Consider the following 56,683-nt stretch of genomic DNA (forward strand, 5'->3'; position numbering starts at 1 on the left):
CATCAGGGATAGATCCAGAGAAATCGACCCTGTTTATCCAATCAGAAGTAGCTGCCCATACCCAGCTGGGCTGGATGTTACAATCAATTAGCTATATCGGTGAGTTGGAACGCATGACTCAATTTAAAGACAAGGCTGCCGGTAAAGAGACCGTCTCCTCTTCTTTACTTACCTATCCGCCGTTGATGGCTGCTGATATCCTGCTTTATAAAACGGACATCGTGCCTGTTGGAGAAGACCAAAAACAGCATTTGGAGCTGACCCGGAATTTGGCTCAGCGGTTCAACCATAAATTCAACGATATATTTACGATTCCAGAGGTGAGCATTCCTAAAACGGGTGCCCGGATCATGTCCCTTCAGGAACCGACTAAAAAAATGAGTAAATCCGATTCCAATCAGAAAGCCTCTATTTTCATGCTGGATGACGAAAAGAAAATCGAGAAGAAAATTAAAAGCGCGGTTACAGATTCAGAGGGCATTGTTAAATTCGATAAAGAAAATAAGCCAGGTGTCAGTAACCTATTGTCCATTTATGCCAGCTGTACCGGGGAATCAATTGCTGAATTGGAGAAGAAATATGAAAACAAAGGTTATGGGGACTTTAAACAGGATACTGCTGAAGCAGTCATCAATGTACTTAAACCTCTCCAAGAGCGTTATTATCAATTGATTGATTCAAAAGAACTTGATGATATTCTTGATTTGGGAGCAGATAAAGCCGAAAGAGCTGCATCCAAAATGCTTGCTAAAGCAAAGAAAGCAATGGGATTGGGAAGAGTCAAAAAGAAACGATAACAAAAGAGGCCGGATTCCCGAGGACACTGAAAAAGTCCTTTTTAATCTAAAGGGGCTGTCAACGTTTGTAGGTCATTCACGAATTGCTTGTCAGTGGATGCTGCCGCAGGCGTCACCACCGATCGCCCATCGCGGAATCGATAGAGGCCAATTTAAAAAGAGTGATTTTCTTTGATTTATAAAAGAAAATCACTCTTTTTTCTTGTACAATGAAAATAATACATAAAAGTGAGAGATTCGATGCTAGACCGTCAATTATTCATGAATGTAAGTCAGTACGGAGAGCTCTACGAGATGGTGGCCCCTAAAGACGATGACGTCATTGACCGAGTAGCTCATTCCGTCGTAAAACGTCTTAAAAACAAAAACCTTTTAGATCTCCTGATTGGAAAGACCGTGGAGGTCGTTCTTGAAATTAGACGAAAAGCAGTTTGTGTGAAATTAAATTCCACACAAACTGCTTTTTTAAAATTCTACCTATCATAGAGCTTCAGTTTTTCAAAGCCCTCGGTTTTCCGGCCTCTCTTATATACTTCATAACATTCGCTTATAAGTATTTTGCTGTTCCTGATTTTGCTCTAATTCATACATTTTTTCAAAAAACGGCTGGCCCTTTACGAGTTTCGAACAAAGCTCTTCATGTGATTTACTCCAGCCTGAGCAAACGCCATCGTATAATGACTGCCATGCTTCCTCAAAATCCATCTCTCTAATCCTTGAATACTGGTCAGGGTGCCATTCCGTCAACCAGTACCTTACCTCTTGCAAATTCTTCGTTCCTTCCAGCTGATCAAGGGCCATCATCAATAATTGCTTTAACTGCCGTTCTTTTCTCGTCAAGCCCAACATGGAATCCGGCGGAAGTGACAGGATATGGTACTCTTTTTCTTTTTGCTCGGGGGAAAAGGCGAACTCCAACCGATTAGTACCCTCAATTAGATCGTAAACCAATCGCTCCTGCCTAGGAATCAGACGGCTTTTCCTTACAGGCAAATGATAGCCCATCGTATCAATCGCAAGAATCGAGTGACCGTCCGTTATTACACAGGAATATTCCAATGAAATACGTTCCTGGTTCTTTCTTAAATATGCCTTTTTGTGGATAGCTTCTAATAAACTTTTGGGAAGATCCTGCAAATCATTTTCGATATAGTAGTACAGCATTTCATCAATAAATAAAATTGGCACCTGGTCTAACAATTCAATGCCGTCTTCCTTTCTCCATTCATGAAATGCACACACGTTATAGCCGTTTTCTTCACCTTCAAACCAATTCACCCATACATCATGTAAATACAGCATGTCGAACCCCCGCTTTATTAATTGGATCGTTAGAGATTTTTTGGACAATTCCATGGCGATAAGGCATCTTCTTTCATTAAGCCGTCCATCATCTTGTTGCTTTGTCCATGATTGCAAAGCAATACTGATCACAGTTAATCTTTTACGATACATTATGGCCAATAAAGGAATATTTATTCTAACTAACCTAATAATTAACAGGTATTACTCGGGATATTTGTGAATGGCGATAATCAGGAGAAGCAGCCCTATCGGGAAGAAATAACATTCCAACCTTCCCTTCATAAACAAAAAGTAATTAAGCCAAGAAAGACCGCCTGGAATGAAATTCAAGTATAAAATGATGGTTACTCCTCCCGAAACGGCCAATCCAAACCCTATTAAAAATAATAGAATATACCCCACCACACGTCCCCCTGCCTGTCCAATTCTTTTTATATAATATGTAAAACCATTTGGGAACATGTCCATATTTCGCGGAAAAAGCTTTAGATAGCGGGGAAGATGGCAGACATAAAAAGCCCCCTATCCGCTCGCGATAGGGGGCTGAGATTATCCTTGATATTTTTTAAAAATTAAAGTGGCGTTGTGTCCGCCGAAGCCTAATGAATTGCTTAACGCATACTCATATTCAAGCTTTCTTGCCTTATTAGCAACGTAATCCAAATCACATTCCGGATCAGCTTCCTCCAAGTTAATGGTTGGCGGTACGATACTGTCTTCAATAGATTTCACAGAAATAATTGCTTCGATGGCACCTGCCGCACCAAGTAGATGGCCTGTCATCGATTTAGTAGATGACACTGCCAGTTTTTCAGCGTGGTTGCCAAATACCTGCTTAACAGCTTTTGTTTCAAACGGGTCATTTAGCTCTGTACTAGTACCATGAGCATTAATATAAGCAATTTGCGATGGCTCAATGCCTGCATCGTCAATCGCCTGGTTCATCGACCTTACTGCACCCTCGCCTTCAGGAGCAGGGGAAGTAATGTGATAAGCGTCGCCTGCAGAACCATAGCCGACAATTTCCCCATAAATTTTTGCTCCGCGTTTTTGGGCTGATTCCAAGGTCTCGATGACAAGAATTCCAGAGCCTTCTCCCATAACAAAACCATCTCTATTTTTATCAAATGGACGACTTGCAGTATGCGGATCATCATTAAAAGTCAACGCTTTGGCAGTAGAAAAACCAGCAAATGCCATTTTAGTCAATGGTGCTTCTGCCCCGCCGGTAATCATTACGTCTGCATCACCGCGCTCAATGACTTTGAATGCATCGCCAATGGAATTTGTCCCTGAGGCACATGCAGTTACAGTACAAGAGTTAATACCTTTCGCACCTAGCTGGATAGATACTTGTCCAGCTGCCATATCAGGAATAAGCATTGGTACAAAGAAAGGGCTCACCCTTCGATATCCTTTTTCCTGGAATTTTTCAAATTGCTCTTCATATGTTTTCATACCGCCGATTCCGGAACCAATCCAGACTCCGACACGCGGTGCAATTTCTTCCGTTATCTCCAGTTCAGCATCTTCAACTGCCATTTTTGCCGCAGCAACAGCATACTGGGTAAATAAATCCATTCGTTTTGCTTCTTTTTTCTCCATATAGTTGACTGGATCCCAGTCTTTTACTTCACCGGCTACTTTTGCCGGAAAATCGTCTTTATTAACTTTGGTCAAATAATCTATCCCGGAGTTGCCATCGACGATGTTTCCCCACATTGTTTTTACATCATTTCCGACAGGACTGACAGCTCCCAGTCCAGTAATAACTACGCGTCTTTTCTCCATTTCATGTTCCTCCTTCTCTAACCTGTCCAGTTAGCATTTTATCTTCCCCATTTGAATGCAACTGCACCCCAAGTAAGTCCCCCTCCAAATCCTACGAGAACGACCAAATCATCTTCTTTTATTTTACCGTTTTTAACTCCCTCAGACAAAGCAATTGGAATAGATGCAGCTGAAGTATTACCGTATTTCTTAACGGATGTCGCCATCTTTTCTACCGGAATACCCAATTTTTCTCTGGCTGCTTCCATAATCCTGATATTTGCCTGATGGGGAATCAAGTAATCGACATCTTCTTTTTTAAAACCAGCTTTTTCTACCACGTTTACCGAAGATTCAGGCATTTGGCGTACAGCAAATTTAAACACTTCTCTGCCATTCATGCTCAAATAATCTTCATCTTGGAACAGATATTTCCCGCCTGATCCATCAGCACCTAGTTCAAACGATAAAATACCTCTGTCATCGCTTACCGGTCCGATCACAGCGGCACCAGCGCCATCGCCAAATAGTACACATGTGTTACGGTCAGACCAGTCGGTGATTTTCGATAATTTTTCTACACCTATTACAAGAATATTTTTATAGACCCCTGTATCAACAAACTGCTTCGCGGTTATCATACCATACATGAAACCGGAACAAGCAGCACTTAAATCCATCGCTGCCGCTTTGGAAGCCCCTAATCTTGCCTGCAACATACAAGATACTGATGGGAACGGCGTATCAGGAGTTACTGTTGCTACAAGAATAAGATCAAGGTCTTCTCCTGTAATCTCGGCTTCTTCCAAAGCATTGACAGCAGCTCTGTAGGCCATATCCGAAGTATCCATATCGTCCTCTGCAATTCGTCTTTCTTCAATACCAGTTCTCGTTCTAATCCATTCATCATTGGTTTCCACTATTTTTTCCAGGTCAAAGTTGGTAAGAACCTTATCCGGGACATAATGTCCAGTACCTGTAATACCTGCTTTCATATATTACCTCTCCTCATCAAACAGAGTTTAATATCAATTATTAAGACTTGGTACTAATTTTAATTGATATTGATATTTTATTCAAGTATTTAACAGACTATTCTCCTCAGAGCATGACGAAAGCCTTCTCTTATTGGGGAACCTTTCAATAAACTAATTACAGGAGGTGAACCTCAATGGCACAACAGCAAAAAAATAACGAACAAGAAAGAATCAACCGGTTTGACGCAATGATGTTCGGCGCCAGACAACCACAGCCGGTTCCGCAAAAAACGAAAAAAAAACCTGCAGAAAATGAAGACTTTGACTTATTCGGAACAGCCCAAACCGTCATGCAAACCTATCAACAACTATCCCCCTACGTAAAAGAAATCTCAAACATGGTAAAAAAATTCAAAAAGTAACACCAAAAGCGAAGGCGACCGGAAATTGCCGTATGGAATGGACTGGCACGCAGGAGATAAAGGAAACACGAGGAGTATAACGAATCAATGTTGACTTATCGGACGGAGTGACAGGAAGTCCAATAGGCAATGGGAGCCGGAGCTGGACGACACCAAAAGCGAAGGCGAATTGAGGGGAAAAATGGATTGATATATGATCCACTCCCCCTTTTATGCTCTACTGTGGCCGTATTGATCCACTTTCCGGGATTTTCGCTCTACTTCGCTGCAAAGTCGATCTTCTTCCGCGGGTTTTCGCTCTACTTTGGCCGTATTGATCCACTTTCCGAGATTTTCGCTCTACTTCGCTGCAAAGTCGATCTTCTTCCGCGGGTTTTCGCTCTTCTTTCCTCCAGAGTTGATTCTTTATCCGGGATACTCGCTCTGTTACGGCGTAATTAATTCACTTCTTTTCACACGAAACAAATAAAGAAAGGAATGTTTCCAATTGGAAGCATTCCTTGTATATTAACGTTCATTAGGGAGTAATCCGGTTTCTTTATATTCTTCTACTTCTTCTCTTATCTTTTCTACGAAGGACCTAGGTACTTCGGGACTAAACTTGCCCAAGGTAATTACTTCGTCTTCAAAGTCATAGGTCTCCACATTTCCTTCCAGTTCACCTTCATTAAATTTCCGGGCCGCAAGCAGATAAATTTTATCGACATGCTGGATGGTACTTGTCAAGACTGTGTTTTCCCCTAGGATTGATTGGTCGGAAACATAACCTATCGCATAAAGACCTTTTTCCTTAATCTTGTTTATGACCGGGATACTAAACTGATCGCCTGTAGGGTAGAAAACATCTACTTCTTTGTTAACCATTTGTGTTAATAATTTCAATGCTCTCTCGTTATCATTCCAATTATTGACGAAGTTCATATGTACATACGCGTCTGGATTTTGATAATTGACCCCTTCATAAAACCCCTCGATTTCCGGCTGCCATTCAAATGCCCCGATCAAGCCTACATTATCCGACTCAGTCATTTCACCTGCAACCATGCCGCTGAAAAAACCCATCGCATGTGAACTGAAGTTTAAGCTTGTCAAATTTTCACCGGTATAGCCGCCATTAAAATAAACAAAGTGAATATCCGGATATACTTCATTTATATCATCAAACATTTTTCCATACGTACTGCTGTGGCCAAAAATTAAGTTGACGCCTTTGTTAGAGAATTCTTCGACAGCGCGGTTGACATCCTGCTGGTTTTTAATGCCCTCTTTAAAAAAGACATCGACATCGTATTCATCTTTTATTTCCAGTAATCCTTGATAACCTTTATTTCCCCATGTCTGATCATGGATGGAGTTTTCAACCAGCATGCCAACCTTTTGAATATTTCCTCCACCTACAGACGAGCATCCCGCCAGCAGAATAATGATAAAAGATAGTATGAGTACTAAAAGAGTTGCTGATTTCGTCTTCAATACGTGCACTCCCATTCGGCAATAGTGTCTATTACTATTCTACCGTCTTAGCCCTTGTCCGTAAACGCTTGTCATTGTTACATTCTTATTACATTAGTAAAAATGCCGATGAAATCGATAGTGTTCTTCCAATGTTTTGATCCTTTTTTGCAAGTCTTGGCTTTCTTTCACCGGGAAGACAGCGTCCCCGCTTTGGCGATCATTCTTTTCCGTATCGGAAAGCTCTATTCTAATTATGCCCGTTTGGCTATTAGACTCTAATAACTCAAGCAGCCCTTCGGTAAAGTCCTCAATATATACTGCCTGAGTGACAAACTGGTCGGAATCAAAGCAAATGATGCCCCCGTCCGGATCACAGAGGCCATTATCTGTTCTTGGCATCCACTCTCCATAAAGAAGCGGAAGTTTAATGTGGAGACAACTTTCTTGTTCCATCATCTCTGCATCCTTCCTGGTCCGGCTTAATACCAAGTGTTTATCTGTTTGTATGCTTTCCATAATGGGTTGCGTACGCTGGCTTTCTAATTGGATGATAGCTTGTAATCGATTATCTTCCAGGCAGTTTTTACACTCCTCCAAATTTTTATACAAATGAAAGGAACTGTTTCTTGCCAAAAAAGATAAAAAATTTTCTTGTTTCTTTGTTTTTGCTTCCCCTATTCCGACCACCTGATTCCCCTCGTGCAGTAGTTTCTGAACTATATGAAAGCCAATCCAGTCAAAACAAGGATATACCATGTACATGTTTACCACCCCTTTTTTCCCTGGCTCCTTAATACCTGTCAATCATCAAAAAGTGAGCTCGCTAAATTTTAACAACAATCTTGTTTATTTTTTTACAAGCTTCTGATAAACTATCATTAGAATGTGTAGATAAATGGGGTGAAATAATTGCGTTATCTATGGACAATTATTTGGTCGTTCTTACTTAGCTTTTTGATCTCTTATGTGCTGTCAAGCATGGGTGGAGAGTCATTGCCGATTAACCAGGTTCTTATAATGACAGTGATTTTTGCTGTAGCAATATTCATCTTAGGAGAAGGAGCTCTTAAAGAAGAAACAGAATAACCAGCTCCTGCTAAATAATGATTATTGGAAACCCTTGCCCACAAGGAGATGGCAAGGGTTTATTATTAGTCAAAAACCTTAATACCACGGCAGAGCACTTAGTGCGACCAGTGCTGTCAATGGCAGTACCAAACGCCTGAATCTTTGGCCGGGATAACCGTACCCATAGCCAGGATATCCATAGCCTGGGAAGCCATAGCCAAGATAACCAAAACCAAATTGGCGGTCCTCGGAGTAATAAGGATAGTGGCCCATTGGCTCCGGCGAACCGGCCTGGATAGGGATTGCTAAATAAACAAAATCTTCATCTAAGTCTGTAATGATGCCATCCACCTTTGTTCCATCATTTAATTCAGCTAGTACATAAGCATTCATATGTGCTTTGCACTGCTCATATATATGGTGGTGGCTGTGTGGTCTATTCATATCTGACTACCTCCTTCACACTTCAGCCTATTCATTTGAACCTAGGTGTGTGACAGGGGTGCAGACATTGTACATGCTGCTAATATATTTTATTAAAAGATAAAGCATAGCTTTGCGATTGCAGGAGGAGAAACATGGATTCACTCACTAATTTCTGGTTACTTATCAAGTATTTATTTTTAGGATTGTTTCAAGGCTTCACAGAACCAATTCCGATATCATCAAGTGGGCATCTTGTCCTGTTAAGAAATATTTTCCAACTGGATGATATACACGGACTGTCCTTTGAAATCTTAGTAAATGCCGGGTCTTTGGTCGCTGTCTTGATTATTTACCGGGAAGATATCTCGAGGTTGATTCAAAATGGAGTTAGCTTTTTAGTCAACAAACAAGAAGAAACGCGGGAAGACTTCAATTTCATTTTATATTTGATTGTTGGAACAATTCCAGCCGGCGTGATTGGCATATTATTTGAAGAGCAAATTGAGAATACATTCAGCTTTTCCAAAATGGTCGGAATTACCTTGATCATCACCGGGATTGCTTTGTGGATCATTCGTAATATCCAGGGATATAAAAATGACGGGGAAATCACCTTCAAAGACGCGCTTATTGTCGGGATTGCCCAGGCTGTAGCGCTCATTCCGGGAATCAGCCGCTCTGGGGCTACCATCGTCGGTGCGATGCTGCTTGGCATGCATAAAGAAACCGCTTTGCGCTATTCTTTTCTGCTTTATATACCGGTAAGCCTTGGTACGCTGGTGCTCAGCATTGAGGAAATAGTTACTGATGATCAGTTTAGTGCGCTGTTTATTCCTTATTTACTGGCATTCATGGCATCGATTATTGCCACGTATTTTTCATTAAGATGGTTTATGAATATCATGGCCAAAGGTAACCTAAAATATTTTTCTTTCTACTGTTTTATCGTCGGAATACTTGCGATACTTTTCTTGAAATAAAAAAAGGGGAGGAAAGCTAAATGCTTTCCTCCCTTTTTTGTATAAAAATAGTCCCTTACTCAGCGGCAAGGGACTGTTTCATCTTGATATTAATCAGGAATTCCAAGGGCGATTTTAGCATACCTGGACATTCGATCTTTTGACCATGGCGGATTCCAGACAATGTTTACCACTGTTTCTTTTACTTCAGGTAAATCGCTCATGACAAACTTAACATCCTGTTCAATATGACCAGCCAGCGGACAGCCCATTGCAGTCAACGTCATTGTAACGGTTGCTACACCTTCATCATCCAGATCTACTCCGTATACTAGACCTAAGTTCACAATATCTATCCCGAGTTCCGGGTCAATAACATTTTCAAGTGCGCCCATTAAATTTTCTTGTAAAGCTTCCTCCATCACGTTCAACCTCCTCATGTTTGGTTCTTCTTATTATAAACATAAATCCGGGATTTTTTAAATGATAATCCTTATAAGCGTAAAATCTCTTTACAGCTGCATTTCAAACCAATTCACTGTTTCCAGGATAGCAAACCTGCTTACTTTGTGGCCGCGCCCAACTTCCCGCAGGAACCGTATGCTCTCTGGATTTTTATAATAAGGAACAGCTTCATTGTAAAAACTGTAAGAGTGGTCGAAAGGAACAACAGCATCTGCTTCACCATGCCAGAAAAAGATCGGCCGTCCATGTAATTTATCGATTTGCTTGGATAAATCAATATTGCTTAATTGCTGGAAGATTTGTTCGATTTCTGCTTCCGTCATGGCAATTCCGCCTTCAGCTTTTTTCATCTGCTCCACCAACGCTTCGGCATACGATGTTATTTTTGGAGACCCCATCAATATTGCTGAAGCTTTTATCCATGGATATTGTGTCAAAGCAGCAGCAGTTGTTATTCCACCCATGCTTGTTCCAGCTAATCCCAACCTGCCATCAAGCAACAATTGTTTATCTTCTAGTGTATCCTTGATTGTCTTTACATCCTTTATATTTTGACCAACAATATTAAAAAACTGCAAATTCATTTCATCGGCAGAAATGTCTTCCGATCTTTCGCCGTGCAGCATGCAATCCGGCAAAACGACACGATATCCTTTCTCGGCTAATAAGTAGGCGAGCGGCAAGTTATGTTCTTTGGCACTGGTGTACCCATGGAAATATGTAAGCACTGGTAATGGTTGGTCACTTTTTTGGGAATCGACAACAACTAGTAAAGGGATTTCCCTCCATTTTTCTTTAAAAACGCTGATCATTATCTCTGTTCCTCTCATATTAGAATTCTAAGGCTCACTTCCATCATAATATTTCCAATCACAACTTGCAAAACAAACAGTAAATTTAACCCAATCTTTACAGATCGTCCTTTCCCTTATAAACTATACTTACAATAAGAGGTGATTAAATAAATGAAAAACAATCAGCACATGATAGCATTGGACTTGGATGGAACATTACTGACAGATAAAAAAGTGATCAGTGAAAAAACAAAGAACGTCATCATGCAAGCAAAGCAAGAAGGCCATATCGTGGTCATTGCTACCGGTAGACCGCATCGGGCCAGTATTGATTTTTATCATGAATTGGCGCTCGATACACCGATGGTGAACTTTAACGGCGCTTTAATTCACCATCCTTTAGATAAAAAGTGGGAAGCACTTCATACCCCCCTTCCCAACAGGACTGCCAAAAAAATCATTCAGACCTGTTACGAACTGGAAGTCAACAATATAATGGCAGAGGTCGAGGATACCATTTACCTGGACCAATATGACGAAGAATTAATGGAAATTTTTCATACAGACCAAAGCAATCCTGTTACTGTCGGCAGCCTGAAAAACCATTTAAGCGAGGATCCAACTTCTTTGTTGATCCATCCGCAGGAGGAACACATTAAAGAATTGAGAACCCACTTGGACGATAAACATGCGTCGGTAATTGAGCATAGAAAATGGGGCGCACCGTGGCATGTGATCGAAATTGTCCGGAAAGGGCTAAGTAAAGCAGTAGGTTTGAGAAAGATCGCCCATTATTATGGGATTCCCCAATCGAGGATCATTGCGTTCGGTGATGAAGACAACGATTTGGAAATGATCGAGTATGCCGGTGTTGGGGTAGCGATGGATAATGGAATTGATGAATTAAAAGTCTTAGCCAACCATGTCGCTGCTTCAAACGAAGAAGATGGTATCGGAGCCTTTTTAGAGGAATACTTAAAACTAAATCAAAAAGCCATTTAACCTGCCATGATTTTCAAGTCATCATCTTAACTGCTCTGTTCATACTAAGGCTGAACGCATAACAGCGTTCAGGCTTTGTTTATATGCTGGACTGGTTACTTCTCAAGGCAAGCATTTCTTTCTAGGGGGAATAGAAATGAGCAAACGCAGTAAATCGAAGCGTCTTACGCAGCAAGGGGCAGACTCAGTAAAAAAGCATGATGAAAAATTCCCTTACCGTGAACGATTTACCGATGTAGAGCGGAAACGTGAAGAAGCAGACCAACATACTTTGGGAGGTTTTTAACGATGGCTAACAATTTCATGGAACAAGCAAGAAATGCGATGAACCGTTTAACCAACATGAGAAACGGTGGACAAAACGTCAGTGAACAAGAAAAACAAGCTGCAAGAAATGCTATCCAATCTGCTTATACAAGCGCTTCTCCGGAAGAACAGGAGCAGTTGCAACAATTGGAGCAGCAGTTGCAGCGCAATAACGAACTTAGTTAATCGATGACAAAGTAAGGCAGCACCTCTTCCGGGTGCTGTCTTTTTCATGTTATTTACTTTTGCTCGAACAATAGATGTTTACGGTTATTGCCAAGACGTATGCAAATAACGCATGGCCGCTTACCCAGTATCCAAGAGCCAGCAGATCATCTGGCGACTCTATCTCCTGGATAAAAAGAATTGTGAGCGGAAAATAGGTGGCTGCAGCGACTGCCGCTATCCCTGCTGCTGCCAACAACCGTTTTTTCCAGGAGAAAATTTGCTTTTTCCACAAATAAAAGCAATAGACGACTCCTATTGCCCAGGAAATAATGACATGGAATAGCCACTCTATGAGCTGTTGTTCATATCCCGCTAGTATCGGGATGAAATCGACATTAAGTAACAATGTGTACACCTGTTTGTCCGTCAACGCTTCAACCATCCATAGATAGCAACCGAGCAAAACACCGGAAATTGTTCCTGACACCAAACCTGCAATCGTTATTTTTTTTAGCAAAAAGTTCTTCCCTCCTGCCAGCAGTCTTCCCCACAGATGACGAGCTTAATGATAATTCCTTTTGTAAATTGAGTTTTTCTGCTATTATGGACGTAAATATGCGTTACATAGGAGGACAAGCAATGAGTGTACGAGTGGATTCTACCCCGAACCCGAATGCAATGAAATTTACAACTGACTCGATGATTTTCCAAGGAAATGACAGTGTGTCAGTAATGCCTGGCCAAACGAGTGAACATAAAGTGCTTAATGATCTAATGGAACTTGAAGGAGTCGACAATGTTTTTGGTTTCCAAAATTTCATCACTGTTAACAAACAAGTGGATGCTGAATGGGAACAGTTATCCCCTCAAGTAGAAGAAATTTTAAACAATTACGGCTATTAAGATAGGAAAAAGGTGTCCAACTAATGGACACCTTTTTTAATCCTTATAAAAAGGAAACACCTATTTAGTCATTCCTTCTGAAAAATCCAAAGATGCCAGTTGTCTGCACGACATTAGTGAACGCCTTTGGATCCACTTCTGTAATAATTCGCTCCAAGTCATATAACTCATACCTGGTAATTACCAGTACCATCATGTCTTTATCTTCCCGGGTGTATGCCCCTCGAGCAGGCAGGATAGTAATTCCCCGAATCATCTTATCATGGATTGCTGTTTGGAGCTCTTCCGCCTTTCTTGTCACAATCATTGCAGTTACCTTTTCATGGCGGGTATGAAGAGCATCAATCACCCGTGTCGTTACATATAAAGTCAATAAAGTATATAAGGCATTTTCTGCTTCGTAAAGCAACCCTGCAACAACGATGATGCCGCTGTTGATGACGAGAAAGAAATTACCGATTGGCTTATCTTTCATCCGCGATAATACCATGGCTACAATATCAAGCCCACCGGTGGAGGCACCCCATTTCAAGGTCATTCCAACACCAATACCACCCATTACTCCGCCAAATACTGCATTTAAAATAATGTCTTCGGATAATGGCCTGACTGGAAGCACTTCTAAAAAGGCTGTAGTGAAAATAACCGAAATGACACTATAAATAGTAAAGCCCTTTCCGACTTTATACCATCCTAAAATCGCAACTGGAATGTTTAATATAAATAAAATGATACCTGTACTTACTCCTTCTATATTGAAGAAGTCCTGAAAAATACTTGATAAAAGCTGTGCAATCCCGGTGAATCCGCTGGCATAAACATTTGCCCCTATCAGGAAGAAATTCAACGCGATTGCATTCAAGATAGCCCCTACCATTACAATGAAAATTCTTTTTGCTTCTATAAAAAACATGACTGCCTCCTTCGTTTATCAGAGCCTATCTACTTTTCTTGTTTTCCACGGAAAGGACAACAAACCGCTGATCGTTTCTGCCATCCTGATCTCACATGGCAGCCCCCATTGACTGGTCACGCCTTAAGCTCTTCTTATCGTTTCCCATATGTATGAAAAGTAAGCTTCTTTTTTCCATACCCGCCAAATAAATGAGATAATCCTTCCCTTTGAAGTAACGGCAATATCCGCTTAAGGCTGCTTTTCTTTTTAACAGTAAATAACGATAAAAGTTTTGACTATCGATTTAGGGAAGCTTACACTATAAGTAAACCAGAACGTACTTTTAAACATTTTTATTATTTTATGCAAAAATAAAAAGTAATATAAAAGGTGGAAAAACAATGAATGTAAAGATTATTGCTGATTCTGCATGTGACCTTTCCCAGAGCTATTATGAAAAGTACAATATTGATATGGTATCACTGACAGTCCAGCTCGACAATGAAAACTTTGAAGACGCCCGGACAATTTCAGCAAAAACTGTTTATGATGCTATGAGAGCGGGCAAAGCTCCAAAGACTTCTCAAGTAACCCCCCACTCCTTCCGAGATATTTTTGAAAAATACGCGAAACAAAACCAGCCTTGTATTTATGTAGGTTTTTCTTCAGAGTTATCTGGTACATACAATGCCGGAAGAATGGCGCTCCAAGAGATAAAAGAAGAATTTCCTGACTGGCAGGCTCAAGTAATAGACAGCCGCTGCGCTTCACTTGGTTATGGACTAGTCGTAATCCGGGCAGCTCAACTGGCGCAACAAGGAGAAAGCTTTGACCAAATTGCCGAAACTGCTCAATACCATGCTTCCCATATGGAGCATATTTTCACTGTAGACGATTTGGAATATTTGTACCGCGGCGGACGTGTCAGTAAGACAGCTGCTTTCGTAGGATCTTTACTTAAAATAAAACCTTTGCTCCACGTAGAAGAGGGTAAACTAATCCCACTCGAAAAAATTCGGGGTTCTAAGCGTGTACTGAAACGCATGCTGGATGTTATGGAAGAACGCGGACATGATCTGGCCAACCAGCCAATTGGCATCAGTCATGGAGATGACCTGGAAAACGCCAGCCAGCTGGCAGAAATGATCAAGGAAAGGTTTCACACGGATAATGTCCATATCGAAATGGTCGGTTCCTCCATCGGAGCACATGCCGGCCCTGGAACGATTGCATTGTTTTTCTTAAATGACGCTTATAAGTGAAGGTAGCAAAGGAGCACCGATACTGGTTCGGTGCTCCTGCTTTTTATTTGTTGATCTACTTTCTCTGGCTTTCGCTCTGCTTTCCGTCCGAGTCGCTCCTCTTTCGCCGATAGTTGATCTACTTTGGATTTATTGATCTACTTTCACCGGTTTTCGCTCTGCTTTCCGTCCGAGTCGCTCCTCTTTCGCCGATAGTTGATCAAGTTTCCAGATGGGGGAAAGCATTTTTGCCGCTACAGGAAAACTCCAAGAAAAGCTTAAGCTTCTAGCTTTTTCCCTTTCCTGCTTAGGTATATAACAGAAAATACAAATCCAATAAACACAAACAGGATAAATGATACAAGCAGCCAGTTTATTCCCTTATCTTTTTCGACAATATAAACCTCTGCCGTTTCTCTGTCCAAGCCAATTTTGAAATTCCCTTCCCGATCAGCACGTACTGTATTGTCATGTAATAGGCCACGCAGCTGTTTATCATTTTCCAGGTCGTTAATTGTAATCGCTTTTGTGGTGGTATCATTATTGATTGCTACATAGACTGATTCGTTCTGGTACGTTTTCTTGAAGACAGCCATTCCTCCATCCGTACTGAAAGATTCAATGTTTCCTTCTGTAATCGCTGGAAACCGCTGGCGGATGGCTGATAACCGTCCAATATATTTTGACAGCTCTTCATCCCCGCTGTTCAGCTGGACTGTCCGGTGATCTGGCACGTTCTCTCCATTATCTATAGCAACTTCTGAGCCTTGATAAACAATCGGCGTACCAGGCCCTAAATATAAATAAGTTAATCCGAGTTTCCACCGTGTGATAGGGTTTTGTTCATTTTCGACAGCCCTCCTTGTAAATCTTATTGTATTTTGGTTATCAAGGAAGACTCCAGTACCCGACAACTGATCCTCCGGCCGTTTCGGTAAAATGTCGGCGAGGGAATTACCTGGTGAACTAAATGTATCTGCAAGCTGCTGATAGACAGCATAATCAATTACCAAGTCTATCCCTGCCTCACGATATTCCTTAAGCATGCTATCGTCATTCTTCCGCCAATCAGCTATTAAGCTGAAGTCGGAATTTGCCGCCCGCAGTTCAGTTGCAAAATCTGCTACAAATGAAACAGGGGTAGCTGGATTTATGTTGATTCGATACCCATCGAACCCTACTTCTTCTAACCAATAGCTGCCAGCTTCCTTCAGTTGATTGGCAGCTTCGCTGTTCTCTAAATTTATTTGCGGGAGCCCTTTCAGCCAAGGTGTCTGGATATTGGTTTCTGCTTCTGCGCTTCCATCATTATCCAAATACCACGTTTGTTTACCATTATCCTCCAACCATAGGTGCGACGGCGCAGTATAATTAATGACAAAATCCATATACACCTTCATATCCCGTGCATGTGCTTCTTTGATCAGTTGCTTGGCAGCTTCGATTGTGCCTAAATGCTGTTCGATCTTGGTAAAATCGGTAACAAAGTATCCATGGTAACCGCCAGCTTCATTTTCCATGAGCGGGCTGATATTTATCGCAGTAAAACCCAACTCCTTCAAATCATCCAACTGTGATATGATTCCTTGAATATCTCCGCCATGAAAGGCATTTGGATCTTCAATATCGATATCTTGATCATTATCAAAGTTCCCGTTGACATACCGATCAACCATGGCATAATAAATGGATTCATCTGTGATTGTACGTTCTTCTTGTTCTACAGCACCAACTGTTTGTGAGTAAAAAAGAAGAAACGGCAGGACAGCCGCTGCTGTTAAGATTCTTTTCACAATCCGTTCCTCCTAAGCGATGTTATGTTCAATAAGCAGAAACTGCTTTCATAGTAAAGAGTAGCCCTTTCCCTCCCCTACCGTCAATTAAGAGACGGAAATTTTATTACGGAATTTCAAAAATGTCACCTTCCTGACATAAACATAAAGGTACTGCACCGAAAACAGCTTGCTGACAAATCACCGGAAACAGGATATACTAAATTGGATTTTTATAAAGCAGAGTTAAATCAAGGCTTGTACAAAGAGAGGTTAGACATATGAATGACTCAAACGTAAAAAAAATAAGTCTCTTTGCATTGACTTGGCCTATTTTCATTGAGATTTTACTCCATATGCTGATGGGTAATGCCGACACATTAATGTTAAGCCAGTATTCAGACAGTTCAGTAGCTGCTGTCGGCGTTTCGAATCAAGTTATTTCCGTAATAATTGTCATGTTTGGCTTTGTGGCCGCCGGTGCCGGGGTTCTTGTCGCTCAAAACCTTGGAGCGAAACAAACTAAGACAGCTGGGATGATTGCAGTTACTTCCTTAAGTTTGAATCTTTGGTTTTCCTTACTTCTTAGCTTTGGTTTATATTTGCTCAGCGAGCCAATATTGCAAATGATGGATCTCCCCGGGGAACTAATGGGAGAAGCCTCTGTATATTTAAACATCGTCGGGGGGTTGATTTTTGTCCAGGCGCTCATCATGACGGTAGCAGCCATTTTGCGCAGCTATGGATTTACGAAGGATACAATGTACGTGACCATAGCCATGAACATAGTGAATATTATCGGCAATTATTTTGTTATCTTTGGTCCGTTTGGCTTTCCCGTACTTGGGGTGGAAGGTGTTGCTTACTCGACGATTGCCAGCAGGTTTTTAGGGTTCGTAGCCTTACTGCTGCTTCTATTAAAAAGAAGCAACTATTCGCTTCCACTCGCTTCCTTTATCCAATTTAAAAAGCAGCATATCACAGATTTATTGCATATCGGGGTGCCCTCTGCCGGCGAACAGCTTTCTTATAATGCCAGTCAAATGGTAATCACTTACTTTATAGCCCAACTGGGAACAGTTGCTTTGACGACGAAAGTCTATGTGCAAAATATAATGATGTTTATCTTCCTATTCGTGCTGGCAATCGGACAGGGAACACAAATTCTAATTGGCCATCTTATTGGTGCCAAAGAATTAGACACCGCCTATAAGTATGGCATCAAAAGCCTGCAAATCTCTATCATCATATCTACTTTAGCAGCGATAGCCATTTACTTTTCAAGTGATTTTCTGCTTGGCATATTCACCGAAAGTGCTACTGTAGTGGAAAAAGGCGCCATGCTGTTGCTCATTACAATTGTTTTGGAACCAGGCCGGGCTTTCAACCTTGTTGTCATCAGCTCTCTTCGGGCAGCTGGTGATGTTAAATTCCCTGTATTCATTGGAATTATTTCCATGTGGGGAGTCAGCGTAACTTTTGCCTGGTTCTTCGGGCTCTTTCTTGGATTCGGTCTCATTGGAATATGGATTGCGTTTATTGCTGATGAATGGCTGCGCGGCCTGTTAATGCTAAGAAGGTGGCGTTCCAAAGTCTGGATCAGAAATTCTTTTACCAACACAAAAAGCGCCGGCTGACAGCTTCTTTAACCGGAGGAATTTCAAAAAGAGGTTGGGACAAAAGGATAGCGGCCAAAACAAAAATCGAACGATGATTCGAAATCCTTTGCATTCGAACTCGTTCGATTTTTCTTTTCCAATGCTTCATATCTCCTGCGGACACAAGGACAACTCTATTTCTTCCTTCGAACAAGGTTCGGTAATTAAACTTGCGCCGGCAGCATCCTTCGCTTTCCGTGGGCACGGCTTCAACCTCCTTGAAAATAAAGGAGTCATTTTTGGCTGCGATGATAGGGCTGTTGGCTGAAAACAGTACACAGACTTTCAGTGGAGGAAATCCACGGAGACTCCTTCGGGAGGGAAGGCCTCGGTGAGACCCCGCAGAGCGCAAGCTCGAGGAGGCTCACCAGCCGCCCGCGGAAAGCGTAGTGGATTTCCGCAGCGCACGCAGTACGAATGTTTATCTGATACTACTGGGACATTGCCATTTATAATAATTTTGTCATCAATCGAATGCTTAAAGAGACCCTTTTAAAACTTCATATGCTGTCATTGTTCTGTTTTGGCAAGTGGATGGCCCGTCTTCTTGAGAATTTAACCATAGAAAAACTGCACCTTCAATTGTTGAGTGTCTAACAATTGGGGTACAGTTCATACATATTACTGCCTAATGTTCAATTTTTATGTCGTACTTCCGCAGCCAGTGGTCGATTTGTCCCAGATGTGCCAACAGCTGTGGGCCAGTCATCAATTGGCCAAACCACGGAGCTTCTATTTCCTTGCCCTCCGTTTTGACTAGTTTTTCAACTTGCTTACGATCAAAAATTTCAAATAACCTGGCTTCTGGATCTTCCAATATTTGTTTCAGCCAGGAAACCACGGCATTTGTATAAATCGGATTATGTGTTTTCGGGTACGGGCTCTTTTTCCGGTATAAAACTTCTTCCGGCAGCAGTCCTTCTAATGCTTTCCTTAAAATCCCTTTCTCTCTCCCTTTGTATGTTTTCATTTCCCAGGGAATGTTCCATACGTATTCTACCAGCCTGTGATCGCTGAAAGGTACGCGGGCTTCAAAGCTCGCCCCCATACTCATCCTATCTTTCCGGTCCAACAATGTCGGCATAAACCAGTGCATATTCAAATAAAACATTTGCCGCCGCTGTCTTTCCAAGGGACTGTCCCCGTCGTATTCAGGGGTGCCATTAATTGTCTGATGATACCGATGGAGCATATATCCATGCAAATCAAGTTTTTCTTTCCACTCATCGGTAAGTAAGGATCGCCGCATCTCTGATGACCGGATCCATGGGAAACCGTCGCGGGCTAAGTCGTCTTCCCGGTAGAACCAAGGATAGCCGCCGAAGATCTCATCCGCACACTCTCCTGACAAAGCGACAGTAACTTCTTTTTTTGTCTGCCTGCAAAACCAAAGCAGCGACGAATCAACATCAGCCATTCCAGGTAAATCCCGCAGTTCCACCGCTTCCTTCAATAGTTCTGCCAATGTATTGTTATCCATGACGAAATTGTGGTGGTCCGTCGAACAGGCTGCGCTCATTTTGCCGATAAATTCTTTATCGCTGTTTGGCTGGAAGGAGCTCTTTTTAAAGTATTTATCGTTATCTTCATAATCTATCGAAAAAGTCGACAGCTGACGGTTATCCTGCTGTTTCAAATAGTTAGCAGCAATAGCGGTGATGGCACTGGAATCGACTCCGCCTGACAGAAAGGTACCGAGTGATACATCAGACACGAGCTGCCTTTCTACTGCATCGGTCAGCAGCTCCCGAACCACTTTCGCAGTAGTTTCGATGTCATCTTGATGTTGTTTGCTTACCACATTCCAATATCGCTCGGTCCGAAAACCGTCCTTCGATAATATGCCAAAGTGGGCAGCCTGCAGTTCATTGATTCCTTTAAAAACCCCGTGGCCCGGTGTACGGGATGGTCCCAGGGCGAGAATTTCGCTAAGGCCTTCCTTATCCAGTACAGCGTCTACTTCATCATGGGCAAGTAACGCTTTGATTTCGGAAGCAAACAACAGCCCCTCTCCATGTTGTTTATAAAATAACGGCTTAACGCCAAGGCGATCTCTTGCCATGAACAGCTGTTCCTGTTTTGAATCCCAGACAACAAAAGCAAAAATGCCGTTTAATTTTTCCACACACGCTTCTTTCCATTGTATATAGCTTTTCAGCAATACCTCCGTGTCCGAATGGGAAGAAAAGGTCCATCCTTCAGCCAATAGTTCTGCTCGTAAATCTTCCGTATTATATAACTCGCCATTATAGACCATGACATAATTGGAGGCTTCCCGCAGGCATGTCATCGGCTGCTTGCCTCCAGCCGGGTCCACAACGATTAAACGCTGATGGCCAAAAGAAGCTTGAGTGGAAAACCATTCATTATACTCATCAGGACCTCTGTGCTGTATTGTATCGGCCATTTTCCTGATTGTTGCAGCTTCCCCGGTAAGATCGCGCTTATAATCCACCCAGCCTGTAATTCCACACATATAGTGAACACACCCTTTCTTTTACCGCTTCTTTATACGTATGATGAAAGCGCCTAGAGTGTGATTATGATGAATAAAAAAAGCACCACCAAACAGGTGATGCTTCTTTTGTCTGCTAATTTAAGGTAAAAAGCCTAACGGCAGCCTGCCAAATCCAAGAGCGAGAACAATTACTACAGCGATAGCAAACTGCACCCAAACTCCGAGTACTGGTTTACCTTTCCTGTACTTCCCTAAGATCATTTCCATCACTGCAATGACCCACAGACCAGCTAGGGCTTTGACAATGACCTCTCCCAGCATATAGGAAGGGTTGAAATAATTCATCAACAATTCGCCGCCGGAGTAAAGAATCAATAAATAATCCAGTCTGAGTATCATATGAAGTATTTTTCCCGGTTTGTTTTTGCCTTGCTTGTTTAACATTAAAGCTAGTCCAAACAAGATGAACGCTAGTACCCATGAAGTTATATGTAGATGCGTCATGACGTACCTCCTTTTTAATCGGTCAAGGTAATCATATCATTTTTCAGCCATCATTTCATTTGAAAGATTTGTGTCATTTCAGAGTAGAGAAAATATATAGCAAAACTGTTATAATGTAAGCGTATTGCTTAATTTTTGAAACGGAGGGATACCATGGTACGATCTAGTCAGGAAATTATTGACCAAACCCAGGAATACGGAGCAAAGAATTATCACCCGCTTCCTATTGTGGTGACGAAAGCTGAAGGTGTGTGGGTAGAAGATCCAGAAGGAAACCGTTACATGGATATGCTTAGCGCCTATTCCGCAGTAAATCAAGGCCATCGTCACCCACATATCATTAATGCATTGAAAGAACAAGCTGATCGCGTTACCCTGACATCAAGAGCGTTTCACAACGACCAATTAGGCCCATGGTACGAAAAAGTATGTAAATTAACTAATAAAGAAATGACCTTGCCGATGAACACCGGCGCAGAAGCAGTTGAAACCGCTGTAAAAGCCGTCAGACGCTGGGGCTATGATGTCAAAGGCATCGAAGATAATCAGGCAGAAATTATTGCTTGTACCGGTAACTTCCATGGCCGGACAATGACAGCTGTTTCCCTATCGTCGGAAGATGAATATAAACGAGGGTTCGGGCCTACTCTTCCAGGAATTAAGCTGATTCCATACGGAGATATTGAAGCCTTAAAGGAAGCAATCACCGAGAACACGGCTGGCTTTCTGCTCGAGCCTATCCAAGGGGAAGCAGGGATCGTTATGCCTCCAGAAGGTTATTTAAAACAGGCATATGATCTATGCAAACAAAATAATGTATTATTTGTCGCCGATGAAATCCAGGCAGGCCTCGGAAGAAGCGGAAAAATGTTTGCCTGTGATTGGGAAGATGTAACTCCAGATGTTTTAATCCTTGGTAAAGCCCTAGGCGGCGGAGTCTTTCCGATTTCCTGCGTAGTGGCCAATAAAGATATCCTGGGCGTTTTTAACCCTGGTTCCCACGGTTCCACCTTTGGCGGAAACCCACTGGCATGCGCTGTTTCGATAGCAGCATTGGATGTTATCGAGGAAGAAAATCTTGTCGATCGTTCGCTTGAACTTGGAAATTATATGATGGGTGAATTAGTTAAAATTAATAACAAGGCAATTAAAGAAGTTAGAGGGAAAGGATTATTCATCGGTGTTGAACTAACCGAGCCTGCCCGTCCTTATTGTGAAAAACTAAAAGAAAAAGGATTGTTATGCAAAGAAACACACGATAATGTTATCCGGTTCGCCCCGCCATTGACCATCGAAAAGACCGACTTGGAATGGGCGGTAAGAAAAATAAAAGAAGTATTAGAAGCGTAAATTATTAAAGAAGGAGCGATCTGCAGCCAGGCAGCGCTCCTTCTTTATGGTTATTTACTTCCTTCCAGGAAATCCTGATCGTTCGTTTGCCTTTTTAAATGATTGCCTTCTGCCGTAAGTTAAGCTTCGCCACAGCCATTCCACAGGGCCAAATCGATAATGCTGAAACCACCATTTACTTAGGATAACTTGCAGGCTGAATATGACCAGCACAAGGATGGCACTGTGAATCGGACGGATGGAACCATAGAAACCAAAACCGACGGAATAGAAAAGAAAGAAACAAATGATGGATTGTAAGAGATAATTAGTTAGAGACATCCGTCCGACAGAGGTGAGCGGTTCTAACAGCTTTCTAAGTGCTGTCTGTTGAAATGCCAATGTCAGCGACAGCAAATAAAAAAGGGCTGAAGAACTGCCGCCGATGATATCCTGCAAGCTGCCGAGCCACATCGGATTGCCAATCAAGTAGGGGCCAGCTTTTACAAGCATAAAGAGGAGCCCTGTCACTATCCAGGCCTTGGCAAGCAATCTTTTATGCTTTCCGACATGGTAGAGCCATTTCTTTCTCGCTGTGTAAATCCCGAGCAGGAATAAAGGCAGTAAGTTACAGATCAAAAATAAATAAGTGATACCTCCATTGGCATAAAGCCAATCACCCGCATTCTGCTGCCAAATATCCAGCAATGAACCATTCCCGTAATTTGCAAAAGATTGATTGACTTGGCGTGAAGTGTTTTGTGCCAAGTTATCCAGCTGATCCCTCACCAAATAATACAAACCTGTCAGCAGCAATGCCGGAATAATCAACATTGCGATACTCCAACTTATCAGTGTGGAATTTTTTCGTCGATAAAAGAAAAATAACAACAAGCCGATCAATCCATATGATAACAAAATATCTCCATGCCAAATTAGAAAAGAATGAATCAGGCCGAATCCAATCAAGACCATCATCCGGCGGAGTAATATGTAGTGGACATTTAATTGTTTCGCTTCCAGCCTTTCCCGCATTAGTTGAAAGCCAAATCCAAATAAAAAGGAAAACAACGTATAAAAGCTGGCTTGGAAAAAAATATCGATAATCGTTTGCACCGCATGATCAACCGGCAACGACCAATACTGCTCTTCTCCCCCGTACAAAAAAAATGGCGCATTAAAAGCTGGTACATTGACCATGAAAATTCCGAGTATCGCCAATCCCCTAGCCGCATCAATCCATGCAAGCCTTTGGTTATCTTCTATCGGGCCCCCTGTTCGCCGCATCTGTCCCTCTCCTCATTTCGCATTTAGTCTAGTGCCATATTATACCATGACAATCAAATAACTAATATTAAGTTTCTTTAAAGCTGAAGATGTTTCATACATTATACAGCAGCACCCACTTTGCCTTTTTTCATAAGCTATAAAAAAGGAGGTATCGTCTATGCCTGCTGTGGTCGGAGCTGTTAAAGTGAACACAGTTTCTTCATCCAGCATTTTTAATATTGGTGATGTATATGCGATAAACCCTTATACAACTGCGAAGACATTTGCTGGCGGGGGATCCTTCAATACAGGGAATGGCATTCAAATTCAACTTCAGCAGTCGAATACCCAATTTATAGACGACGATGTCATCGATCAACCGAATATTAGCAGTTAGGAGGCTTTCCATGAATTTAACAGTCCATCAGTCGATTTCTATCCACATGTTAAAAGTTAATAATGTTTCCAACTCTTCCATTATTCAAATTGGAAGTGCCGGAATGGTCCGGGCCAAATCCGAACTGTATAATACCGGCGGATATACCGAGCCAGCTGATCCTGCTGAACCGTCAGAGCCAGCAGGAAATTCCATCCCACAGGATTCACCCCTTGTCCCGCTTGCTCCTGCTACCTAATGCACAATTTATCTTTTCAGGCATAATTTAAAATAGGTCTTTGCCTAGAAAGGAGTTTTTCTAGTGACGCATCCACACTATTGGGAAGCATACATGGCACAGCTGCATCAGTATATTCAGCAACAGGACCGAAGAATTAGAGACCTGGAAACGAGAGTAACAGAGTTGGAAAATAAGAAAACGAATCAAACAAATGTCGAGCGGATTGATTATCACTTTGATCAGTTGAAAATTGAGCGGTTGGATGGCACACTCCATATAGGACTGAGCCCTGATGGCTTGTCGAACATTGAAGATATGGTAGTTGACCAGAACCAGCCATATAGGGAGCAATCAACAGCCGCCCCTTCCCAGCAGGTGGTTTCGGCACTTGACCAATACGTAGCGACAGAAACACCGAAAATACTCCATCAACTCTCACAAAAATATAATCATCAGCTCTCCCCGCAGCAAATGGAAATGGTGATAAACGATATTAGAAAGCAACTACCAGACAGAGTCGCCTATCATATGGAAAACCGTGAAAATGAATCAGATTTAAGTAATATCGAGGAACAAATCCAGGAAGAAATCAATCATTCCCTCCATGAATTTTTTCACAAAGGAGATTTCCCACTATGAGATTTGAAGTACACAATTGGGGAGTTAATGTTGATAATATCCAGATTTCCGGAATCTCTTCCTCTTCTGTCCTGTTGATAGGGGACAATGAAGAAATCAACTTACAATCATTTTTTGACACTCCACCAGAATCATATATTGTCGGCTCTCTTGTTCCATTAGGCCGCAACCAAACGGGTAGTGATTGTGAACGGGATGAATAAAAGAAAAGTCCACTTAAACAGTATTTATCTTAATTCCATCTCCTACAGTTCTATTTTCGAAATAGGAGATACCGAAAGCTGCCATCCGGTAACAAAGGCGATAGCTGTCCAACAGGAAGATTTAAAGTTTCAGGAGGAAGCTTTTGACTTTGCCGACTTTGATATTTTCTCCAGAAAGGCTGATCGACTAGCATCGGCATTTTCAGTCAAACAAGAGAACATTCACCATTCCGCCAGGATAAATGTAGGACAAATTAGTATTATTGGCGCTTCCTCTTCCTCAGTCGTTCAAATAGGCAGTCTCGCTAACCTTCACTCGGAAGCGCGGATTAAGCATATCCGGGTTTTGAAAGAGGAACAAGACAACGAGGCAGAAATATAATATAGTAAATGTTGTTTAAAGAAGGTGTCGACTTTATGCCATCGATTGTAGGCCCGATTAAAATCAACGGTGTTGATGGAGGAGTGATCAATTTCGGTGACAGCTTTTATTTGTCGCCCAAAAGCACATCCAAGGTCAGCTCTGGCTCTGGTTCGTTCAATACTGGTGACTTTATCAATACCAACAGCGGTCTCAATGCTACCAATACGGCCGACCCTGATCTTTCTGATCAGAACGTGGCCGGAAATGCGTGAGCAGCCGAAAATTCTTAGAATCATCCCCCTGGGTGCCTCAACCAACTGCCTACAGTGTTTTCTGGAGGGCTTCCAGGAGGATTTTCTGGCTTGTCCTGTTTTATTGTCTGTTCAGAAGGGTAATAATTGAGAGGCCGATATTACTCGTTAAAGAAACCAAACCAGACAAGGAGACACTATATGTTTCTCAAATTATTACCCGAATCAATCAGTAAATATTTCCGGATGTCGAGGCGCCAGCGGGAGCATGAGTTGAAATTTACGTTGTGGCGGATGCCTGTCATCTATATATTGATAACCTTCCTGTTAGCAGCTGTTACCCTTGCGCTTGATTTAGTGCTTGGTATATCTGAAGGGAAAAGGTTTGCTGTCAATTTCGAAACTACCAGGCTGCTTGTCAGTTCATTGATCGGCGGTATCTTAACACTGAGCGCCTTCTCTTTAAACAGTTTATTAGTTGTCTTGACTACCTTCAGCGGGCAATTCTCTCCAAGGATGCTGCAAGACTTCATTGCGGACAGGCAAACACAGCATATTATGGGTATTTTTAATGGAAGCTTTGTTTATGTCTTACTGATTTTTTTATTTATCAGTAGTTACTCTAAACACTATTTCATTGCTGTTCCAGTCGTTACTTGTATATTAGCATTTATAACTGCCTTGACATTTATCTTTTTCATCAACCATGCAACCTCCTGGATGCAGGTCCATAATATAACATTTAATATGAAAAATATCTCCAAAGAAATCATTCGTTACTCATTGAAAAAAGATTTGGAAGAATTCCGCACCATGGAGCCTGGCGATCTTTTGGAGAATTACCGTTCTAATGCCACCATTGTCCGGGCACAAACACCCGGTTACGTCCAGCTTATTAATTACCGGGAAATGATTGAACAAGCCCGCCAGGATAATATTATTATTAAGGTTAACGCACGTGTCGGCAATTTTGTCCTATCATATAATCCGCTATTCACTTATTGGGGGCCTGGGGCTGAAAATATAAACGAAGAAAAGTATCAAAACATGATCATCATCGGACATAAGGAAACCGAAATCCAGGATATTAAGTCGGGGATGAAAAAACTTGCGGAAGTATCAGTCAAAGCTATCGGAAACGATGATCCCCGTACGACTATCAATGCCATTCACCAAATGGGAGAATTGTTGTTGACCATCGATCAATACATTACTTTTACGCCTTACTTAGCAGACAATGACAGACAAGTAAGAGTAATAATCGGCAAAGATACATTTGACTTTTACTTATATCAGGGGTTTGGTACGATAAGGCATTATGCCAAAAATGATTTTCCGATAACCTTTGAAATCATTTCTTCCCTTAGCATGTTGGCTTTATCGATTGATCCGTCCAAGTATGCGGGATTATGGAATTTTGCTTATGAAACGGTCCAAAATGTAGGAAAAGATATTATTTACGATAGTGAACGACACATGCTGCTTCATAAGCTTTATAAATTAGCTTCAACTACGGGCAATGAATTGGCCTATTATCAAGTTGAAAAACAATTAACCGGTTCCAAGTGAACCGGTTAATTGTTTTTCATATTTTAAGTTTTTCAATGAACCGCCCTGCTCCGATTAAAGTTCCTCTAAACTTCGACAAGCAGAGGGCCGTTAAAGAAGTACAAGTATTTTTGTGTAACAGGCTGTTTCCATATCTGTTCCAATGCTTGGGCATAAAGGGATAACTGCACCTGGTAGCGTTCCATCAGCTTTTTCTTTATCTGTGGAGTCACTTCGCCATCGATGGCGTCTGATTTATAATCCAGGATTATCCAGCCACCTTCTGAGGGAATAATACAATCAATCACCCCTTGGACAAGCACCTGTTCATTAGTATCCTCCTGCCAATCGGCATAAACCTCTTTAGCATTAATCGATAGACTGAAAGGTACCTCGCGGGTAACTTGCTCGGCATTGACTAAGAGTGTACCCATCTCTGTTTCAAAGAAACGCTCGATTGCCGCTAAATTAATCACATCAGCTTCTTCTTGTGTAAGAATCTCTTTCGTCACTAATCCTTGTACATACTCGCTTAGTTCGGAAGATGTCCACTTTTTGTCCAGAGGCAGATGCTGCATCACCGTATGCATGGCACTTCCTCTTTCTGCAGCTGTCAGCTGTTTTTCTTTTTGCATGAAGCGGGGACGCCTTACAATAGGTGCTTTATGGCGCTGTACAAGTTGGTCACTGCTGTATTCATCCTTTACTTCTCTTTGCCGTTTTAACTCGGTAACAGTCTGCTTGGCACGGTAATGGGATGCGTTAGTAAAAGGGTATGTGTAAGACAACCGGCTTGAAACCTTTTCGTCCATAGCCATATCAGTCCCTGTAACAGGCTTCCACTCTTTGATAGATTTTTCAATTTGAGCCTGTTCGATAGCTTCCTTTTCTGTCAAATTCGCAAGTTCACTGCCATGAAGCAGCTGTACTTGCCATTTAGAGGGATCCTGCCGGATGGAATCCGGCACTTGAACGCTCACTTCTACCTGGCGCAGTTGCTGGCTGGTGTCGTGCCGAATTAACGCTGGACCGATCCAATCTAGATAGCTCTGTGTTTCCAACCGGTAATGAGCGGGAAGCACCCATTCCTTATGGTCAACCATTTGCTGCCATTGCTCCTGCTTCTTTTCAAACGAAGCCACATTGCCTACCATGACCAGTTTTTCTTTAGCCCTGGTAAGCGCAACATAAAGCACCCTCATTTCCTCTGCCAGCAGCTCGCGCTGTTTTTCCTTTTTCAAAGCATGGTAAGCTAGCGTCGGGTACATAATCCGTTTATCAGGATCAATAAACTTACTGCCAAACCCTAAATCTTTATGGAGCAGATACTTTTGCTTTAGGTCCTGTTGGTTAAATTGCTTGTCGAGTGCCCCTAAAATGACGACCGGAAACTCAAGCCCTTTGCTTTTATGAATGGTCATCAGCCGGACAACGTCTTCCTGCTCGCCCAGTGCCCTGGCCGCCCCTAAATCATCGCCGCGTTCTTCCATTCTTTCAATAAATCTTAAAAAGCGGAATAAACCGCGAAATGAGGTGCTTTCATACGTTCTGGCCCTGTCATAAAGAGCCCGCAAATTAGCCTGGCGCTGTCTGCCGCCTGGAATCCCGCCAACAAAATCATAGTAGCCAGATTCCCGATAGATTTGCCAAATCAACTCGGACAAAGCACCCTGTCTCGCCCTTACCCGCCAATCCTTTAATTTGTTCAAAAAGGAGCGGACTTTTGTTCCTTTATTGTTATCTGGCGTCTTAGCGATAAAGGCAGTCAATGCCTCATAATAGGAAGCATGTTTTTTTGCCAGACGAATTTCCGCTAAATCCTCCTCATCCAATCCGACAATCGGCGACCGCAGGACAGAGGCAAGCGGGATATCCTGCTTAGGATTATCAATTATTTTTAACAGACTGATCATGATTTTAATCTCAATAGCCTCCAAATAACCGGTAGACAGCTCGGCATAAACAGGAATCCCCTGCTGTTTCAATTCTTCGGTTATTGTCGGCGCCCAGGTCATCGAACGTTGCAAAATAACAATGTCGCGGTACTGGAGATCTCTTTGGCTGCCCGTCGATTTATCAACCACTTGCATGGGCGGTGTATCTTCGGTCCCAATCCATTTTTTAATCATGCGGGCATAAGCTCTTGCTTCCAACTGCGCTTTCTCCAAGTCCTGAAAATTTTCACCGCCATTATCTTCCGTCTGGTTGCTTTCCTGGTTTTCTCGGTCAATAATGACAAGTTCAGCATCTGTGTCGCTCAGCTGCAACTCATCGTAAATCTTATTGGCATATATTAGCTCTGCCTCTGGTTCGTAATTCATCTCTCCAACATCTTCACTGAGCAGCTGCCTGAAAATATAATTAGCTGCAGATAGTACTTGCTCTCTGCTCCGGAAGTTTCTTGCCAAATCAATCCGTTTACCCGGATTTGCCTCCTCGGCAAAATGCTTATATTTGTTAATAAATAATGACGGCTCGGCATGCCTGAACCGGTAAATGCTTTGTTTAACATCACCAACCATAAACATATTGCCTGTTCCCTGCTGATCTGTAATCAATGACAGCAATGTTTCCTGGACAAGATTGGTATCCTGGTATTCATCCACCATTACTTCCGCAAACGAATAGCGAAGGTTCTCGGCAACTTTGGATGGTACAATTTTGTCAGGTGTCGCTGTTTCATCCAAAAGTACTTGTAAACAATAATGTTCTAAATCTGAAAAATCAACAATTGCTTTTTCTCTCTTTAATTGGGTATATCGCTGTTTAAATTCCTTTACTAAAGAAGTCAGCTGGACGATAGTAGGGTGAAGGCTTTTCATATCTGCCAAATAAGCCGCCATGCTCCGGGAAAACCAATCGCCAGCCAGGTCATTCCAACGCTTTTTATAACTATTTCTTAAATCTTTTACTTTGTCTTTTTTTTCCTCTGCACAGTCCACTTTCTTCCTTGATAGGGTTTGAAACTTACTCTCTATAAAAAAGATTTGGGCTTCGTCCCAGGAACTTTTCAAATGATCGGCCGCTTGATGAATCATTTCCAAATCAGCCGCAATTGTTTCGGCATAATGATAAGGGCCATCATTTTCTTTCGTCAATGCCATCGCAGCTTCTGCTTCATGTTTCATGGCTGCAAGCTGGCTGTCTACTTCCCGCTTAAGAATTGAGAGCCATGGCAGGTTATTCTCTGTTTCGTTTTCATCGACATTGTACATTGCTGCCATGCGGTCCAGCCAAGCATCAGGCCAGGGGTTTTGCGTAGCGAAGTCATACAGCTTGAGAATTAGCTCTTCGACCTCCAGATCACTGCGGTCATTGGAAAAACGGTCAACTACTGCAAAGAAAGCCGCTTGCTCATCTCCTTGTTTCCCATACCATTCCTCAAACATATCTTCTAAAACTTCCTGGCGGATCATGTCTCCTTCGATCGTATCAGCGAGGCGGAAGCCCGGATCTATATCCAATAAATAAGCATGCTGCCGGACGATATCCATACAAAAAGAATGCAATGTAGAAATCGAAGCGCGCTGCAACAGAGACAGTTGTTTTTTTAAGTGACGCGAGGACGGGTTCTCTTCTAGGGCTGCTTCCAACGCTGTGCCGACCCTGTTTCTCATTTCCTGTGCTGCAGCATTGGTAAATGTTACGACAAGCAGGGAATCAATATCAATTGGCTGTTCCTTATTCAGCAGTTTTTGAATAATTCTTTCTACAAGAACCGCTGTTTTTCCCGATCCGGCAGCTGCTGCCACCAGAATGTCGCTTCCTCCGGCATAAATGGCCTGTTCCTGCTCTTTTGTCCATTGTGGCATTACTCATCCTCCTTCCTGGCAATCGCATTTAAAACATCTTCATCCTTCATGTCTTTTAAACGACGGTAATTATTTTCGTGTAAGGTTGGATCAAACTGGCAGACCGATTTAAACGGACAGTGTGTACATGCTACTTGCTGCTTTTGCTGGTAAGGATTTAGATGTACGCCGCCGTTGGTAATATCGGTCCCTGCCTGCACCATCAGTTCTCGTATATATGCTTGCAGCTGATCAAAGGTCTCCCTTTCAGCTGTATTGGACCCTTTTCGGAAGTCTCCGTTCTTTTTTAGCCCCGCCGGGACGATTTGGCTTGAACCGGTATCCAGTCCAGTATCCATCATTTTGACGATTTGTTCATCTTCTACTAGCAGTCCCTGCATTTTAAACTTCTTGAAAATTTCTTTCTGAATCTCGTTATCATCTAATCTTTTATTTTCCGAAAGCATCGGGTTATGGACATGAAAATACAATACACCTGCCGGACTGGCCTTGACCCCCAGCCACTGTTCTGAATGAGAAAGAATTACATCCAGGTATGCCAGCATCTGCAGGGCAAGTCCATAATAAACCTCAGTCAGGTTCAGCCCCTTCGCGCTGGACTTGTAGTCAATGATGCGCAGGAGCAAATTATCCTGATTCAATGCTTTATCGACCCTATCTATTCTGCCTCTAAGCATTAGTTCAAAGCCATTCGGCAGATCTATCGTTATTGGGGGCAGGTCTTGATCCGGGCCAAACCCTAATTCCAGCCCTATTGGCGAAAACTGGCTCTGCCTGGCCTGTTCACTTAAGACATATGCTGCCCGTGCTATAATCTCCTGCAGTTTTTGTTGGATATATTGATATCTGTTAGAGCTGTGCAAAATTTGATTCTGCAGTACAGGGGCCAAGCTTTGAACTGCCCTGCCTGCATACTGGGCCGTTTCTTCCCTTTGTAAATCCGAGAAATTTCTGCCTTCATTTTGAACCCACTCGGTAATCTTCTTTAACGCTTCGTGGAAGAGTTGTCCAATATCTGGGGCATCCAGTTTGTACGTCCGGCGCTCCTCCAAACCGAGACTGTATTTGGCAAAATGCTGATAAGAACAGCGATAGTACATTTCCAGCCTGGAAACACTAGCTTTTACTTCACGCGGATAAAGCTGTTTAGCCGTCTCTTCCTTCAAGCTGGTTGGTGTATTTTTGTAAAATAGACTTTGCAGGATGGTATAAGCTTGGTCATATTTCTGTTCATTGGCTATATACCAGTTTAAAACACTCCACCAGACTTGATGGATTGGATAGCCTCGCAGGTTTCTTGCCAATTGGGCGGTAAGAGCTGCCCTCGTTTTCATTGGCGTAGTTATAAATCTGTCTGCATCCATCAGCTCTTCCGGGTCCTGAAGCAGTTTCTGATCGCTGCAAGCGGGAAATAAGTCTTCAACACGATTGATTAATTGAGAAGGAACCTTCGACTTTCCTTCTTCATCGCTAAGCGGATAGCTGATCCACAATTTATCTCTAGCACAAGTGAAAGCCAGATAGACGTAGAACCAGTCATCAAGCAGCTGGCGTTTGCTGCCGTCAGCAAGCTGTAATCCCTGCTCTGCCAGCAGCTCACGTTCCTCTTCAGAAATCATGCCGTCAATCGATGGTTTCATCGGCCAGACTCCTTCATTAACGCCCAATAAGAACGCACATTTAATGCCGGTAATCCTTGATCGGTCGATGGTTCCAGTGATGACATGATCCATGCTCGGCGGAACATGGGCAAATTTAAGGGATTCAAAACCTGATTCAAGTGTACCTCTGAAAAGCTGCAGCGAAATTTTATCATCACCGACTATTTCTACCATTTCATCCAACAACTGAATGACTCCATCCCAAACTTGTTCTTGTTCACGGCCTTGTTCGTTCCTCCCCTGGTCATCTAGCAGGCTGCGCGTCTGCTCCAGCTGTTCAGGAACACGTAATGCTTCCAGCCATTCAAAAATAACACGTGCTTTATCCTTTACGAATGTTGCCTGTCTAATTTGTTCATCGAATGGCTTTATTGCCTGGACCACTTGATCACGGTAACGATTAATCCTTGTCTGAATCTCTCGTTCTTTATCTGTTTGCGACGCCTGATCGAATCCGCGGAACCGCTGAAATTTCCATTCCTGATCACTGTACCAGCGGTCTCGTCCCCGAACACCGTACTCCAGCACATAATTCTCCAATTCATCAATCGCATCCTCATTTAGAGGATAGCGGGAATCGCCTTGGGGAATGAATCCAGTTTTTAAGAGTCTGAAGACAGCGTCATAGCGCCAGTTGCCTTCTGCCATATCTAATGCCGATCTTATTAACTCTAGGAGGGGATGGTTCATCATCGTTCTTTTTTCGTCAATAAACACAGGGATTCCATAATCACTGAAGACTGTGTCAATCAAATCATGATACACATCCGTCTGTCTGATCAACACAGCAATATCTTTAAAGCGATAGCCTTCTTCTCTAATCAGGCGCAGTATTTCCTGGGCTGCCCCTTCCACTTCTGCCCGCGGATGTACAGCCTGTGCAAGCTGAATTGGCACATCGCCTTCGTATGGAGGCGCCGGCCTTACATCAAAATATTCCTCCAAGTGAGCAAAATATGGCCGGTTCTCAAACCTGCCCCCTGTATGGCCCAGATGGTGGATACTGTCGATGGGTATCCCGTTTTCTTTAGTTATTGCTCGGAGAGTCTGGTACGTTTCCGCCGGGAGGCAAAAAAGATCCAACTCTGATGTCTGTTCATCTGACGGACCGTCAATTGCCAGCGTAATAGATACTTGTTTCACTTTCTTCATTAGTGCCTCTACAACCAATAATTCCTGTGGGGTAAAATGATGAAATCCATCCAAATACACTTCAGCTTCTTCCAGAAAAGCAGCTTCTTCGATTTTTTCCGACAACAGCTGTAGCTGATCCTCGCTATCAATATATTGGTCTTTCAAGGCGGCAACTAATTTGTCATAAATATAGCTTAAGTCTTCCAGTTTGTTTTTTAAAGCAGTTTCTCCCGGATACTTGTGTGTAAACCTGTCCATTTCCAAGATTTGCGCTGCCAGTACCTCAGGGGTGATCCGGTAACGCTTGAACTCGGTAATCATATGTTCCAACTGCTCCATAAATCCTTGTTTTTCTATCGCTTTCTGGAAAACATTCCAGTCTGATTTTCTTTCTTCGGTTATTTTACGAAGCATCATCTGAATCCCGGTCGAACTGATAAATTTTCTCGTTCCTCCTCCTGTTTCCTGAAACACTCGCCAGGCTAACCGGGAAAAACTAAATACTTGTCCACGAATACTGCCATTGATTGACTCCCGTTTCAGCAGCGCATATTCTTGCTGAAATGTCATTTGATCGGGAACAATATATAAAATAGGCGGCCCTTTGGGGTCGTCACTTAGTTTCTCTTCTATTTCCTGAAGGCACTGATTACTCTTGCCTGCTCCTGCTTTTCCCAGCAAAAATCTAATCCCCATCGTCACACTCTCCCTTTCTCACGAAATCCTGTCTGCTGCATATAGTACACTAGTTTAACGGAAAGGAGGCGGCAGTAGCATGGCCAGGCAAGCCTTTACCGCAACCGCCCTGATTTATTGCGGCATTTTTGTCGCGAGCAGCCTTTATGTAATGATTCCCTTGCATCCTGCCGTGTCAGAAAGCTATCAAGTCACCATCGCCCATGCTTCCCTATCCAGTTCCTTGTTCATCATCGCCTATGCACTAGGCCTATTATTGTTTGGCTTTTTGGCTGATCAACTGCCCCTCAGCAAAATCATGCTGGCCGGTATGGGAGTTCTCACACTGCTCACCAGTCTCCTCGCCTTCGTGGACAGCATAGAGGCTATCCTGCTTCTCCGGGTTTTCCAGGGATTGTTGGCTGCAAGCTTTGCTCCGCTCGCATTTGGTTATTGTTTCAGCCATTTCACCACGGGATTTCAAGGAGTGGTGATTGCTCTGATTAACACCGGCTTTCTTTTTGCCGGCGTATTCGGCCAAATAATATCTGCAGCCTTTGCCAGTGCTTTTTCCGTATCCAGCGTATTCGTCGCTTTCAGTTTTTTTTATTTATCTTGTTTTATCTTTTTATGGTTTACATTGCAGCCTTCAGCAAACGCTGGCGGCCTTAATATTAAAAAACTAACTGTTACTATTTTATCATGTTTGCGCAATCCTATCGTCCGCTGGCTTTATGTTATTGCCTTTTTCCTGTTATTTCCGATTATGCTGTTTTATGGCGCTTTTGAAATTTACCTATACACTATTTGGAAGGATTTCCCGATCCCGCTTCAGCTTTTTCGCTTAATCAGTTTGATTGGGATCTTCCCCTCGTTCTTCACAAGTTATGTGTTAAAAAAATTCAAGCCTAGGACGGTACTGCAATTTCATTTAGGGATTATGGCGGCGGGGTTTCTTCCTGCACTGATTCATTTAAATGTGGGGACGATTGCTATTGCTTCTTTTCTCATGATTGTGTCGACCTCGTTAACCATCCCGATGGTCGTTTTACTTGTCGGCCGGCATTCTTCAGCAGGGACCAGCGGTATTGCCATCTACTCATGCACCCTGCTTACAGGTGCGGCGGTGGGTTCTGCTTTGGCTCCAGAAATCGCTTTTTTTCATGTTTTATGGATGATTCCAATGCTCTTTGCCGGATTGGCTCTATTGGCTAAAGTCCTTCCTGACAACTAGTATTTATTCTCATCATAGAACATACGTTCCTTAATTTCAACTAATCAACCTTACACTAGATAGTCAGCCGGCACCTCAAGGCAAAAAATAAGGAGTGCCTTCAAGTCTCATTCTTGAAGGCACTCCTTTATCTTAAAAACTTAACCCAACCTGGGACAGAGGCCAATATCTGACATCCACTTTGCCGACTACTTCCTCAATCGAAACAAATCCGAAATACCTGCTGTCCAAGCTTTCCCGGCGGTTATCCCCCATGACGAACAATTGCCCCTCAGGGACTACCCTACTGCCGGTCACGTCATTCAAAGTGAAATCTTCCGTTAACGGCTGCCCATCATCTTCCCTGAAAGGTTCCAAATATTTTTCATCGACTTTTTCTCCATTCAGGTAAAGCTTGTCATCCTTATATTCGATTGTATCTCCTGGTGTCCCTATAACTCTTTTGACATAGTCCTCTTTTTTATTAGCATGGAAAACAATCACATCGAATCGATCAATATCTCGCAGATCATAAACCATTTTATTGACCATGATTAAGTTTTCATCGTGCAACGTAGGCTCCATTGACTTACCATCAACAACATAACTAGCAAATAAATACGAACGGAAAAGGAATGCTAGAATCCCTGCAATAGCGACCGTCCGTATGATTTTCCAATAATTTATTTTTTTCATTTCATTTTCCTCCAGGTGCTGGTCTATCATTATTTTACCCTGAAGAAAATTTTTTAATCCTTTTTTCCGGCCTGCAAGTGTTCCTTGGACTTCCTTTGAAGCCGCTGCTCCATATACTTGCCGAATAACCAGAACAATAAAATCCCTATCCCGACCACGATTGTTTTTACAGGATTTTGTGCAAAAGATACAATACTATCCCCAATAAAAGCAATCGTAAAGATCATTACGGTTTTTCCCAGCAAAACAGCAAGAACAAACTGTTGAAAGCTAACCTTCGAGAGACCTGCGACAATGTTGATTATCGAGGACGGTGAGAAAGGAAAGCACATTAGCAGGAATAGCGGTCCGAAACCGTGCCGCTCTAACCAGGCGGTTACTCGTTTTACTTGTTTGTTTTTTCGCAGCCATAGAAAAAAGCGTTTTTGCCCGAGCTTGCGGACGATCCAAAAAACACAAATCGCCCCGGCACTCGCTCCTACCCAGGATAATAAAAAGCCCTCCAACAATCCGTAAGCTGCCGCACTGGCAAGTACAAACACTACCAGCGGCAAAAATGGCAAAAAGGCTTCGACAAAAGGCAGCAATAATCCTGGAAGCGGCCCAAGGCTTTCATAGCTTTTCAGCAGCTCCATTAACAGGTCATCAAATCTATTACTTTCAATTAGATCTCTTAGTTCAGCTATGTCGATACTAAATATGTACATCTGGTTCAAAACTCCTCGCGCCCCGATCATTTAGTTGCTATACTACCTATTGACTAGTTTCCCTAATTTAATTGTAATGTAAACAATAAAAATTGCCCAGCTTGTCTTTTTATTTTGCTTTGCAGTGGCAGCCTGCTGTTTGTATAATGGTATGTATCTATTGCACTTACCACTGGAGGGGAAAACAGATGTATGTACTTTTGATGGCGATAGCATTCGCTGTGTGTATCATTGCGCTAATTATAACATTGATGGTCGGAAAATCAGAAACAGATAAAGCAAAGGAATTTGAAAAAGCTGGCAGCAGCCGCCAGCAGGAACTACTCCGCTCGAGAAATTATGAAAAGCATTCATTAAAGGAAAACCTCCCGCTATTAGCGGCCATTTATGGAATTGTATTTCTAGTAGTTATTGTGCTGCTTATCATTTACCTTTTTAACCCTTTTAACTAACTAGCGGTCTTAAATCGCGGTAGCGATTAATCTAAGCCCGCTCTCCCTTGTTTCTTAGGGCTAATCATCGCTATTACCTTCTTCCTCCATATCAACCTCATCAAGATCAAGCCAGGAAAGCATTTCACGTACAACCGTATTTATTTTTTCATCAACCATGTCATTGCCATACTTTTTCTTTGCCCGTTCGATATTATCCATCACATCCTGACCAAAATGGATAATCGGATCATCGCTTTCCAGGTTGTTGAAAAGATCGAGTATTTCATCTAACGCCTTATCGAATTTTTTGCTTTCTATATCCGTTGCTTTCATCAATTATCACCCACTAATAGCGTGCCCAAAAAGAAAGGAACTAGCCTAATAACAAACGGACCCTTTTCACTTCCCGCCCTGCCTTCTTCCTGTTTAACCAGGCCTTTTACTTTTCCTGGATTACTTTCCAATTAATTATTTTGCATTTTTTGTTTTAGATATCATACAATTAGGTTATAATAGAACATATGTTCGTTAAGGAGGAAGAACAAGTGCGTTATCTCAGCGAAGAAGAACTAGCTTTGGCTTCACGTTTTCTATTTCTCTCCATGGCTATCCTGGTGATACAAAAAGACACCGAAGCCCTTCACAAAAGTACATTCAAAATCAAAGAGCCTTTTGCAGACCTTCTCGGTAAAATGGAGCATGAAGCTGTCAGCGAGCGAAGGCAGCTGCGCGGCCGCATGGCCAAAAAACAACTCCAGGTCGTTTCTTTAAACAAGAATGATTCCTTCTCATCTTTTTTATTTATCTGTAAGGGACGCGAAGAGAAGAGAAATTACTTCAATCCTGCCATTAGAAAAAAAGTAGAAAATATTTTACGTGAACTTATACAAAAGGCTCAGCAACCACATCAACATTATTCTTCCACAAATACTTGATGCGATGATCCAACAAATAACGGAACTGGGCTGTACGCTGAATTTGGTTTAACATGGAACCATGGGATACCGGCAGGGTGATGGACTTGCCATTTTTGAAGGTAATCTCGGTGGATTGGCTGGATGCCTTATTGATTTGGTCAATATGCGAATGTGCTATCCATGAGCATTGAGGGTTGTTAGGAGAGGACGTCGGAAAAAAATACATGCCGCTCGAAGGATCGATGGAGATAGGCGCTTTGTGGGTAATTCCACAAATATCCTTTGTACCTTCCTGTCTTCCCCGCAGGCTGCTGCCGAAGAATTTGCAAGCAATGTCGATGATTTTACTTGAAGGTTGTTTGACTTGAAAGGTCTCCTCATCTTCCAAAATATGCGAGGAAAATTTGTTGTCTACCTCTTCTCCAATGACGGCTAGTGTGACCGGAGTTACTTCATATTTCAATTCATGTAGCATAATACCATCCCTTCATTTAGTGATTAGGCAAAAGTAAAAGGCCTATTACTAATTTACCAGAAAATTGAATAAAATGGTAGAATAAATTGAATTTTTTGTAAAAATAATCCACATTCTGTCGGAGTTGATTTAAAAACAATGGCAGCGCTTTATTGTCAGGTAGAACCTTTGCTATACTATCGTTATAATTAGCTTTCTTCTTCTTCCTTTTCCGCGCGGGCACCAATTAGTTTCTCTCCCTGGATTTCGGCAGGATTCATCCCGAATTCAGGGTTTAGTAACGTATATATTTCCAGCTCGAGGGCATCTTTAACTTTATCCATTTTACCGCCTCCCTATCCTTATTGTATGCCGATGATAACGCTCTTAAACAAAAGGAGGAATTTAGTCATGTGGAAAAAGAAAAAAAACAGAAAAAAGACCCGGCAAAAGAAACAGGCAGAACTGCCTGTCAAGCCAATGTCGATCAGTGAAGTAAGAACTGCCGTCCAGAAATACAGCGCAGAGCTTTCCTCCGAAATTCCACTCGGTGTCCTTATAAACGAAGACCGGACGATTGACTATGATTTGCTGGCTCCCTATCTGCAGGCAAAACCGGAAGATACGTATTACATGTCCCGTGAAACCTATGAATTATTCGAGGAAAAGGACAAACAGCTTGCAGAGGATATAGACACCGTGCAACAGGCTGTCGATAATTATATGGACCAACAAAAAGAGCTTCCTATCATTGATGGGGACCCGCACAGGAAAGTAAGCTACTTTAAATTGGAAAAACTCGGTTTACTAACCACTCGTCCTGATCGTCCTTTTTATCTAACCGATGAAGAGTATTTAATCACTCATAAGCAGCCGACTTAGCAAGTCAGGTAATTGACTCCAAAAGGCTTTTCTTATCGCTTTCCAGTTCTTTGATTTTTTGGTCGACTTCGGCCGATAGCTCTTCGAGTTTTATTAGCGATCTGTCCGTTTCATTCTTTACTGATCGGACCTGATTGGCTGAGTCGTTTATCTTCCCCTGAACAAACCAATCGGTGATCAGGCCGTCCAGAAAGTAATCAGCCACCGACCAGCCGCCGGAAATGGAAACATCCAAGGTAAATGTCTCGCCAATATCATTTAATTCATGGGAATACTTTCTCAACAGCCTTTGAGCCTGATGGACTTCTTCACCAGCTTCATCTACCCGGCTATGCTTGATTGCTGTAGAGATAATCCCACCGCCAAACATATCAAGCGTTCCCCAATTCTTCGCACTGTCCAAGGCGTCTTCCGCTTTCGCCAGTGCTTTGGAAGCGTGTCTTCCCGCTTCCAAAGCCTCATGTATTTCTTTGCTGTCAGCACGCAGTTCAGCAATGGTTTCAGAAATTTGAAGCACTCTTTCCCCCTCCTGATAGCCATTGCGAACCAAAAACTGCTGCTTTTGCTCGAGCAGCCGATTGTAAGCATCCTCTGGAAAGCCCAATTCGTCTATTCTGGTTTGTAGTGTTCGGTATTCTAGTTCTAGCTCTCTTCTTGCCGACCGGGCTTCTTTCCATTTCAGTTGTGCTTCCAACAGCTCTTGCTTCTCCCGGTCCAATACTTCATCCTTCTTTCCTGCTAAAGCGATGAACAAACCCTTTATGCTAATCCCTTCAAGCTTGTCGACATCTACTTTTTCCTTGTCAAGCTTGCGCTTAAAGCGCTGCTCATTTATTGTTATTTTCTCCAGTTGAAGAGCCGCTGCTTCCAATTCCAGGCGCAAATTTTCCTTTTCACGCATTTTTTCTTTTTCTGCCATTAAAAGATTTTGATAGTTCTCCAACACAATACATCATCCCCTTTTATATAGATTTACGGGGAAGTTCCCTGGTTGGTTTCACGCTCCGAAAGTTCTTTTTCGATTCGATCAATTCGCTCCTGAATCGGAGGATGGCTAAACCGCAGCCATTTAACCCAAAAAACCGGGTCAATATCGCTTTTCGACTGTTCAGCCATTCGCCTGAAACTGCTAATGCCTGCTTGCAAGTTTTCCGTATTTTTAATGGCATACCAGTCTGCCGACTGCTCGATTTGCCTGGAAACATACAGTGATACCGGCTGGGCAGCGCTTAACAGCAAAGAAAAAACCAACAACAGTACAGGTACAGCCCGTAAATCATGCTTACTTCGGAAGAGATGCTTGTTTTCAATATTCCGCCAGAATAGCCGGTAAACGACCGCGGCAAGGTACATTAGAAGCAAGCTTAATACGAGGTAGCCTGCAACCCCCGCATACACATGATGCATAATATAATGGCCGATTTCATGTGAGAGGATAAACAAAATTTCATCTTGCGGCATTCCATTGAGCGTCGTATCCCACAGCACAATTCGGGCATTTCCCATAATGCCGGTGACATAGGCATTAAAGGTTGTGGTTTTTTCACTCATATCAACCTGAAGAAGGGTGGCATCTTCCAGCCCCGCATTCTCCGTCAAGTCTTCGATTGCTGTCCGGAGCGGTCCAGGCTCCATTACCGAGAAATCCTCATAAAGTGGATCGATCCAGACTGGCTGAATATACATTATAAATATTACTGCTGGGAGGAAGATCAGCCATAAACCGAGCCACCACCTCTTGTATCTTTTGATTAGCAGCATGGCCGCATAAATGCCGGCAGATAAAACAAGCCAAAAAAATAACGAATTCAATCCAAGTTCATACAGCCAATTAGCAAGCGATTGGCTGCTCGTTCCTTCCCTCCGGCTGATCCATAGCCACAATAAATTAAAGGGCAGACGAATAGTTTCATAAACCATCACTAATACCAGGGAATAGAGCAGCGTCTGCATCCATTTTTTATTGACACGTCTTTCTATATAGCCCACCCACGCAAAGGACCAGCCTTTTTTGACAATAGCATACAACAACAACCACTCAATCGGCAGCTTGGCGAAATAGACTGCATGGGCTAAAGCGGCATACCGGAAATCTCCAATCGTGGATAACGGATAAAAGAACAAAAAGTATCCCCAAACAATGAAAAGATAGATTAGATAAACTGTTACTATTTTTTTCATCATGTTTTCCTCCTGCATGTGCTTATCAGCAATATAAAACGGAATCCCTTGCCGGTTACCGAACAAGGGATTCTTAAATTTTACCATATTCTTTTATCCGCTGCCCCTCCTCACTGCCGGCTCGGGGCTACTTGTTCACGCAGCTGTTTTCTTAAAATCTTCCCCGTGGTATTTTTCGGCAGTTCTGCTAAAAACTCAAGTGCGACAGGTACTTTATACTTAGCTAATCTTTCCTGACAGAAGCTGATGACGTCCTCCTCTGACAAAGAAGGATTTTCTGAAACAACAAAACAGATAACTGCTTCGCCTGTATCTCGATCGGGCATTCCGACGACAGCGACTTCTGCAATCTCTGGATGCTCGTAAAGGACTTCCTCGACTTCACGCGGGTAGACATTGTATCCGCCTACGATAATCATGTCCTTTCTTCTGTCAACAATATAAAAATAGCCATCTTCGTCCATCCTGGCCATGTCACCAGTATATAGCCAACCATCCTTTAGAATGGCTTCCGTTTCTTCCGGCATTTTGTAATAGCCTGCCATTACATTTGGTCCTTTTACAACTAATTCCCCGACTTCTCCTGCTGGCAGTTCCTCCCCAAACTCATCGACTACTTTGTTGACGACATTTTTTATATTAGTGCCAATCGATCCTGGTTTTCGCTCACGGTCCAGCGGGTTGAAGCAGGTTACCGGTGAGGCTTCAGATAGTCCATATCCTTCGGAAACCATTACCTGGAATTTTTGCTCGAAGTTCTTCAGCAATGCGACAGGCATTGCTGCTCCACCAGAAATGCATAAGCGGATGGTCTGGAAATCTTCTTTATGGCTTCCCGGTGTCTGCAGCAGATAATTATACATTGTCGGCACCCCTGCAAAAACTGTCGCGCCATGTTTTCTAGCAATCTTAAAAACAGCTTCCGGAGAAAATTTAGGAACGATTAATACACTTCCACCGTTCATTAGAGGAGCATTCAACGCGACAGTAAGACAGAAAACGTGGAACATCGGCAAAGCTGCAATCACTTTATCCTTGCCATCCATCTCCAAGTAGTCGGCTACATCTTTAGCATTGGAATAAAGGTTTTTGTGTGTCAACATAGCCCCCTTAGGTTTCCCGGTCGTTCCTGAAGTATATAAAACGAGGGCCGTATCATTTTCTTTAAGCTGGGGGCGTGAAAAGACGGAGCTGCCTTCCTCTATCATTTTTGCAAACGGTTTCATTCTCTTTAATAAAAAATCTCCGGCAGACTGGCTGACCGCTTCCCCCGTTTCTGCGATAATCACATGCCGGACATCCGTTAACACGTCTGAGATGGCTTCAAACTTTGCTGCCAGCACATCCATAGTAATAATTCCTTTGACATCGCCATCTTGCAAAATATAAGCCATTTCATCCGGAGTATAAATCGGATTGATCGGGATCACCGTGATCCCAGCGCGCAGTGCTCCATACATCCCAATAATAAAATAGGGGCTATTGCCGACCGCGAGCGCAAGATGGTCGCCTTTTTGGTAACCCATCTGCTGCAGGCTGTCCGCAAACCTGCTGATCGAACTTTCCAGTTGTTGATAGGTCGTGTCTTTTCCTTCAAATATGTATGCTGTTTTCTCCGGATGCTGTTGGGCAGTTACAGAAATTTGATCACTAAGATTCATGATTACCCTCCCGTGAATGAATAGTCATTCATTATTGCTATTACCATATATTATAAAGTAAGACATCCATACTAGCAACTGAAAATCAGAAAAAATGGCGAAACCTTCCAGATATAGCAAATGGGACATATCATACATCCCCTTGCAAAAACCGAACAAGAACAGCATATGAAGTCTTAAAAGGCCATCTTCAAGCATTCGATTGATGACGAAATTATTATAAATGGCAATGTAACAGTAGTACCGGATAAGCGGTAGTACACCGCGATTTCAAGTAAATTATAAGCATTTGTGTATTACCGTACGTAGACTTTCAGCGGAGGAAATCCACGGAGACTCCTGCGGGAGAAAAGGCCTCGGTGAGACCCCGCAGAGCGCAAGCTCGAGGAGGCTCACCAGCCGCCCGCGGAAAGCGTAGTGGATTTCCGTAGCGGTGGTTATGCAAGGTAGTCAGACCAGTCCGATTAGCGCCGGCAGAATACGGAGACTCTTGTGGAAATAGCATGAGTCTGAAGACCCCGGAGGAAGCCGTTCTTGCTTCTGAGGACAAGGAACGCTTCGACAGCGACTCATCGCACGCAGAAAAGGGCTCCTTTATTTTCAAGGAGGCTGAAGTCGTGCCCACGGAGAGCGAAGTATGCTGCCGGCACCCAACCTTGCTAGAAGGAAGAAAGAGAGTTGTCACTGTGTCTGTAGGTAATCTTCTTAAGTAAGAGAAAAGAAAAATCGAACGAGCTCGAAACCTAAAGATTTCGAATCATCGTTCGATTTTTGCTTTGGCAACTATACTTTTGTCCCAATCTCTTTTATCCAGCAGTGAATTAGTACATTAAATCGATAAATTCTTCTTTGGAAATCTTGCCAAGGTAGTGGCTGATATCTAGATCATTTAATGCCGATTCGATTGACTGGCGCTCATACCGAATCCCTGTCAATCTTTCTTCAATGTCTGCTATATCGCCGACTCCGAAAAAGTCTCCATAAATTTTGGCATTTTCAATGGTGCCTTTTTTGACATCAAGGCGGACATCAACAGAGCCTGCAGCGAACTTATGGGATTGCTGAATATTGAAAGCAGGAGAGCGGCCGTAATTCCAATCCCACTTTTGGTACCGTTCTTTGGAAAGCTTATGGATATTCTCCCAGTCCTCGTCGGTTAGCTTATATTGCGGAACATCCTTAATATCTTCCACATCAAAGATGTATCTAAGAATCAATTGCTTGAATTCTTCCATAGTGATCTGCTCATCCAGAAATTCAGAAATATTGGCAACCCGGCTGCGAATGGATTTAATTCCTTTTGATTTGATTTTCTCCATTTTCACATTCAGGGCAGACACCACATTTTCAATTTCTGAATCAAACATTAAGGTGCCATGGCTGAACATCCGACCCTTTGTCGAGAATTGGGCATTTCCAGAAATCTTACGTCCGTCTACTAAAATGTCATTCCGTCCCTGCAGATGGGCATTTACTCCCAGCTTTTTCAAGGCGTCAGTCACAGGTTCGGTGAATTTTGCAAAATCATGAAAGCTGTTGCCATCATCTTTTGTGATAAAACTGAAGTTCAAGTTTCCCTGATCATGATAGACGGCCCCTCCCCCTGATAAACGACGGACAACATGGATTCCATTGGCATCGACATAATTGGTGTTAATTTCTTCGATGGTGTTTTGATTTTTCCCTATGATAATCGACGGTTCATTAATATAAAACAGCAAATATGTATTATCTGCTCCGAAATTTTTTAAAATATATTCCTCGATGGCTAGATTGATATGAGGATCTGTAATTCCTTCATTATCGATAAATAGCATGATCAAAAACCCTCCTTAAAACTTGTCTGTCATTTTATTTTACCTAAAGTCTAATTCCAGGGCAATGATTAGGACTTTTTTACCCGTGCCATACCCACCCCTCGTGAGCAAGCTGAATATCTCCCTGAAAAGTTGCACCTGCTTGTGCCACTAGCTCCTCATGATTACCAAAGTGGGGAAGATGGCTGAGCAAAAGCTGTTTCACCTGGGCCTCTGCTGCAATTTGTGCACCTTGTTTACTAGTCATATGGCCGGCCTTTGTTCCATTTTGTCCGTCATAAAAGTTACAATCGGTTATCAGTAAATCCGCTTTCCTGCTGAAAGGGATAAATGCCTCTTTATAACTGGTATCAGCTGTATATACGATTGATTTGTTTCCATCAGAGATACGCATGGCATAACAAGGAACTGGATGGCTGGTTTTCAGGAAGGTAAATTGAAACGGGCCTATATGGAGCTCCTTTTCCGGATCATAAGCAATCCCTTTGGTAAATTGGTGGGTCAATTGTTTAAAACCTGTTTGATCCTCACTATGGCCATATACCGGCAAAACATCGCTCGTTTCTTGAAGGCTGTTCTGTACCAGCCAGCTATATTGCAATACTCCAATATCGGCTACATGATCGTTGTGATAATGAGATAGTATAACAGCATCCAATTCCTTCACGCCTATAAACGACTGCAGGCGGGACAAGACGCCGCTGCCACAATCAATCAAACAAGAATAACCGTCCTTCTCGAGTAAATATGCTGAAGTAGCCTCGTCCTTAGCAGGATAGGCCCCCCAACAGCCGATCACTGTCAGCTTCATAAATAGTCACCCTCTTCAATAAATTGTTATGATACAGCCTATTGTATTTACAACCCTGTTATATTACAATTAAAGTATATCTTAATTATGGAGGGATTTTCTTTGATAAGCATTGTGGAATTTTTCAGAAACCTGCCTCGGAAAAAGTGTCACAATTGTGGGAAAGAAATACTCGAAAAAGCTGATTGTTATGGAAATCTTTGTGACCAATGCGATCATCCCGCCAGATAATACAATTCCAATCACATTTATTAGCAGCTTAGCAATTAAGCTGCTTTTTCTATTTTTATGGATCCACTGCTGTTAGCATACAGTCAAATAAAAAAACAAGCAAAGGAGTTAACTCCTTTGCTTGTTAATCGTGAGCGGACAGGAAAGCGAGTACTTTATCCACCGCTTCTTCACCTTGGTCGATGCAGTCAGGGATACCAATTCCTTCGTAAGAACTGCCGGCCAAAAAAACACCTGGAAGCGTCTCTCTCATATGGTCTCTCACCTGGTTCAATCTGTCCTTATGGCCAACAGAATATTGCGGCATGGCGTTTTTCCAACGGGAGACTACCGTAAATTCTGGTGCCTCGGTTATATCCATAATTTTTTTTAAGTCCTTCATCACGATATCGACAACTGTCTCATCGGGTAAATCGACGACTTGTTCGTCTCCGGGCCGCCCTACATAGCAGCGCAGCAGGACTTTCCCATCTGGCGTTGATTTTGGCCACTTCTTATGGGTCCACGTACAAGCGGTAATCCGGTAATCACTATTGCGGGAAACGACAAAGCCTGTACCATTGAAATCCTTTTTGATGGCAGAAGCGTCAAAAGCCAACGTGACATTAGCAACAGATGTAGCCGACATCTCTTTAAACGGGTCCATAAAATCATATTGGCTTAGCATCCGCTGGGCAGCAAAATGCGGTGCTGCCATCACAATCGTATCTGCCTTCAGTACTTCGCCGCTACCGAGCAGTAAATGATAGCTCTCATTCTTCCGCTCAATATGGTCGACGGAAACACCCTTGATAAGCGTTCCGTTTTTCAAACGCCTCTCGACAGCATCTACTAAGGATTCGAGGCCATTCTCCAGAGAATAAAACATACTTGGCTTTTTGTCCTTGGTCTTTTTCTTTTTAGGGACTGTTTTGCGTAGTCCCTTTACAAGGCTTCTATGCTCTTGTTCAAGCTCGTAAAAATTCGGAAATGTAGCCATTAGGCTCAGATTGTCAATATCCCCTGCGTAAATACCTGACAGCAGCGGTTCGACGAGGTTTTCCACCAATTCATCGCCAAATCGGCGCCTGAAAAATAAACCTAGCGATTGATCTGATGCCTGCTTTCCTTTCGGCTTGATCAAGTCTAATCCAGCTGTCAGCTTTCCTTTGGTTGAAAAAACACTCGAAAACAAGAACGGGCGGACTTGGGTTGGAATGCCCATGAATGATCCGCTTGGCATCTTATGCAGTTTATCGCCAACTAAGATATAAGACTGCCCAGTTCCGTTTTTTATTAATTGATCTTCCAGGCCAACCTCTTTGGCAAGCTTGGCCGCAGATGGTTTCCGTATCAAAAAGGAATCAGGTCCGCGTTCAAACGTGTAACCGTCTTTTTTTACAGACTTGATTTTTCCGCCCAGACGATCACTTGCCTCGACTAACCTTACTTGATATGGCAGCTGCTGTTCATCGATTTGCTTTTGCAAATAATAAGCCGCTGTCAATCCTGTTATCCCGCCGCCGATAATGACAATTTGTTTATCATTTGCCATGGCTATCAGTACTTTTGTATTTCTTTAAAACCACATCAGCCAGTGTGTTAATAAATTTAGGTGCAACGTTCGGCATGTCCGGCCGGTAGTACTTAGCACCCAATTCATCGCATACGACTTTGCACTCATAATCATTGTCATACAGTACTTCTAAATGATTGACGACAAATCCAACTGGTGCATAAACAAAGGAACGATACCCTTTTTCGTGATATAACTCCCTGGTGAGATCCTGGACATCTGGTCCAAGCCAAGGATCAGGCGTGTTCCCTTCACTTTGCCAGCCTATCTCATACTGTTCAATACCTGTTGCTTCAGAAATCAATTCTGCCGTTCTTTTTAGCTGGTCAGGGTATGGATCGCCGTTTTGCAGAATCTTTTCGGGCAGGCTGTGGGCCGATACGACCAAGACAGCTTCGGCTTTTTCCTTGTCGTCCATTTTTCCATATACCTTGGAAATCGCTTCTACCCAGTAATCGATAAAGCCTGGCTCATCATACCAGCTTTCTACAGAAGTTATCACTGGTTTGCCATGCTTTTCTGCTTCCTTTCGGGCACGCCCATTATAAGACTTAACACTGAAGGTAGAATAATGCGGCGCCAGCACAATCGATACCGCTTCCTCAATCCCATCATCGGCCATTTGCGAAACAGCATCCTCAATAAAAGGCTCGATATGCTTCAACCCGAGATAGTGGACGAATTCCACATCATCCTGAATCGTATTCAATCTGTCCTCAATACCCTGTGCCTGTTGTTTCGTAATTTTTGCGAGTGGAGAAATCCCACCGATCGCCCGGTATCTTTCTGTCAAATCTTCGAGCATTTCCGGGGTCGGCTTTCTGCCGTGTCTAATGTCTGTATAGTATCGTTCAATATCTTCTTCTTTGTACGGTGTACCGTAAGCCATCACAAGTAAACCGATTTTCTTTTTAGCCACTTTCCAACACCTCTTGCCTTTCTTTTATCTCTACTTCTTACTATTGAAAAAACGACGCCGAGAAGCGTCCAGCTTATTTTTTTTGCGAATATTGATGGATAAAGTCTGTCAGCCGCTTCAAAGTCGCCGGCTCAATTTCCGGTGTAACCCCATGGCCGAGGTTAAACACAAAGCCCGGCTGGCTGCTTCCTTCATCTAAGATAGCTTTCGCCCGTGCTTCCGTCACTTTCCAGTCAGACACCAGTAATGCCGGATCAAGGTTTCCCTGCAATGCTTTCGTAATTCCCATTTGTCTGGCTTCTGTGACGGAAATACGCCAATCAAGCCCTATCACATCGACAGGAAGGTCATTCCATTCCATGATTAGATGGCGCGCCCCCACGCCGAATAGAATCAGTGGAACACCTTCCTGTTTGAGCTCAGTGAAAATCCGATTCATTATTGGTTTAATGTATTCACGGTAATCAGCAGCATGTAACGCCCCTACCCATGAATCAAAAATTTGAAAAGCCTTTGCCCCGGATTGTATCTGGGCTTTCGCATAAGTAATTGTCATATCTGCCAGTTTATCCATTAAAGCAAACCAGGCAGTCGGATCACTGTACATCATTGCTTTTGTTTTATGGTAATTCTTTGATGGCCCGCCTTCAATCATGTAGCTGGCTAAAGTAAAAGGAGCACCGCTGAAGCCGATCAAAGGGACATCCAATTGTTCTTCTGACAGCAGCCGGATGGTTTCCAATACATAAGGCACGTCTGATACAGGGTCGATCGTACCAAGTTTATCTATATCGCTTCGTGAACGAATCGGCTTATCGATCACAGGGCCGATGCCTGACTTGATCTCCACATCTACACCGATGGCAGGTAAAGGGGACATAATATCTTTATATAAAATCGCAGCATCCACACCGTAATGTTCGACAGGCAGCCTCGTTACATAAGCACAAAGCTCCGGTTGATGCGTGATTTCAAACAAAGAATATTTCTCCTTCAATTCCCTGTATTCCTTTTGGGATCGACCAGCCTGGCGCATATACCATACCGGTGTATAATCCGTTTCTTCCCCCCTGAATGCTTTCAATATCGTATCGTTAATTTTTTTAGCCATCTTTTTCACCCTTTTTATCTAATCCATTCCATAATCACTATACCGATTAATAATTTTGATGTATAGCGATTGGCCTTATTTGTCACTAATTTGTACGTTAATGCGTTGCATGCGGAAGACAATTAAGCTCATGTTAAAAGTCCAGGGAAAGCTTTGCATGATTTGAGGCGTTCCCTTTTCGATTTGTCAGCGGGTTGTAAGGTACGACATAATAAGTCGTGTCCCTAAACAAACTGGCTCTTTTGATTTGGTACTGGCCCTTTCCTTTTACTTCTCCGATTTTTTGATCCTGTCCACCAGATACTCGATAAATCTGATAAACGACTCGATCGTCAGGCGATGCTGTCCAGGATAGCTTTCCACGTATGAGCGAAAATCCTCCCAAATTGAATTCAGCCTTTAAATCAGAAATCACCGGCAGTTCGATTGGCTTCTCAACGTCTTTCACATGCTTAGGTTGTTCAAATTCATTGCCTAAATCCTGTTCTTTACTCCAATCCGCCAGAATAGCTTTGGCAAGTATCGTTGGAGATTCGCTGCCTTTCGTCAAATAATGTTCTTCATCTACCTGATCATAGCCCATCCAAAGTACAGTCGCATACTGTGGAGTAAAACCTGCAAACCAGGCGTCCTTTACTTGTCCTTCGGCAAATGGATGCTGGGTAGATCCCGTTTTTCCAGCCAATGCGCCTGCATATTCTCCCGGAGCTGCTGTTCCACCAGCAACAGCCCGTTCCAACATTCTGACCATATTCCAGGCAGTCTGGGCAGAAAAAACCTCTATGTTTTCTGGTTCTGCTTGATAGGCAACTGCATCGCTCCTATCATGAATGCGATCTATGGTGTATCCTGTTGCCATCTTCCCTTGATTGGCAAATGAACTGTAGGCCTCACCAAGCTTTAAAGGAGAAATCCCCTCCTCCAAGCCGCCAAGCGCAATGGCCAGCCCCTGATCGGAAAGATCGATTCCCATCTTCTTTAAATAACGCTTCGAATAGGAAATGCCTATTTCGTCCAGCAGCCATACTGCTGGCGCATTCTTGGATCGCATGATCGCTTCATACATGGACACTTCCCCTTGGTAGCTGTCATCGTAATTGGTTGCAGTATAGTCTCCATAGCTCTGCTTCTTATCTACCAGAAGAGAATACGGCTGGTATTTGTCTAGCATCATTGCCGGTCCATAGACAGCAATCGGTTTAATCGTCGAGCCCGGCTGTTTGGGGAGTAAAAGCCGATTAAGGTCGCCTGCCTGGAAATCACGGCCTCCTATTGCTGCTGCAATTTCACCGGTTTTGTGGTCCATTAATACAAACGCCCCTTGGGCGCCGGGAAGGGATTCCGGAAAGTTTTCGGCCTCCTGAAATTTTTCATAGGCGATCTGCTGGGCAGTCTCATCTACATTGACCACAATCCGGTAGCCTCCGCGCTTCAGTTCTGCTAACGATAATTGGTATTTTTCCTCCGCTTCTTTAATGGCTAGGTCGACGTATGAATCAAACCAGGGCACTTCCTCTTCGTTTTTTTGGTCCACTCCAAGCGTCTTTCCCTGCAGCTGCAGCATTTCCTCCGTTTCAAGCATATTAAATTGGCTCATCTGCTGTAATACCAAGTCACGCCGGTCTTTGGCTTTATCCGGATCAATCAGTGGTGAATACGTATTTGGCGCTTTTGACAAAGCAGCTAATAGAGCACCTTCTGTTATCGACAACTCATCTACAGATTTACTGAAATAAAATTCGGCAGCTGCTCCCACACCATAAACGCCATGGGCAAAATAAATTTCGTTCAAATAATACTCCAAAATTTTCTTTTTACTAAAGTTTCTTTCCAAATAAATAGCGGCCATAACCTCTTTTGTCTTTCTCATCCACGTCTTTTCGTTATGGAGGAACAAGTTTTTAGCAAGTTGCTGGGTGATGGTACTTCCACCTTCCGCTTTTTCCATCGTAGCGATATCCCGAAAAACGGCACGGGACACTGACTTAAAATCAACACCGGCATGGTCGTAAAAACGGTGATCCTCTATAGCCAAAAACGCATTTTCTACATGTTCCGGCACTTCCTCAATCAATACAGGCAGACGGTATTCATCATAGATTTTGCCGATTTCCGAGCCATCCGTTGTTTCTACGATCGTTGCAGCCGGCAGTACGAGATCCTCTTCATCTACTACAAATCTGCCTCCAAAAAGGATTGTTAAGTAGCCAAGCAGTCCGAGCAAAACTATCGCTCCAATAACAACCAACGGCCACTTTAATCTATTTATCCAAACGAATAATTGTTTTGGTTCCATTATATCCACCTTTATAATAATCTCTATAACCAAATAAGTTTTATAAAAACCATACCTTTTATTATACGATAGAAAGAAAGTTACATAAACATTTTGTTCACTTCTCTGTCAAAATGGGTAATATAGAAGAAAGGCAAGGTTGCGTTTCCATTCTTGTATTGCTACGCTTGGAATGAACAGAATAATGGAGATATTGCTTTTTCACTACTACTGATTGATCATCAGGTGACACGTATAGGAAAGATAAAATATGAAAAGGCAGGCGATCATACATGAAAGCACAAATTACTCATGGGACTTTTGATTTTTTATCAAAAATTAAAAAAGAGCACAAGGATAAACACATCTATTTAATGCAGACAGATGATGCCACCATTGCTTACTACGAAGGAAAGCATACGTCCATATTCGAGCAGGCAAGAGAATATGAAAGCTTTGTAGCAAATGGTGAGCTAAAGGAAAGCGGGTATGTCGTGATGAATAATATCCCTGTTACCTATGAAGGAAGACCGCTGTTTGAGGATCAGTTCAAAAGTAGATCTGGTTCGATGGACGACATCCAAGGGTTTCATGCACTTCGTGTCCTCCGCCCGCTGCAGGGCAATAAATACGTTGTGCTCGTCCAGTGGGACTCACAAAAGAGCTATCAGGAGTGGAAAGAGTCGGAGTCGTTTGCCAAGGCTCATGCTTCCTCTAAACAGAAAAAGCGGCCGCCATACCATGCCGGGCCTTCTTACACAACTGAAGCGCATATGATTGAATCAGAATAACTGTAAATAGCGAATGTACGTTTACATAGCTGCATTCAAAAAGACAGCGGGGATTCCGCTGTCCTTTTTTTAAACGTTGATTCTTTGCTTATTCTTCGTCGAGCACATTTTCCTGGAAGAAGCTATCCCAAGTAGATACGGAATTTTCTCCGCTGATTCTTGCCGCTTCTTCTCCATTTTCAAAATGGATAACCGTTGGCGTTCCCTCAATATTATACGTCTGCCATGGTTTTTCGAATTCGAGAATATTCAACTTTTTCATATCTATATCATACTCTTTCGTCATAGGAACGATGACTGGTGTGGTTTTTTGGCAATGTACACACTCAGGGCTGTAAAAATACACGGTAACATCCTCATTGTTATCGAGCTTCTCTTCTAATTCGCCAGGCAGGATTTGATTTTGATACATGGGGTTATCTATCTGATCAATCGTTGATTGCCTTAATTCTTCTTTTCCATAAGGATTGTCTTCAAGCTTTTGGTTATTTTGGTAGCTGACGACAAAGATAAGTGCGGTAATTAGTACTACAATAACACCGAAAAATATCAACATCTTTTTTTTCATTACTAATCTCTCCTTTGTTGCACTAGCAAGCTAATATGTAGAATAAAAATAACTAAAAAAGCGACTAAAGCTAGCAACGGGATGGTCACAAAGCCGAAGTAATTTATATATTGGCCGTTACAGGGCACTAAACCACAGGCTGCTCCAGCATCATGAAGGGCGGGTAATTTCTGGATTAAATAATGATAAGTTGATACCCCAATGCCGAGCCCGCTCATAATCAAGCCGGGAAGTGCCAGGCGGATATCCTTTTTGACAGCAGCGTAACCATATATAATAACGAGCGGATACATCAAAATCCTTTGATACCAACATAATTCACAAGGTGTGTATCCCATGAATTCCGAGAAAAACAAACTGCCGAGCATAGCTGTTAAGGCTTGTCCCCAAATGATCAATAGTATTGTTTCTTTCGTTTGTTGACTAACTGCCATGAAATAGCCCCTTTCCTAAAGCATTCAAAAATTATTATACTAGCCGCCGGTACAAAAACAAAGGAAAATTATTCAGAATAATGGATTCTGATAAGAAAAAGCCTCTTTCCTTTTGGAAAAAGAGACTTCTCGGGCAAGCGTTCACTTTCTAAACAGGCCATTCTTATGGGCATATACTGCTGCCTGAGTACGGTCATGAACCTCTAGCTTACCAAGAATATTACTGACATGAGTCTTAACTGTTTTCACACCAATAAACAGTTTTTCGCCGATTTCCTGGTTTGTTAATCCATCACCGATACACATTAATACCTCTAGCTCCCTTTCTGTCAATTGCTGATGAGGCTTGCCCGAAGCTGAGCGAAAACTGGTCATCATCTTACTGGCAACTTTAGGCTCTATCACTGGCTCTCCGGCAGAAGCTTTCTTAATCGCTGAAGCTATTTCATCAGCACTGGCGGTTTTCAGCATGTAACTGTAAGCCCCGGCCTCCAAAGCAGGAAATACTTGCTCATCATCATAATAACTTGTCAAAATGATCACCTTGCACGTCGGCTGGGAAGCCATTATGGTTTTCGTAGCTTCAATCCCGGTGCCATTTTCCATGATCAAGTCCATCAGAACCACGTCAGGGGTCGTTTTATTGACAATATCGGCACCTTCCTGGCCGCTCGACGCCTCCCCGACGATTTCCAGACCTGGCTCTGTTTTCAAGTAGGCAATAACGCCTTTCCGGACAATCTCATGGTCATCTACGACTACTACTTTTATCATCTTACCTGCTCCCTCCACCCTGGCATTTTCAGTTATAACGGTATCCTGATATCTATATGTGTTCCTGCCCCCAGCTGAGACCTGATTGCAAAAGTTCCGCCAATCTCTTCACAGCGCTCCCGCATTGTTTTCAGTCCGTACGACATTTTTTTTCTTTGGTCCGTATGGAGATCAAAACCGGCTCCGTTATCTGCTATATGTATAAATAGTTCCTTATTTCTTTCAATAATTTCTATCGTTACTTCAGATGCATTTGCATGCCTTAATGTATTGGACAATGATTCCTGGACTATCCGGAATAAATGCTCTTCAGCAGTGCCGGATAATTCGACTTCTTCCATATGTAAATGAAAGTTGATTTGGCACTTTTGCCTTAATTCGTCGACAAGCTCTTGAACACCCTTTTTCAAAGGCTGGCCGGACAAGTCAATCGGTCTTAAATGCAGCAGCAGCGCGCGCATTTCTGTTTGCGCCTTCAAAGCAGTTGCTGTGATCTCCTCCAGCTGTTCCCTCGCTTGGGATGGATCACTGTCAAACAGCCTTAGGGTAGCCTGGGACATCATCGTTAAAGCGAATAACTGCTGACTGACAGCGTCATGCAGATCTCTAGCCAGCCGCTGTCTTTCCTCAATCGTAGCAGCCTTGTGAGCTGTTTTGGCATATTCAGACTTCTCATCAGCCATTCGCTGCAAGGATTTCACTTGGCTTTGCAGCTTTTCGCCTAATTCGTTTAACTCGTTGCCGATCCTGGCAATTTCATCTTCTTCACTGAAATAAACCCGTGAAGTATAATTCCCGCGCGACAACTGAGTAATTAAGACGGATAAGTAGTCCATTCTGTCCTTCATGTCTCCGCTGGATTTAAAGCCGACATAAATCGATATAAAAACCCCTAAAATTATGTAAAGTATTACGGTCAAAAAGATACTTGTGGCATTCAGCCATGCCGGCTGGAACAAAACAAATATTGATAATAGAATAGCCAGCAAAGTAATATTGGTCAAAAACAAACCGTATAAAAGTGAGCGAATATACGTATAACGAATCGTGTTCAAGCGTTTCAGCATCAGTGACAGCCCCCTTATACTCTATCGACCCGGATGGAACCGGCTTTTAAACTCAAATAGATATCCAATTTCCTGGTTGCCTGTTTATAGTTGGGGGTCTCATAAAAAACTTCACGATTAATTCCTTCTGCATTTAAACCAAACACATTAATATCGCCAGCTTTCACATGAGCTTCTATAGCTAACTCCACATTCTCCGGCATTAGTATTCTAATATCGCCTGCCCAGCCCTGGATACTGATCGGTATTTCCTCATCCGGGATGAATGCTTTGGTGAAATCAAGATGATAATCGCCAACCGCATTCCATAAATCCATCGGCTCCACCTGCCAATTGGC

61 protein-coding genes (2 of these 61 running past the window's edge) are annotated in these 56,683 nt (G+C 42.7%); 24 read left to right on the top strand and 37 right to left on the bottom strand.

What is annotated here, in order from left to right:
* Window positions 1-797: the 3' portion of a tryptophan--tRNA ligase gene (gene trpS, locus BLR93_RS05650; RefSeq protein WP_093212398.1), read on the top strand. 199 nt of this gene lie to the left of the window's left edge; only the last 797 of its 996 coding nucleotides appear in the window; its start codon lies beyond the left edge, outside the window; the stop codon is at window positions 795-797.
* Window positions 798-1,331: 534 nt separating this feature from the next.
* Here the strand turns inward: trpS and BLR93_RS05660 are convergent.
* The 4 genes from BLR93_RS05660 to BLR93_RS05675 form a co-directional block, all read right to left on the bottom strand.
* Window positions 1,332-2,099, bottom strand: coding sequence for a YjbA family protein (locus tag BLR93_RS05660; RefSeq protein WP_093212014.1), 768 nt, complete (start codon window positions 2,097-2,099; stop codon window positions 1,332-1,334).
* A gap of 204 nt (window positions 2,100-2,303) precedes the next feature.
* Window positions 2,304-2,504, bottom strand: a complete 201-nt coding sequence (locus tag BLR93_RS05665) for a YuzI family membrane protein (RefSeq protein ID WP_093212016.1) — start codon at window positions 2,502-2,504, stop codon at window positions 2,304-2,306.
* Window positions 2,505-2,651: 147 nt separating this feature from the next.
* Window positions 2,652-3,893, bottom strand: a complete 1,242-nt coding sequence (gene fabF / locus BLR93_RS05670) for a beta-ketoacyl-ACP synthase II (protein WP_093212018.1) — start codon at window positions 3,891-3,893, stop codon at window positions 2,652-2,654.
* 38 nt (window positions 3,894-3,931) lie between these two features.
* Window positions 3,932-4,867 carry a beta-ketoacyl-ACP synthase III gene (locus BLR93_RS05675; protein ID WP_093212020.1) on the bottom strand — a complete coding sequence of 312 codons (936 nt, stop codon included), beginning with the start codon at window positions 4,865-4,867 and terminating at the stop codon, window positions 3,932-3,934.
* 176 nt (window positions 4,868-5,043) lie between these two features.
* On the opposite strand from BLR93_RS05675, the gene BLR93_RS05680 reads away from it, so the two are divergent.
* Window positions 5,044-5,271 (top strand): hypothetical protein, encoded by a 228-nt coding sequence (locus BLR93_RS05680; RefSeq protein WP_093212022.1) that lies wholly within the window; start codon window positions 5,044-5,046, stop codon window positions 5,269-5,271.
* On the opposite strand, the gene BLR93_RS17725 is transcribed toward BLR93_RS05680, so the two are convergent.
* From BLR93_RS17725 to BLR93_RS05690, 3 genes are all read right to left on the bottom strand, one after another.
* Window positions 5,261-5,473: a hypothetical protein gene (locus tag BLR93_RS17725; RefSeq protein WP_139184393.1), complete on the bottom strand. Its 213-nt coding sequence runs from the start codon at window positions 5,471-5,473 to the stop codon at window positions 5,261-5,263. The genes BLR93_RS05680 and BLR93_RS17725 overlap by 11 nt on opposite strands.
* 305 nt (window positions 5,474-5,778) lie before the next feature.
* Complete coding sequence (locus BLR93_RS05685; RefSeq protein WP_342720290.1) at window positions 5,779-6,753, bottom strand: BMP family ABC transporter substrate-binding protein; 975 nt, start codon at window positions 6,751-6,753, stop codon at window positions 5,779-5,781.
* 84 nt (window positions 6,754-6,837) lie between these two features.
* Window positions 6,838-7,488 carry a Rossmann-fold NAD(P)-binding domain-containing protein gene (locus BLR93_RS05690; RefSeq protein WP_093212026.1) on the bottom strand — a complete coding sequence of 217 codons (651 nt, stop codon included), beginning with the start codon at window positions 7,486-7,488 and terminating at the stop codon, window positions 6,838-6,840.
* Window positions 7,489-7,635: 147 nt separating this feature from the next.
* On the opposite strand from BLR93_RS05690, the gene BLR93_RS05695 reads away from it, so the two are divergent.
* Window positions 7,636-7,812: a YjzD family protein gene (locus BLR93_RS05695; RefSeq protein ID WP_093212028.1), complete on the top strand. Its 177-nt coding sequence runs from the start codon at window positions 7,636-7,638 to the stop codon at window positions 7,810-7,812.
* A 78-nt stretch (window positions 7,813-7,890) separates the two neighbouring features.
* On the opposite strand, the gene BLR93_RS05700 is transcribed toward BLR93_RS05695, so the two are convergent.
* Complete coding sequence (locus tag BLR93_RS05700) at window positions 7,891-8,238, bottom strand: hypothetical protein (protein WP_175559253.1); 348 nt, start codon at window positions 8,236-8,238, stop codon at window positions 7,891-7,893.
* 134 nt (window positions 8,239-8,372) lie between these two features.
* On the opposite strand from BLR93_RS05700, the gene BLR93_RS05705 reads away from it, so the two are divergent.
* A complete protein-coding gene (locus BLR93_RS05705) occupies window positions 8,373-9,200 on the top strand; it encodes an undecaprenyl-diphosphate phosphatase (protein ID WP_093212030.1) in 828 nt (275 codons plus the stop codon).
* A gap of 89 nt (window positions 9,201-9,289) precedes the next feature.
* Here BLR93_RS05705 and BLR93_RS05710 read toward each other — a convergent pair whose 3' ends face one another.
* Both BLR93_RS05710 and BLR93_RS05715 read right to left on the bottom strand, forming a co-directional pair.
* Entirely contained in the window at window positions 9,290-9,601 is a 312-nt protein-coding gene (locus BLR93_RS05710) for a metal-sulfur cluster assembly factor (protein ID WP_093212032.1), read from the bottom strand.
* 90 nt (window positions 9,602-9,691) lie between these two features.
* A complete protein-coding gene (locus BLR93_RS05715) occupies window positions 9,692-10,456 on the bottom strand; it encodes an alpha/beta fold hydrolase (RefSeq protein ID WP_093212034.1) in 765 nt (254 codons plus the stop codon).
* 153 nt (window positions 10,457-10,609) lie between these two features.
* Here BLR93_RS05715 and BLR93_RS05720 point away from each other — a divergent pair, with 153 nt between their 5' ends.
* The 3 genes from BLR93_RS05720 (at window position 10,610) to BLR93_RS05725 (ending at window position 11,932) form a co-directional block, all read left to right on the top strand.
* On the top strand, window positions 10,610-11,440 hold the full coding sequence (locus tag BLR93_RS05720; protein WP_093212036.1) for a Cof-type HAD-IIB family hydrolase: 831 nt from the start codon (window positions 10,610-10,612) through the stop codon (window positions 11,438-11,440).
* Between the two features lie 136 nt (window positions 11,441-11,576).
* The gene (locus BLR93_RS17955) at window positions 11,577-11,726 is read left to right on the top strand and encodes a hypothetical protein (protein WP_175559254.1); all 150 of its coding nucleotides are present in this window, start codon (window positions 11,577-11,579) and stop codon (window positions 11,724-11,726) included.
* Window positions 11,727-11,728: 2 nt separating this feature from the next.
* Complete coding sequence (locus tag BLR93_RS05725) at window positions 11,729-11,932, top strand: DUF3813 family protein (RefSeq protein ID WP_093212038.1); 204 nt, start codon at window positions 11,729-11,731, stop codon at window positions 11,930-11,932.
* Between the two features lie 49 nt (window positions 11,933-11,981).
* On the opposite strand, the gene BLR93_RS05730 is transcribed toward BLR93_RS05725, so the two are convergent.
* Window positions 11,982-12,431: a hypothetical protein gene (locus BLR93_RS05730; protein WP_093212040.1), complete on the bottom strand. Its 450-nt coding sequence runs from the start codon at window positions 12,429-12,431 to the stop codon at window positions 11,982-11,984.
* Window positions 12,432-12,553: 122 nt separating this feature from the next.
* Between BLR93_RS05730 and BLR93_RS05735 the strand changes: the two genes are divergently transcribed.
* On the top strand, window positions 12,554-12,817 hold the full coding sequence (locus BLR93_RS05735; protein ID WP_093212042.1) for a NifU N-terminal domain-containing protein: 264 nt from the start codon (window positions 12,554-12,556) through the stop codon (window positions 12,815-12,817).
* Window positions 12,818-12,881: 64 nt separating this feature from the next.
* Here the strand turns inward: BLR93_RS05735 and BLR93_RS05740 are convergent, their stop codons facing one another.
* Window positions 12,882-13,730: a YitT family protein gene (locus BLR93_RS05740; RefSeq protein ID WP_093212044.1), complete on the bottom strand. Its 849-nt coding sequence runs from the start codon at window positions 13,728-13,730 to the stop codon at window positions 12,882-12,884.
* Between the two features lie 383 nt (window positions 13,731-14,113).
* On the opposite strand from BLR93_RS05740, the gene BLR93_RS05745 reads away from it, so the two are divergent.
* Window positions 14,114-14,974, top strand: a complete 861-nt coding sequence (locus tag BLR93_RS05745) for a DegV family protein (RefSeq protein WP_093212046.1) — start codon at window positions 14,114-14,116, stop codon at window positions 14,972-14,974.
* 257 nt (window positions 14,975-15,231) lie between these two features.
* On the opposite strand, the gene BLR93_RS05750 is transcribed toward BLR93_RS05745, so the two are convergent.
* Window positions 15,232-16,746 (bottom strand): alpha-amylase family glycosyl hydrolase, encoded by a 1,515-nt coding sequence (locus BLR93_RS05750; RefSeq protein ID WP_093212048.1) that lies wholly within the window; start codon window positions 16,744-16,746, stop codon window positions 15,232-15,234.
* A gap of 260 nt (window positions 16,747-17,006) precedes the next feature.
* On the opposite strand from BLR93_RS05750, the gene BLR93_RS05755 reads away from it, so the two are divergent.
* Window positions 17,007-18,362: an MATE family efflux transporter gene (locus BLR93_RS05755; RefSeq protein ID WP_093212050.1), complete on the top strand. Its 1,356-nt coding sequence runs from the start codon at window positions 17,007-17,009 to the stop codon at window positions 18,360-18,362.
* Window positions 18,363-19,011: 649 nt separating this feature from the next.
* Here the strand turns inward: BLR93_RS05755 and asnB are convergent.
* A complete protein-coding gene (gene asnB / locus BLR93_RS05765) occupies window positions 19,012-20,859 on the bottom strand; it encodes an asparagine synthase (glutamine-hydrolyzing) (RefSeq protein WP_093212054.1) in 1,848 nt (615 codons plus the stop codon).
* Window positions 20,860-20,979: 120 nt separating this feature from the next.
* Window positions 20,980-21,345 (bottom strand): YisL family protein, encoded by a 366-nt coding sequence (locus BLR93_RS05770; RefSeq protein ID WP_093212056.1) that lies wholly within the window; start codon window positions 21,343-21,345, stop codon window positions 20,980-20,982.
* 153 nt (window positions 21,346-21,498) lie between these two features.
* Here BLR93_RS05770 and BLR93_RS05775 point away from each other — a divergent pair, with 153 nt between their 5' ends.
* A complete protein-coding gene (locus tag BLR93_RS05775) occupies window positions 21,499-22,695 on the top strand; it encodes an ornithine--oxo-acid transaminase (RefSeq protein WP_093212058.1) in 1,197 nt (398 codons plus the stop codon).
* A gap of 54 nt (window positions 22,696-22,749) precedes the next feature.
* On the opposite strand, the gene BLR93_RS05780 is transcribed toward BLR93_RS05775, so the two are convergent.
* Entirely contained in the window at window positions 22,750-23,961 is a 1,212-nt protein-coding gene (locus BLR93_RS05780) for a DUF418 domain-containing protein (protein ID WP_093212060.1), read from the bottom strand.
* A 160-nt stretch (window positions 23,962-24,121) separates the two neighbouring features.
* Between BLR93_RS05780 and BLR93_RS05785 the strand changes: the two genes are divergently transcribed.
* From BLR93_RS05785 to BLR93_RS05815, 7 genes are all read left to right on the top strand, one after another.
* Window positions 24,122-24,340, top strand: coding sequence for a spore germination protein (locus tag BLR93_RS05785; protein ID WP_093212061.1), 219 nt, complete (start codon window positions 24,122-24,124; stop codon window positions 24,338-24,340).
* A gap of 10 nt (window positions 24,341-24,350) precedes the next feature.
* Window positions 24,351-24,578 carry a spore germination protein GerPB gene (locus BLR93_RS05790; protein ID WP_093212062.1) on the top strand — a complete coding sequence of 76 codons (228 nt, stop codon included), beginning with the start codon at window positions 24,351-24,353 and terminating at the stop codon, window positions 24,576-24,578.
* 63 nt (window positions 24,579-24,641) lie between these two features.
* Window positions 24,642-25,199, top strand: coding sequence for a spore germination protein GerPC (gene gerPC / locus BLR93_RS05795; RefSeq protein ID WP_093212063.1), 558 nt, complete (start codon window positions 24,642-24,644; stop codon window positions 25,197-25,199).
* Window positions 25,196-25,402: a spore gernimation protein GerPD gene (locus BLR93_RS05800; protein ID WP_093212064.1), complete on the top strand. Its 207-nt coding sequence runs from the start codon at window positions 25,196-25,198 to the stop codon at window positions 25,400-25,402. The genes gerPC and BLR93_RS05800 overlap by 4 nt, the downstream gene beginning before the upstream one ends.
* On the top strand, window positions 25,395-25,784 hold the full coding sequence (locus tag BLR93_RS05805; RefSeq protein ID WP_093212065.1) for a spore germination protein GerPE: 390 nt from the start codon (window positions 25,395-25,397) through the stop codon (window positions 25,782-25,784). Before BLR93_RS05800 ends, BLR93_RS05805 begins: the two co-directional genes overlap by 8 nt.
* A 35-nt stretch (window positions 25,785-25,819) precedes the next feature.
* Entirely contained in the window at window positions 25,820-26,038 is a 219-nt protein-coding gene (locus tag BLR93_RS05810; protein ID WP_093212402.1) for a spore germination protein, read from the top strand.
* 180 nt (window positions 26,039-26,218) lie between these two features.
* Window positions 26,219-27,586, top strand: a complete 1,368-nt coding sequence (locus BLR93_RS05815; RefSeq protein ID WP_093212067.1) for a DUF2254 domain-containing protein — start codon at window positions 26,219-26,221, stop codon at window positions 27,584-27,586.
* Between the two features lie 65 nt (window positions 27,587-27,651).
* Here the strand turns inward: BLR93_RS05815 and addA are convergent, their stop codons facing one another.
* Both addA and addB read right to left on the bottom strand, forming a co-directional pair.
* Window positions 27,652-31,377, bottom strand: coding sequence for a helicase-exonuclease AddAB subunit AddA (gene addA, locus BLR93_RS05820; protein WP_093212069.1), 3,726 nt, complete (start codon window positions 31,375-31,377; stop codon window positions 27,652-27,654).
* Window positions 31,377-34,868 carry a helicase-exonuclease AddAB subunit AddB gene (gene addB, locus BLR93_RS05825; protein ID WP_093212071.1) on the bottom strand — a complete coding sequence of 1,164 codons (3,492 nt, stop codon included), beginning with the start codon at window positions 34,866-34,868 and terminating at the stop codon, window positions 31,377-31,379. Before addB ends, addA begins: the two co-directional genes overlap by 1 nt.
* A gap of 79 nt (window positions 34,869-34,947) precedes the next feature.
* On the opposite strand from addB, the gene BLR93_RS05830 reads away from it, so the two are divergent.
* A complete protein-coding gene (locus tag BLR93_RS05830; RefSeq protein WP_093212073.1) occupies window positions 34,948-36,081 on the top strand; it encodes an MFS transporter in 1,134 nt (377 codons plus the stop codon).
* Window positions 36,082-36,213: 132 nt separating this feature from the next.
* Here BLR93_RS05830 and lepB read toward each other — a convergent pair whose 3' ends face one another.
* Together lepB and BLR93_RS05840 are read right to left on the bottom strand one after the other, a co-directional pair.
* On the bottom strand, window positions 36,214-36,756 hold the full coding sequence (gene lepB, locus BLR93_RS05835; RefSeq protein ID WP_093212404.1) for a signal peptidase I: 543 nt from the start codon (window positions 36,754-36,756) through the stop codon (window positions 36,214-36,216).
* Window positions 36,757-36,809: 53 nt separating this feature from the next.
* A complete protein-coding gene (locus BLR93_RS05840) occupies window positions 36,810-37,463 on the bottom strand; it encodes a TVP38/TMEM64 family protein (RefSeq protein ID WP_093212075.1) in 654 nt (217 codons plus the stop codon).
* A 188-nt stretch (window positions 37,464-37,651) separates the two neighbouring features.
* Between BLR93_RS05840 and BLR93_RS05845 the strand changes: the two genes are divergently transcribed.
* Entirely contained in the window at window positions 37,652-37,915 is a 264-nt protein-coding gene (locus tag BLR93_RS05845; protein WP_093212076.1) for a hypothetical protein, read from the top strand.
* 60 nt (window positions 37,916-37,975) lie between these two features.
* Here the strand turns inward: BLR93_RS05845 and BLR93_RS05850 are convergent, their stop codons facing one another.
* Window positions 37,976-38,230 (bottom strand): hypothetical protein, encoded by a 255-nt coding sequence (locus BLR93_RS05850; RefSeq protein WP_093212078.1) that lies wholly within the window; start codon window positions 38,228-38,230, stop codon window positions 37,976-37,978.
* Between the two features lie 212 nt (window positions 38,231-38,442).
* Between BLR93_RS05850 and BLR93_RS05855 the strand changes: the two genes are divergently transcribed.
* Window positions 38,443-38,832, top strand: coding sequence for a YhjD family protein (locus BLR93_RS05855; RefSeq protein WP_093212080.1), 390 nt, complete (start codon window positions 38,443-38,445; stop codon window positions 38,830-38,832).
* Here BLR93_RS05855 and BLR93_RS05860 read toward each other — a convergent pair.
* Window positions 38,780-39,289, bottom strand: a complete 510-nt coding sequence (locus BLR93_RS05860; protein ID WP_093212082.1) for a competence protein ComK — start codon at window positions 39,287-39,289, stop codon at window positions 38,780-38,782. The genes BLR93_RS05855 and BLR93_RS05860 overlap by 53 nt on opposite strands.
* Window positions 39,290-39,477: 188 nt before the next feature.
* On the bottom strand, window positions 39,478-39,612 hold the full coding sequence (locus BLR93_RS18355) for a hypothetical protein (protein ID WP_281241680.1): 135 nt from the start codon (window positions 39,610-39,612) through the stop codon (window positions 39,478-39,480).
* A 67-nt stretch (window positions 39,613-39,679) separates the two neighbouring features.
* On the opposite strand from BLR93_RS18355, the gene BLR93_RS05865 reads away from it, so the two are divergent.
* Window positions 39,680-40,150 (top strand): DUF3939 domain-containing protein, encoded by a 471-nt coding sequence (locus BLR93_RS05865; RefSeq protein WP_093212084.1) that lies wholly within the window; start codon window positions 39,680-39,682, stop codon window positions 40,148-40,150.
* 4 nt (window positions 40,151-40,154) lie between these two features.
* Here BLR93_RS05865 and BLR93_RS05870 read toward each other — a convergent pair whose 3' ends face one another.
* From BLR93_RS05870 to BLR93_RS05895, 5 genes are all read right to left on the bottom strand, one after another.
* On the bottom strand, window positions 40,155-41,096 hold the full coding sequence (locus tag BLR93_RS05870) for a hypothetical protein (RefSeq protein WP_093212086.1): 942 nt from the start codon (window positions 41,094-41,096) through the stop codon (window positions 40,155-40,157).
* 26 nt (window positions 41,097-41,122) lie between these two features.
* Window positions 41,123-42,331 (bottom strand): M48 family metalloprotease, encoded by a 1,209-nt coding sequence (locus BLR93_RS05875; protein ID WP_175559255.1) that lies wholly within the window; start codon window positions 42,329-42,331, stop codon window positions 41,123-41,125.
* A 110-nt stretch (window positions 42,332-42,441) separates the two neighbouring features.
* Window positions 42,442-43,992, bottom strand: coding sequence for a fatty acid--CoA ligase family protein (locus tag BLR93_RS05880; RefSeq protein WP_093212090.1), 1,551 nt, complete (start codon window positions 43,990-43,992; stop codon window positions 42,442-42,444).
* 821 nt (window positions 43,993-44,813) lie between these two features.
* Window positions 44,814-45,809 (bottom strand): lipoate--protein ligase, encoded by a 996-nt coding sequence (lplA, locus tag BLR93_RS05890; RefSeq protein ID WP_093212094.1) that lies wholly within the window; start codon window positions 45,807-45,809, stop codon window positions 44,814-44,816.
* A 79-nt stretch (window positions 45,810-45,888) separates the two neighbouring features.
* Complete coding sequence (locus BLR93_RS05895) at window positions 45,889-46,620, bottom strand: MBL fold metallo-hydrolase (RefSeq protein ID WP_093212096.1); 732 nt, start codon at window positions 46,618-46,620, stop codon at window positions 45,889-45,891.
* Window positions 46,621-46,722: 102 nt separating this feature from the next.
* On the opposite strand from BLR93_RS05895, the gene yhfH reads away from it, so the two are divergent.
* Window positions 46,723-46,851 carry a protein YhfH gene (yhfH, locus tag BLR93_RS05900; protein WP_245690071.1) on the top strand — a complete coding sequence of 43 codons (129 nt, stop codon included), beginning with the start codon at window positions 46,723-46,725 and terminating at the stop codon, window positions 46,849-46,851.
* Window positions 46,852-46,975: 124 nt separating this feature from the next.
* Here yhfH and hemY read toward each other — a convergent pair whose 3' ends face one another.
* The 4 genes from hemY to BLR93_RS05920 all read right to left on the bottom strand — a co-directional run bounded on the left by hemY (window position 46,976) and on the right by BLR93_RS05920 (window position 52,732).
* Complete coding sequence (hemY, locus tag BLR93_RS05905) at window positions 46,976-48,385, bottom strand: protoporphyrinogen oxidase (protein WP_093212099.1); 1,410 nt, start codon at window positions 48,383-48,385, stop codon at window positions 46,976-46,978.
* Entirely contained in the window at window positions 48,375-49,325 is a 951-nt protein-coding gene (hemH, locus tag BLR93_RS05910; protein WP_093212101.1) for a ferrochelatase, read from the bottom strand. Before hemH ends, hemY begins: the two co-directional genes overlap by 11 nt.
* 73 nt (window positions 49,326-49,398) lie before the next feature.
* Window positions 49,399-50,436 carry a uroporphyrinogen decarboxylase gene (gene hemE, locus BLR93_RS05915; RefSeq protein WP_093212103.1) on the bottom strand — a complete coding sequence of 346 codons (1,038 nt, stop codon included), beginning with the start codon at window positions 50,434-50,436 and terminating at the stop codon, window positions 49,399-49,401.
* Window positions 50,437-50,569: 133 nt separating this feature from the next.
* Window positions 50,570-52,732 carry a transglycosylase domain-containing protein gene (locus tag BLR93_RS05920; protein WP_093212105.1) on the bottom strand — a complete coding sequence of 721 codons (2,163 nt, stop codon included), beginning with the start codon at window positions 52,730-52,732 and terminating at the stop codon, window positions 50,570-50,572.
* Between the two features lie 272 nt (window positions 52,733-53,004).
* On the opposite strand from BLR93_RS05920, the gene BLR93_RS05925 reads away from it, so the two are divergent.
* Window positions 53,005-53,502 (top strand): antibiotic biosynthesis monooxygenase family protein, encoded by a 498-nt coding sequence (locus BLR93_RS05925; RefSeq protein ID WP_093212107.1) that lies wholly within the window; start codon window positions 53,005-53,007, stop codon window positions 53,500-53,502.
* 88 nt (window positions 53,503-53,590) lie between these two features.
* On the opposite strand, the gene BLR93_RS05930 is transcribed toward BLR93_RS05925, so the two are convergent.
* The 5 genes from BLR93_RS05930 to liaF all read right to left on the bottom strand — a co-directional run.
* Complete coding sequence (locus BLR93_RS05930) at window positions 53,591-54,070, bottom strand: thioredoxin family protein (RefSeq protein WP_093212109.1); 480 nt, start codon at window positions 54,068-54,070, stop codon at window positions 53,591-53,593.
* Window positions 54,071-54,072: 2 nt separating this feature from the next.
* Window positions 54,073-54,504, bottom strand: coding sequence for a disulfide oxidoreductase (locus BLR93_RS05935; RefSeq protein ID WP_093212111.1), 432 nt, complete (start codon window positions 54,502-54,504; stop codon window positions 54,073-54,075).
* Window positions 54,505-54,645: 141 nt separating this feature from the next.
* The gene (locus BLR93_RS05940) at window positions 54,646-55,278 is read right to left on the bottom strand and encodes a response regulator (protein WP_093212113.1); all 633 of its coding nucleotides are present in this window, start codon (window positions 55,276-55,278) and stop codon (window positions 54,646-54,648) included.
* A 32-nt stretch (window positions 55,279-55,310) separates the two neighbouring features.
* On the bottom strand, window positions 55,311-56,345 hold the full coding sequence (locus BLR93_RS05945; protein ID WP_093212115.1) for a sensor histidine kinase: 1,035 nt from the start codon (window positions 56,343-56,345) through the stop codon (window positions 55,311-55,313).
* A gap of 14 nt (window positions 56,346-56,359) precedes the next feature.
* A protein-coding gene (gene liaF / locus BLR93_RS05950; RefSeq protein ID WP_093212117.1) for a cell wall-active antibiotics response protein LiaF crosses the window boundary here: on the bottom strand, window positions 56,360-56,683 show its 3' portion. The gene runs 447 nt beyond the window's last position; only the last 324 of its 771 coding nucleotides appear in the window; the start codon falls outside the window, past its right edge — the gene reads right to left on this strand; the stop codon is at window positions 56,360-56,362.

Origin of the sequence: Sediminibacillus albus, assembly GCF_900101125.1 — a bacterium.
Classification (GTDB): Bacteria; Bacillota; Bacilli; order Bacillales; family Amphibacillaceae; genus Sediminibacillus; species Sediminibacillus albus.

What these genes read in the sequence shown, in the direction of transcription:
- BLR93_RS05660 (WP_093212014.1), bottom strand. Translation starts at nt 2,099, where the DNA reads ATGCTGTATTTACATGATGTATGGGTGAATTGGTTTGAAGGTGAAGAA.
- fabF (WP_093212018.1), bottom strand. Translation starts at nt 3,893, where the DNA reads ATGGAGAAAAGACGCGTAGTTATTACTGGACTGGGAGCTGTCAGTCCT.
- BLR93_RS05675 (WP_093212020.1), bottom strand. Translation starts at nt 4,867, where the DNA reads ATGAAAGCAGGTATTACAGGTACTGGACATTATGTCCCGGATAAGGTT.
- BLR93_RS05680 (WP_093212022.1), top strand. Translation starts at nt 5,044, where the DNA reads ATGGCACAACAGCAAAAAAATAACGAACAAGAAAGAATCAACCGGTTT.
- BLR93_RS05690 (WP_093212026.1), bottom strand. Translation starts at nt 7,488, where the DNA reads ATGTACATGGTATATCCTTGTTTTGACTGGATTGGCTTTCATATAGTT.
- BLR93_RS05700 (WP_175559253.1), bottom strand. Translation starts at nt 8,238, where the DNA reads ATGAATAGACCACACAGCCACCACCATATATATGAGCAGTGCAAAGCA.
- BLR93_RS05705 (WP_093212030.1), top strand. Translation starts at nt 8,373, where the DNA reads ATGGATTCACTCACTAATTTCTGGTTACTTATCAAGTATTTATTTTTA.
- BLR93_RS05710 (WP_093212032.1), bottom strand. Translation starts at nt 9,601, where the DNA reads ATGGAGGAAGCTTTACAAGAAAATTTAATGGGCGCACTTGAAAATGTT.
- BLR93_RS05715 (WP_093212034.1), bottom strand. Translation starts at nt 10,456, where the DNA reads ATGATCAGCGTTTTTAAAGAAAAATGGAGGGAAATCCCTTTACTAGTT.
- BLR93_RS05720 (WP_093212036.1), top strand. Translation starts at nt 10,610, where the DNA reads ATGAAAAACAATCAGCACATGATAGCATTGGACTTGGATGGAACATTA.
- BLR93_RS17955 (WP_175559254.1), top strand. Translation starts at nt 11,577, where the DNA reads ATGAGCAAACGCAGTAAATCGAAGCGTCTTACGCAGCAAGGGGCAGAC.
- BLR93_RS05725 (WP_093212038.1), top strand. Translation starts at nt 11,729, where the DNA reads ATGGCTAACAATTTCATGGAACAAGCAAGAAATGCGATGAACCGTTTA.
- BLR93_RS05735 (WP_093212042.1), top strand. Translation starts at nt 12,554, where the DNA reads ATGAGTGTACGAGTGGATTCTACCCCGAACCCGAATGCAATGAAATTT.
- BLR93_RS05740 (WP_093212044.1), bottom strand. Translation starts at nt 13,730, where the DNA reads ATGTTTTTTATAGAAGCAAAAAGAATTTTCATTGTAATGGTAGGGGCT.
- BLR93_RS05745 (WP_093212046.1), top strand. Translation starts at nt 14,114, where the DNA reads ATGAATGTAAAGATTATTGCTGATTCTGCATGTGACCTTTCCCAGAGC.
- BLR93_RS05755 (WP_093212050.1), top strand. Translation starts at nt 17,007, where the DNA reads ATGAATGACTCAAACGTAAAAAAAATAAGTCTCTTTGCATTGACTTGG.
- asnB (WP_093212054.1), bottom strand. Translation starts at nt 20,859, where the DNA reads ATGTGTGGAATTACAGGCTGGGTGGATTATAAGCGCGATCTTACCGGG.
- BLR93_RS05770 (WP_093212056.1), bottom strand. Translation starts at nt 21,345, where the DNA reads ATGACGCATCTACATATAACTTCATGGGTACTAGCGTTCATCTTGTTT.
- BLR93_RS05775 (WP_093212058.1), top strand. Translation starts at nt 21,499, where the DNA reads ATGGTACGATCTAGTCAGGAAATTATTGACCAAACCCAGGAATACGGA.
- BLR93_RS05780 (WP_093212060.1), bottom strand. Translation starts at nt 23,961, where the DNA reads ATGCGGCGAACAGGGGGCCCGATAGAAGATAACCAAAGGCTTGCATGG.
- BLR93_RS05785 (WP_093212061.1), top strand. Translation starts at nt 24,122, where the DNA reads ATGCCTGCTGTGGTCGGAGCTGTTAAAGTGAACACAGTTTCTTCATCC.
- BLR93_RS05790 (WP_093212062.1), top strand. Translation starts at nt 24,351, where the DNA reads ATGAATTTAACAGTCCATCAGTCGATTTCTATCCACATGTTAAAAGTT.
- BLR93_RS05800 (WP_093212064.1), top strand. Translation starts at nt 25,196, where the DNA reads ATGAGATTTGAAGTACACAATTGGGGAGTTAATGTTGATAATATCCAG.
- BLR93_RS05805 (WP_093212065.1), top strand. Translation starts at nt 25,395, where the DNA reads ATGAATAAAAGAAAAGTCCACTTAAACAGTATTTATCTTAATTCCATC.
- BLR93_RS05810 (WP_093212402.1), top strand. Translation starts at nt 25,820, where the DNA reads ATGCCATCGATTGTAGGCCCGATTAAAATCAACGGTGTTGATGGAGGA.
- BLR93_RS05815 (WP_093212067.1), top strand. Translation starts at nt 26,219, where the DNA reads ATGTTTCTCAAATTATTACCCGAATCAATCAGTAAATATTTCCGGATG.
- addA (WP_093212069.1), bottom strand. Translation starts at nt 31,377, where the DNA reads ATGCCACAATGGACAAAAGAGCAGGAACAGGCCATTTATGCCGGAGGA.
- addB (WP_093212071.1), bottom strand. Translation starts at nt 34,868, where the DNA reads ATGGGGATTAGATTTTTGCTGGGAAAAGCAGGAGCAGGCAAGAGTAAT.
- BLR93_RS05830 (WP_093212073.1), top strand. Translation starts at nt 34,948, where the DNA reads ATGGCCAGGCAAGCCTTTACCGCAACCGCCCTGATTTATTGCGGCATT.
- lepB (WP_093212404.1), bottom strand. Translation starts at nt 36,756, where the DNA reads ATGAAAAAAATAAATTATTGGAAAATCATACGGACGGTCGCTATTGCA.
- BLR93_RS05840 (WP_093212075.1), bottom strand. Translation starts at nt 37,463, where the DNA reads ATGTACATATTTAGTATCGACATAGCTGAACTAAGAGATCTAATTGAA.
- BLR93_RS05845 (WP_093212076.1), top strand. Translation starts at nt 37,652, where the DNA reads ATGTATGTACTTTTGATGGCGATAGCATTCGCTGTGTGTATCATTGCG.
- BLR93_RS05850 (WP_093212078.1), bottom strand. Translation starts at nt 38,230, where the DNA reads ATGAAAGCAACGGATATAGAAAGCAAAAAATTCGATAAGGCGTTAGAT.
- BLR93_RS05860 (WP_093212082.1), bottom strand. Translation starts at nt 39,289, where the DNA reads ATGCTACATGAATTGAAATATGAAGTAACTCCGGTCACACTAGCCGTC.
- BLR93_RS18355 (WP_281241680.1), bottom strand. Translation starts at nt 39,612, where the DNA reads ATGGATAAAGTTAAAGATGCCCTCGAGCTGGAAATATATACGTTACTA.
- BLR93_RS05865 (WP_093212084.1), top strand. Translation starts at nt 39,680, where the DNA reads ATGTGGAAAAAGAAAAAAAACAGAAAAAAGACCCGGCAAAAGAAACAG.
- BLR93_RS05875 (WP_175559255.1), bottom strand. Translation starts at nt 42,331, where the DNA reads ATGAAAAAAATAGTAACAGTTTATCTAATCTATCTTTTCATTGTTTGG.
- BLR93_RS05880 (WP_093212090.1), bottom strand. Translation starts at nt 43,992, where the DNA reads ATGAATCTTAGTGATCAAATTTCTGTAACTGCCCAACAGCATCCGGAG.
- lplA (WP_093212094.1), bottom strand. Translation starts at nt 45,809, where the DNA reads ATGCTATTTATCGATAATGAAGGAATTACAGATCCTCATATCAATCTA.
- BLR93_RS05895 (WP_093212096.1), bottom strand. Translation starts at nt 46,620, where the DNA reads ATGAAGCTGACAGTGATCGGCTGTTGGGGGGCCTATCCTGCTAAGGAC.
- hemY (WP_093212099.1), bottom strand. Translation starts at nt 48,385, where the DNA reads ATGGCAAATGATAAACAAATTGTCATTATCGGCGGCGGGATAACAGGA.
- hemE (WP_093212103.1), bottom strand. Translation starts at nt 50,436, where the DNA reads ATGGCTAAAAAAATTAACGATACGATATTGAAAGCATTCAGGGGGGAA.
- BLR93_RS05920 (WP_093212105.1), bottom strand. Translation starts at nt 52,732, where the DNA reads ATGGAACCAAAACAATTATTCGTTTGGATAAATAGATTAAAGTGGCCG.
- BLR93_RS05925 (WP_093212107.1), top strand. Translation starts at nt 53,005, where the DNA reads ATGAAAGCACAAATTACTCATGGGACTTTTGATTTTTTATCAAAAATT.
- BLR93_RS05930 (WP_093212109.1), bottom strand. Translation starts at nt 54,070, where the DNA reads ATGAAAAAAAAGATGTTGATATTTTTCGGTGTTATTGTAGTACTAATT.
- BLR93_RS05935 (WP_093212111.1), bottom strand. Translation starts at nt 54,504, where the DNA reads ATGGCAGTTAGTCAACAAACGAAAGAAACAATACTATTGATCATTTGG.
- BLR93_RS05940 (WP_093212113.1), bottom strand. Translation starts at nt 55,278, where the DNA reads ATGATAAAAGTAGTAGTCGTAGATGACCATGAGATTGTCCGGAAAGGC.
- BLR93_RS05945 (WP_093212115.1), bottom strand. Translation starts at nt 56,345, where the DNA reads ATGCTGAAACGCTTGAACACGATTCGTTATACGTATATTCGCTCACTT.